Genomic DNA, 56,301 nt, shown 5'->3' with positions numbered 1-56,301 from the left:
GCCAGCGCGGCGCCCGCCGGCGCGGAGGCGATGATCCGCGGGTCCACCCGGGTGGCGGACCGGCGGCCGCTGCCGTCGTCACCGCTGACCGGGGTCCCGTCCTGTGAGCGCATCATCATGTACGACGCCGGCCCGGGGAACCGCCCCACGGCCGTTCCGTCCGGCATGACCACGAGCCGCACGCAGACGTCGGCGCCGAACTCGGTCGAGTACGGCGTGACGATCACCCCACCGGCCCGGCACTGCTCCACCCACGCGTAGGGGATGGTGTGCACCGCGCAGGTGACGTGCACCCGGTCATACGGCGCTCCATCAGGCAGGCCGAGCGCGCCGTCACCGACGACCAGGCGCGGCTGCGCGCCGGCGGCCAGGTTCTTCGCGGCCTGCCCGGCGACCGCCTCGTCCACCTCGATCGACGTCACACTCCCGCGCTCGCCGACCAGGTGGGACAGCAGCCCGGCGGTCCAGCCGGTGCCCGTGCCCACCTCCAGCACCCGGTGCCCTGGCTCGGCGCCGAGCCAGGTGAGCAGGTCGACCACGGTCCCCGGCGCGGAGTTGGACGAGGTGTAGCGCCCTTCGACCTCGCGGATGCCGGTCGCGCCGAGGTCGAGCTGCGTCACGATGGCGGCCGGCCCGTAGACGGTCCGCCACCACGCGTCCGGATCGGCGTCGCGGTCGATGAGGAGGGGCCCCGCATCGGTGTCGGCGATCGCTACGGCGGGCACGAACAGGTGCCGCGGCCTGGCCCGCAGCGCCTTCGCCATGGCCGTGCTGACCGGACGGCCCGCACTGACGACGTCGAGCAGGTGGTCGAGGCCCTCATGCTTACCGCCCACGCCAGCCTCCTCTATGGTCGCTCATCGCGACCATAGAGCTACGCATTGCGATGGAGCAAGAGGCTCTTGCCGTCGACTTCCGTCCTCACACCGGGCGCTTGCCGCCCGAATCGCCGTCGGCCAGCACCAGGGCTGCCTGCGGCGTGCGGACCACGGTCGCATCCGTGCACGGAGACGTGTCATCCGCCTGCGCGGGAGCGGTGCTCAGCGCCAGCACGGCGGCCAGGCCGGCGGCGGAGGCGGTGGCACGGCGAATCCAGGTACGGGTCTTCATGCGGTTCTCCCGGTCAGCCAATGATCGCGACGGTGCAGCCCCACCAGCATCGACGTTCCACCGCCGACCGTCCACCCCAGAACGGCACTGTGTCCGGAACCGGCCACTCCCCGAACAAGCCCGGTATTCCAGTCTCTACATGTTCGTCCGCTCTGGTGCGCAACGCGAAGAAGCCCGCCTGCCGGACGGCCGGGCTTCTTCGCGTTGCAGCCAGCTCCAAGAGCGCTCCAAGTGGCGACGTGTTGCATAACGGTTATGAGAAACATATTCGCGGCCCGGGGCGTGCGCCGGGCGCTGGCTCTGGCCCTCCTGTCCATCACCACCGTGCTGACGATCGGCGTGGCGAGCGGTCCCGCTTACGCGTGGAACCCCGCGAACGACGGCTGGTACAAATGCCTGATCGATGGCAAGTGGATGTGGTGCAAGGATCTGTGAACCCGACCGGAAGCCGCCCTTCTCTGTGCGGGGAGGGCGGCGTCTTCGCGTCGTACGGCTACCGCCGGTCCGGCTGCCGGGCGGAGGCGGCTTTGGCGCCGGTGTTGTGAAGAATTAACGCCCCGCGGTGACAGCCCGCATCTAGGCCGCCCCGGCAGACCGCTCCTACGGTCAGGACATGCCCTTCAAACGCATCGCCGCCGCGGCCGCTGCCGCACTGCTGGCTGTGGTCCTGGTCCCCGCCCCCGCCCGAGCGGACGGCTCCCATGAATGCTTCTCCGGCGAACGCGGCCCTGACGGGTCGGGCGGGTACACGTTGACCGCGTGGGGCTGCGCCGGGACCGGATACGCCGACGTGATGGTGTCCATCCTGTTCGGCGTGGCATCTGGCACGTACACGTGTGCCAGCGTGTTCCCATGGAACGGCACCCTTTCCGGTACGGGCTGCCGCCTGTCTTGACCACTTCCGGGCGTCCAGCCCTGGACGTACATCTCGGGGAGTCCGCGTTCGGACAGCGTTGCGGCCAAGGCGGTGTCCGTGACCTGCTCGCAGCGGGATCGGACGGCCGGTGACCTGGGCGAGAGCGTCGGCCACATCCGTGTCCGTCACCGCCTCGGGGCCTGTGACTTCCAGGAGTTGCCCCTCGCAGCAGCCCTGGGCCAATGGGCCCTCGCACACCGGTCCGATCTCGGAGCCGCACACACCCGTGAAGTGGAGCCGGTCAGGCATCCGCTCCGACACGTGATACAGCCCTGTGATCACGCTGGTGATCACAGGGTTCCCTTCGGAGAGCGGGGCTGATTCATGTTGCGCGCTATTCGTCGATCTTCTCGGCGTACAGAGTGATCAGCGTGTCTGTGCTCACCAACTGCCCTGCGGCAGGTGCCTGCCTGGTGACGACCCAGTTGCGGTCGAGCACCTGCAGCCGGTTCTGCCCGGTGGCGTCCTTGTCGTTCAGCACATAGAAGCCTGCGGCCTGGAGCGTGTCCTGGCCTTCTTGGAGGTTCATGCCGACCACGTCCGGCAGCTTCTTCTTTTTCGCCGCTGAGGTGACGCTCGGTTGGGGAGGGGCGGTCCCGGCGAGGCTGTCGGTGGTTGTGGGCGTGGCTTGAACGGTCGCGGTGACTGTCTCGACGGGGGCGGCCGGCGAAGTGCCGCTGCCGCAAGCGGTGAGGCATACGGCGGCGACGGCGGATAGAGCGAAGCGGTTGAGCAACGTGCACTCCTGCGTGCCTCGGGGGATGGACCGTTACAGGAGATGAGACGGCGAAAGGTGTGATCGAGTTGTCACGCACCGCTTTCGGCTGTGGCCGGTTTCGAGGGTGGGCCGGTCCACCGCGGCAATCTCGGATGGCTGCTCGGCCACGAAGATCCACGCCCCACCCGGCGCCAGGCGCATCTGATGCCGAGGGCTCACGAACTCTGCGCGCCGCATGGGCTGATCGCGTACGTGGGCCGCACGCCGTCCCTTTGAAAGCGAAAACTCCCAGAAGACGATCTCTTCTGGGAGTGTTCTGCATGGTGGGCGATACTGGGATCGAACCAGTGACTTCTTCGGTGTGAACGAAGCGCTCTCCCGCTGAGCTAATCGCCCGCCCTGCCGGTCCCTCGCGGTGCCGACGTGGAAAACCATACCGCACTCCGGGACCTGCTGGCGAAGCGGAGCGGCGGAGCGGCTCCGGCGGGGGGCTCGGAAGGGTAGCGAGAGGGATTCGGGTGAAACGCGGCGGTTGCCCATCGGCATGGCGGGTCGGTGGCATACCATCGTCGTGTTCCGGAAGGCGGCGGGCGCGATCTTTAAGTGAGAAACGTTCATGGTCCAAGCTCACCGGGACAGGCTCCGCAGCACGCAAAACCCTTGTAAATACGACCCGATTGATGCCGTTTAGCCTGGTAGATGCCTAAATGTCTAGCTGTGATGTGCGTTACAGAAGGCCCTAGAAGCGGAATCTTTCCTACAGGTTTCTTCGTTCCGCGTCATAGCTCAGGACGAAGTCCGTCAGAGCAGTGAAAGCCCCGAAAGGGGACCTACGACGAAAAGGTTTGGCTGACGATGAACAGCACCACCGTCTCCGCCGAGCTTGGCCTTCGGCTTGTGGTCCCCGACCGTACTACCGTCCCCCTGCTCGCCGGACTGAGTTACACAGCCGACGATCCGTACGCCATCCGCATGGCCTTCCACGTAGGGAACGACGAGCCGGTCGAGTGGATCTTCGCCCGCGAATTGCTGACTGTGGGCATCGTGCGGCGTGTCGGCGATGGTGACGTGCAGGTGTGGCCCGCGCGTGCCGACGGCGAACGCACGCTGCACATCAGTCTGACGTCGCCGTTCGGCCAGGCGCTCTTCGAGGTGCCGCTGGCGCCGCTCACCGAGTTCCTCCATCGGACCTATGAGAAGGTGCCCGCGGGCCGGGAGACCGACTTCATGGACCTGGACGCCGAGCTGACCAACATGCTCTGGCCCTCCTGACCCCCGCCACTCTTCCCCGAAGGCCGGTTTCGCTGAAGGCGAAGCCGGCCTTCGGGCGTTCCGGCGCCTGTGACGGCGCCTGTGACGATCGGGTGGAGGCCGTCGGCGGCCCGTCAGGCCGGCAGTGACACCAGCGCCTCCCGCATGCGGCCGATCTCGATGCTCTGCCCCGAGTAGACGTCCTTGGCCAGCAGCCGCATCCGCTGGTCACGGCCGCCCGCCAGCTCCTCGCCCGCCATCCGCACCGCCCCTTGGTGATGGCGGGTCATGAGCCGCAGGAACGTCCGGTCGAAGTCCGTCCCCTCGGCCGCGCGCAGCGCGTTCAGCTCCTGCTCCGTCGCCATCCCGTACCCGCTCATCCGGTCGTGCCCGTGCGCGGCCGGAGCGGGGCGGCCGAGCTCGGCCAGCCAGGCGGTCATGGCCTTGACCTCCGGGGTCTGCGCGGCGGTGATCGAGCGGGCGAACGAGCGGACGGCCGGCGTGGTCGTGCGGGCCTCCACCAGCGAGGTCATCTCCAGAGCCTGGCGGTGGTGCGGGATCATCGACTCCGCGAAGCGGACGTCCGAGGCCACCGTGGGCACGGGCGTGCGTCCGACCCGCTCCCCGGGCGACGCCGTACGGCCCTGCGCCCCCGGACTGCCCGGCACGATCACCGGCGCCTCCGTCCCGATGGCCGAGGGCAGGGCGGGATCCGGCGAACAGCCAGCAAGGGTCAATATCGCCATAACTGTGATGAACACCGTACGCGGCTGCGAACCTGCTGACATAGCTTCCATAGTGAACTACGAGACAAAGGGGAATGCGCGTTGATCTCTGCCAAGCTGCGCGGAGCGTTGTTGTTTACGGTGCTGCTCCTGGCTTCCGCGTGTGCGGCGAGCGGAGAGCCGGCCGGGGCGCCCACGCAGGCAACCACCTCGCAGGAGACCAGCGCTCCGGCCCGTGAACCCGACACGGCCCCGGGTGATGTCATGACGAGCGACAACGTGCGGCATGTCGCTCATGTGCCGAAAACGGCGCCCTTTGACGGCGAGGACGACGTCAGCACCGACCTGGCGTTTCAGGGGAACTACGCCTACGCCGGCAACTTCGGCGGCTTCTCGATCTATGACATCAGCGATCCCACCCATCCGCGGATCGTCAGCCAGGTGGCCTGCCCGGCGCAGCAGAACGACGTCACGGTCTACGGGGACCTGCTGATCCTGTCGATCGACGAGCCGCGCGACGGCCCCGAGTGCGACTCGGGCGAGGATCAGGCCGCCTGGGAGGGCCTGCGGCTCTTCGACATCAGCGACAAGAAGAGCCCGAAGTACATCAGCGCGGTCGCGACCGACTGCGGCTCGCACACGCACACGATGGTCCCGGCGGGGGAGACCCTCTACGTGTACGTCTCGTCGCCCGGCCCCGAGCCGGAGTCGGATACGTGCCGGCCGCCGCAGGAGCTCCTCCAGGTCGTGGAGATCCCGACGAAGTCGCCCGAGTCCGCGAAGATCGTGGCGAAGCCGAACCTCCTCCCGGACGGCGTGAACACCGAGTACGGCGCCGGCTGCCACGACATCACCGCCTTCCCGGAGAAGAAGCTGGCCGCGGCCGCCTGCTTCGGCGACGGCCTGCTGCTCGACATCTCCGACCCGGTGCGGCCGAAGCTCCTCCAGCACCTCACCGACAAGGAGAACTTCCAGATCTGGCACTCGGCGACGTTCAACAACGACGGCACCAAGGTCGTCTTCAGCGACGAGCTCGGCGGCGGCGGCCAGCCCACCTGCGACCGCAACACGCCGCAGACCAAGGGCGCGAACGCCGTCTACGACCTGGTGAACCAGCAGCTGGAGCTGCGCGGCTACTTCAAGATCCCCCGGCAGCAGGAGGAGCAGGAGAACTGCGTGGCCCACAACGGCTCCCTGATCCCGGTGCCGGGCAAGGACATCATGGTCCAGTCGTGGTATCAGGGCGGCGTGTCGATCTGGGACTTCACCGACTCCGCCGGCCCCAAGGAGATCGGCTTCTTCGAGCGCGGCCCGTGGCAGGGCGACGGCCTGGCGGGCTCCTGGTCGGCGTACTACTACAACGGCTACATCTACTCCAGCGACATCCAGGAGGGCCTGGACGTCCTGGAGATCGACGACCCGCTCACCGATCCGGCCAAGCAGGTCAAGATGGACGACTTCAACGTCCAGACCCAGAAGAGCTACTGACCGCACACGACGGCCCCGCCTCGGGCGGGGCCGTTCGTCCGGGTGCGCGTCACAGGGGAACGCCGGGTCAGCGCGTCACGGGTTGAGGTCGGTGGCGGCGCGCTCGGCGAAGATCCGCATGGCCTTGGTGGTGATCGGGCCGGGGGCGGCGGGGATCTCGGTGTCGTCGACCAGCTTGATCGGCTGGATGTCGCGGGTGGTGGAGGTGAGGAAGGCCTCCTCGGCGTCGTACAGCGCCGCCAGCGGCACGTCGCTCTCCTCGCCGCCGCACCATTCGAGCGTCAGGGCCCGGGTGACGCCGGCCAGGCAGCCGGACTCCAGCGTGGGGGTGAGCAGGCGGCCGTCGCGCACGATGAAGATGTTGGAGCCGGTGCCCTCGCAGAGGTTGCCCGCGAGGTTGCCGAAGATGGCCTCGCCGCCGCCGCGCCTCTTGGCGTGCAGGAGGGCCTTGGCGTTGTCGCCGTAGGAGGTGCTCTTGACGCCGGACAGGGCGCCGCGCTCGTTGCGCGGCCAGGGGACGACGGCGACGTTGGCGGTGGCGGGGAACGGCTTCTGCTCGTCCACGATGACGACCGAGGTGGTGCCCTCGTCGCCGCGGTCGGAGCCGAGCGGGCCGGGGCCGCTGGTGTAGGTGACGCGGATACGGCCGAGCGCCCAGGCGGGCGCGACCTCCAGAAGCCGGGCGATGCCGTCGGCGATGGCCTCGACGTCGGGCTCGGGCAGGTCCATGCGCTGGGCGGAGAGCGTGAGGCGGTCGAGGTGCCGGGTGAGCGCGAACGACTCGCCGTTCACGATCTTGATGGTCTCGAAGACGCCGTCGCCCACCATGAGCCCGTGGTCGAACACCGATACGGTCGCCTCGGCGGGGTCGATCAGCTTGCCGTTGACCCAGACAGGGATGTTCATTCAGATTCCTCCTGTGGATGCCAGTGTGATGAGCCTGGCTGCCTTGAGCTCGGTCTCGAGCCATTCGCGCTCGGGGTCGCTCCCCCAGGTGATGCCCGCTCCGGTGCCGAACCGGACCTCTCCTGACGAGATCTGGAACGTTCTGATGCCGACGGCCAGCGCCGCCCTGCCACGGTCGGCGTCGACCCAGCCCACGGCCCCACAGTACGGCCCGCGCGGGACCGGTTCGAGCTCATTGATGATGCGCAGAGCCGACGATTTGGGAGCTCCCGTGACGGATCCGGGCGGGAACGTGGCCGCGAACAGCTCCGGCCAGCCCGCGCCCGGCGCCAGCCTGGCCCGCACGGTGGAGACGAGGTGGACCAGGCCGGGATGCTCCTCGACCGCGCACAACGACGGCACCTCGACCGAGCCGACCGCCGCCACCCGGCCCAGGTCGTTGCGGACCAGGTCGACGATCATGACATTTTCGGCGTAGTCCTTCTCCAGCAGGTCGGCGGCGGTCACGCCGGTGCCCTTGATCGGCCGGGACTCCACGACGTCGCCGTCGCGCGACAGGTAGAGCTCCGGCGAGGCCGACACCACGCTGAGCCCGGGGATCTGGACGACGGCGGCGTAGGGGGCGGGGTTGCCTCTGGCCAGGCGGGCGGCCAGGGCCAGCGGGTCGGCGCCGGGCGGGACCGGCGCGGTCAGGATCCGGCAGAGGTTGGCCTGGTAGACCTCGCCGCGCTCGATGTGGTCGCGGATGACGCGCACGCCGTGCTCGTAGGCGGCCCGGTCGAGGGAGCTGCGCCACTGATCGGGGCGCGGGCCGTGCCAGGGGGCGGCGGGCTCGGGCAGCGGCGCCCGGCGCACCCGGTCGAACCGGGCGCAGGTCACCTTGCCCTCGTAGTCGACGACGACCGCCCACCAGCCCGCGCCGTCGAGCGCGGCCAGGTCGGAGGTCACGTCGCGCAGCCCGGTGGCGAACCGGTGACCTAAGTGGGCGAAGCCGTCGTACACGCCTGCCATTCTCCCAGCATTTCGGCGAGCTCCAGCGCGGCCGGGAGCCCGGCCGCACCACCGCTCACGCCGGCGGTCCGGTGACCGGCTCCGCCAGCGCTCACGCCAGCGGGCCGGTGACCGACTCCGCCGCCGCCACCACGCCGCCCTCGGCCACCAGCCGCACGGCCGACTCGATCTCCGGCGCGAGGAACCGGTCCGGCCCGGGCGCGGGCACGGTCTCGCGCAGCGCCCTGACCACGGCCGCCGTGGCGGGCGCGGGCTGCAGCGGAGCGCGCAGGTCGAGCGCGCGGGCGGCGGTGAGCACCTCGACGGCCAGCACCCGGGTCAGCCCGTCGACGGACCGGCGCAGCTTACGCGCGGCCGACCAGCCCATGGAGACGTGGTCCTCCTGCATGGCCGAGCTGGGGATGGAGTCCACGCTGGCCGGCACGGCCAGCCGCTTCAGCTCGGAGACGATGGCCGCCTGGGTGTACTGCGCGATCATGTGACCCGAGTCCACGCCGGGGTCGTCGGCCAGGAACGCGGGCAGCCCGTGGTTGCGGGCCACGTCCAGGAACCGGTCGGTGCGGCGCTCGGACATCGAGGCCAGGTCGGCGGCCACGATGGCCAGGAAGTCCAGGACGTACGCGATGGGGGCGCCGTGGAAGTTGCCGTTGGACTCCACGCGGCCGTCCTGGAGCACGGCGGGGTTGTCGACGGCGCTGGCCAGCTCCCAGCCGGCCACGGCCGCCGCGTGCGCGATCGTGTCGCGGGCGGCCCCGGCCACCTGGGGGGCGCAGCGCAGCGAGTAGGCGTCCTGGACGCGGGCGCAGTCCTGCGGGGCGCGGTGGCTGGCCATGATGCCGGACTCGCGCAGCACCTTCGTCATGTTGGCGGCGGACAGCGCCTGGCCCGGCTGCGGGCGCAGCGCCTGCAGTTCGGGGGCGAACACCCGGTCCGTCCCCAGCAGCCCCTCCACGCTCATGGCGGCGCTCACGTCGGCGGTCCTGACCAGCCGGGTGAGGTCGTCGATGGCCAGGACGAGCATGCCGAGCATGCCGTCCGTGCCGTTGATCAGGGCCAGGCCCTCCTTGGCGGCCAGCTCGACGGGGTCGATCCTGGCCTGCTTGAGCGCCTCGGCCGCCGGCTGCGTCTTCCCGTCCTTGTCGCGCACGACGCCCTCGCCCATCAGCGTGAGCGCCACGTGCGCGAGCGGCGCCAGGTCGCCGGAGCAGCCCAGGCTGCCGTACTCGTGCACGATCGGGGTGATCCCGGCGCTGATCAGCGCGGCCAGGGTCTTGGCCGTGGTCGGTCGGACGCCGGTGTGGCCGGTGGCGAGCGTGTGCAGGCGCAGCAGCATGAGCGCGCGCACCACCTCGGTCTCCACCTCGGGACCGCTGCCGGCCGCGTGCGAGCGCACCAGCGAGCGCTGGAGCTGGGCGCGCAGCGCCGGGTCGATGTGCCGGGTCGCGAGCGCCCCGAACCCGGTGGAGATGCCGTACGCCGGCGTCGGGCTCTCGGCCAGCTCGTCGACCCGCTGGCGGGCGGCCGAGACGGCGGCGATGGCGTCGTCGGTGAGCTGGACGGCGGCGCCGTGGCGGGCCACCTCGATGACGTCGTCGAAGGTCAGTGGCTCCGGGCCGACGGTCACGACTCCGTTGTCGCGCATGATGGGGTCTCTCTCGCTGCTAGGTAACCGGCGTATGTGATGTTAGCTCCTTACTTCCGAACAACGCCTCCAGTCCCTGCCTACCTTCCTCGGTGCGGACCACCGCCCGCGGGATCGTCCCCCGCCGGTACCACCCGCGCTCCAGCAGCACCTCCGTGATCGCCGCGCCGAGGGCGCCGCCGAGATGCGAGCGGCGTTCGGTCCAGTCCAGGCAGGCGGGCGCGAACCTCCTCCTGGACCCGCGCGCTCCGGCCACGTCCACGCCGAAGCCGGTCAGCAGCCGTTCGCCGCTCTCCGTCAGGTCCTGGCCCGCGTAGTGGCCGCCCTCGGTGAGCCGGTCGAGCAGCCCCACCCCGGCCCGGCCGGCGAGGTGGTCGTAGCAGGTGCGGGCCTCCTCCAGCAGCCTGGCCTGCCTGGACTGGCGCAGCGAGCGCACCGGCGGGCGGGCGCTCACCCTGGCCAGCACTTCGAGCACCTCGGCCACCTCGTGCCCGGCCAGGCGGTAGTAGCGGTGGCGGCCCTGGCGGACGACGTCGACGAGCCGGCCGTCGAGCAGCCTGGACAGATGGGCGCTGGCGGTGGCGGCGCTCACCCCCGCGAGCCCGGCCAGCTCACCGGCGGCCAGGGCCCGGCCGCCGAGCAGGGCCGTCAGCATCGCCGCCCGGGTGGGGTCGGCGATGAGCGCGGCCACGGGGGCGATGTCGGCGTCACGGGCGATGTGCTCCATGCTCACGACGCTAACTCACCGACACTTCGCCTGCGGCCGAAGGGTGCCGGTGTGCTCAGCCCTTGCCGAGAGCCTTCCTGATCAGGTCACGTGCCCGGTCCATCACCGCGGCGGGCGTGCCCAGCAGCAGGCTCTTGGCCATGGTCTCCGTGCCGGGATGCGGACGGGTCGGCGCCAGGGACGCCGCGGCCCGTACCGCCGCCGCCATCGCCCGCCGTTCGACGGCCGAGGTGCGCGCCCGGAGCTTGACGAACTCGTAGCGCTCCTCGCTGCGCGCGTGCACGGTCACCAACGTGCGCAGCGCGGCCAGACCCTCCCAGAACTGCGGATGATCCACCCCCGACTTGTGCAGGTCCTGCAGGAGCCGCTTGGCGCGGTTCTCCTCGCCCAGCCGGTCGGCGACCACGCCCTGCCCGTTGTCGAGCTTCCGGCGCGCGTACGGATGGACGATCTCCTCCTCGGCCGTCTCGTGCACGGACAACATCCGGGTCAACCGGCCGAACGCCTCCCCGACCTTGTCCGGCGGCGCCTGCTCCACCTCGTCGAACAGGTCCCTGATCTGGCCGTGCTGGGCCATCAGCAGATCGATCACATCTTGTTCAGCCACGTCGTCGCCGTACCCTGCCCGTTCTCGCGGCACTCGCGGCCTTACCGAACGCGGGCCGTTCGAGCACCGAACGCGGAGGTTGCCGGCACCGGCCGCGGGTACGGGCCGCGACATGGCCTTCGATCCGCTCCAGGAGCGGGGTATCCCGCTGGACGAGCAGTTGCGCACCTTGCGTGAGATGGACGTCACACCCATCGATCCCGACCACGCCGACCCGTACACCCGGTGCCGGATCATCGCGATGAACGCGATCGAGGTCGAGGCGATCCTGTTCAGTCACCAGCTCGCCCGGCACTGCCCCGACCTCGAGCTGAAGCGGCAGCTCGCGCGGGTGCGCTACATCGAGGCGCAGCAGCAGAAGGCGGTCGGCTGGCTGCTGCCGGGATCGGCGTCGGTGCTGGAGACGACGATCGCCTACGGGCAGACGGCGGTGGACCTGACCGCCTGGGTGGCCAGGATGGAGCCGGATCCCGATCTGAAACGGGCCTACCAGTTCGGGATGCTGGAGGACTTCGACCATCTGTACCGGTTCGCCAACCTGTACGAGCTGATCGAGCACCGCAAGGCCGAGAAGATCGTCGACCGGCTCACCGAGGTGATGCCGGGGCGGCCGGCGTACCTGCAGCATCGCGACCCCGTGGACAACGTGCGCGAGCCGTACCGGAGGGAGCGGACGGAGCCGCTGTCCAGGCTGCACGCGCTGACGATCACGGCGGTCGAGCGGCAGATGATGAACTTCTGCCTGAACGCCGGCCCCACCTTCATGGAGCCGATCGCCCGGCAGCTCTACCAGGAGATCGGCCTGATCGGCGAGGCGCACGTCACCCACTACGAGTCGCTGGTCGATCCGGGGGAGAGCTGGTGGGAGATGCTGCTCAACCACGAGTACAACGAGTGCTACCTGTACTACTCCTTCATGGAGACCGAGTCCGATCCCCAGGTGCGGAGCCTGTGGGAGCTGCATCTCGGCATGGAGCTGGAGCATCTGCGGCTGGCGGCCCAGCTGTTCGAGCGGTTCGACGACCGTGACCCCGACCAGGTGCTGGCGCCCGCGCTGCCGCCGCCGGTGACGTTCGAGCCGAACAAGGGCTACGTCCGCGACCTGCTCGCCACCCAGATCGACTGCACCACCCTGGGCGCCGGCTACGTGAACGAGGCCCATGAGCGCTTTTCGAAGACGCAGGCGGCGATCATGGGCGGGGAGAAGCCGCCGTCCGAGCGGGTCATCGACGACAACCGGGCCGTCGCCGGTGCGGAGTACCGCCTGGAGACCGAGGGCCCGCACCCGGCCGGCCTGCAACTCAGCCGCTGAAGCCCGGACGGCGTGATCGGATTCAGGCCATGGAAGCCCGGAAGGCGCGATGGGAGTCAGGCCATGGGCGCGATTAGAGTCAGGCCATGACGACACCAGCAGTCGCCCTCGTCACCGGCGCGTCGCGCGGCCTGGGAGCCGTGATCGCGCGCCGCCTGGCCGCCGACGGCCTCGCCGTCGCCGTCAACTACTACGCCGACCCCGCCGGCGCCGAACGGGTCGTGTCCGGCATCCGCGATCTCGGCGGGACCGCGATGGCGTTCGGGGCCGACGCCACCGACGAGGCCGACGTGGCCGGCCTGGTCGCCAACGTCACCGCGGAGCTCGGCCCCGTGGACGTGCTGGTCGCCAACGCGACCGGGCCGCAGCCGTCCATCCCGATCGAGGACCTCTCCTGGGAGGCCCACCTCGAACAGCTCGCCTTCTTCGTCAAGAGCCCGACGCTGCTGGTGCAGGCGGTGCTGCCGGCCATGAAGGAGCGGGGCGGCGGCCGCGTCATCCAGATCGGCTCCGACATCGTGGACCGCAAACTGCCCGGCATGTCCGCCTACGTCGCGGCCAAGGGCGCCCAGCACGCGATGTCCCAGGCGTGGGCCCGTGAGCTGGGGCCGTACGGCATCACGGTCAACGTCGTCGCCCCCGGCTGGATCCCGGTGGAGCGGCACGCGGGCCTCGATCAGGGCGGCTACCGCGAGGAGGTGCCGCTGCGCCGGATGGGCACGCCGGAGGACGTCGCCGCCGCCGTGTCGTTCCTGGCCTCGGAGGGGGGCGCGTTCATCACCGGCGAGCGCGTCACGGTCAACGGCGGCCACACGTGACCTGCGCGGGCCCCATCCGGTTTGGGGACTCGGCCGAGATTCGCTAGAGTTCTCTCGTCGCCCGGCTTACGCGGGGCGGACGCGGAAGTGGCTCAGTGGTAGAGCATCACCTTGCCAAGGTGAGGGTCGCGGGTTCGAATCCCGTCTTCCGCTCGGGGCTTTCGGCTCGGTGGCGTGGCCGAGAGGCGAGGCAGCGGCCTGCAAAGCCGTCCACACGGGTTCGAATCCCGTCGCCACCTCCACGGACGATTAGCTCAGCGGGAGAGCACTTCCCTGACACGGAAGGGGTCACAGGTTCAATCCCTGTATCGTCCACCAGACTGTCAAGCAGACCAGGTCACAGGAGTCAGCCCCAGATCACGGCACACGCCGGGATTCTGGGGCTTCTTGTTGTCCGGGTTGATCAGGTTGGTCAGCACCATCTCAGGCGCCAACGTTTCTTCGGCGACTTTCCCCTCACGTGGCGTCGTGTGAGGGCGCCGGGTGACACTCGGGGCGTCACATGCTTCGCTGGAGGGTGAGCAGTGCGCCGACCAAGGGGTCCGGTGAAAGGGCTCGGCGACACCAGCTACAGCCGGGAGATTCCAGCGGGAGGATCGACCCGGGTTCCGGTCGCGGATGGTGGATGCCTCCGCAGCGGGGCGCAGGACGTGATCGTGGCCGAGACGAGCAGCGGACGGCGATTCACCTACGGTCCTCCCACCTGCGAAGGCGGGAAATGGGCCCTACCGGCCCAATGATCGCTCGCGGAGCGCGTCGAGGCGGGTCATCACCGGGGTGGCCGTGACGCCGTGGAGCACGACCGAGGCCAGCACCGTGAAGGCCGTCACCGCCCAGAGCTCCCGTGCCGGCACGCCGAAGTCCGCCACGCCCAGCGCGTACGCCAGATAGAACAGCGACCCGATGCCCCGGATCCCGAAGAACGAGACGACCAGGCGCTCACGAGGTCCGGCGGGACCGCCTGACTGCGTCAGCCAGCCCACGACCGGGCGGATCACCAGCAGCAACGACAACCCGACGGCGGCGCCGCGCCAGGTGAGGGCCGCCAGGCCCCCGGTCGCGACGAATCCGCCGAGCAGGAGCAGCAGCCAGGCCGTGAGCAGCCGTTCGACCTGTTCCACGAAGCCGTGCAGGACGTTGTTGTAGCCGTGGCCGTGCTCGACCCGCCTGATGGTGCACGCCGTGACGAACACGGCGACGAAGCCGTACCCGTGGGCGAGCTCCGTCACTCCGTAGGCGAGGAAGGTGGCGGCCAGCGCGACGAATCCGTCGCGGCGCTCGGACAGGCGCAGCTCGCCCGAGCGGGCACGGAAGAACAGGCGTCCCAGCAGCCAGCCGATCACCAGGCCGCAGACCAGCCCGGCCGCGGTGCGGTAGAGCACGTCCACCAGCGCCCACTCGCCGAGCCAGCCGGTTCCGCCGACGGCTGCGACGGCGATGGCCGCGTACACGATGGGGAAGGCCAGCCCGTCGTTGAGCCCGGCCTCGGAGGTGAGGGCGAAGCGGACCTCGTCGTCGGCGTTCTTCGCGTCCACGGGCTCGCCCACGTGCACGTCGGAGGCGAGCACCGGATCGGTGGGCGCGAGCACCGCGCCGAGCAGCAACGCCGCCGCGAGCGGCCAGCCGAGCACGAGGGCGGCGACGGCGGCCAGCCCGGCCACGGTCAGCGGCATCGCCAGCCCGAGCAGCCGCCAGGTCGTGGACCAGCCGCGGATCCCCACCCGCCGGTTGATCGCCAGCCCCGCGCCCATGAGCGAGACGACGACGCACATCTCGGTGACGTGTTCCAACGCGACGCGGTGCGCGATCGGGTCGGGCGCCGGCAGGCCGATCGGCAACACGAACAGGAGCACGCCGCCCAGTAAGTAGACCAGGGGGAGCGACAGGGGGCGGCGGGCGAGGACTTCGGGGAGGATGGCGGCGAGCAAGGCCGCGCCGCCGCCGAGGGCCAGGATGAGATCAAGCGTGGACATCCCCGGCCCACTGCCCAAAAGGTCACTAAAAATCCGTTTCGGGCGGAAGATGGCGTCATCTCCCTGATCGGCAGCGCGCCGGGCTCCTGCCGCGAGTTCTCCGGGTGGTAGGCGATTGACCTGTGAAAGGGAGGGTACGGGAGAGGCTCAGCACAGCAGCGCGTCGATGATGCCCCTGAACAGGAACCGGTCCATGAAGTTGCATCTGAGCGCCAGCGTGCGCCCTCACACCACCGTCATCGACGTGAGCGGCGAGGTGGACCTCGCCACAGCGCCCGATCTGAACGAGTTCCTGGTCACCATCATGAAGCAGCGCGGCCCCCATCTGACGCTGCGCCTGGCGGAGGTGTCGTTCATCGACTCCACCGGCGCCTCGGCTCTGGTGCACGCCTGCCACGTGGCCAGATCGCGCGGCGGTGACCTGGTCGTCGCCACGCTCAGCCGGCCGGTCGCGCTGGTGCTGAGCGTCTGCGCCATCGACCACGTCCTCACCCTGACCGCGGACGCGGCGGCGGCCTGCTGCGCTGAGCGGCCTCTTCTGGGCAGCTCCTGACGCCTTTCGCGGAGGGCACGCAGGATGAGGGCATGCGACGTGCGGGCATGAAGGGCTCGGCGGTGGTGGCCGTGGTGCGGGCGTACGGGCTGGGGGAGCCGCTCGGACCGCCGGTCTACGCGGCACGCGGTGAGCTGGGCGTGATCTGGCGGCTCGACACCGGGCGCGGCTCGTGGGCGGTCAAGGAGTTGCTCGCGCCCGTGGAGGAGCAGGTCGCGCGGGCGGACACCGCCTTCCAGCTTGCCGCCGCGAGCGCGGGCGTCCGGCTGCCGCGGCCGGTCCCGGCCTCGGACGGCGCCATTCTGCTCGACCAGAGCCTGCGGGTCTACGAGTGGGTCGATCTGGTGGACGGTGCGCGCGTCACGGGGGCGGAGCTCGGCGCGGTGACGGCCCGGTTGCACGGGGTCGGGCATCCGGCGGCGGGACCGGTGCCGGCCTGGTTCGCCGAGCCGGTGGGGCGCGCGGGCTGGGAGGCGCTGCTGGACGCGGGAGCGGAGTGGGGATCGGCGCAGGGGCGGGCGCTGCCGGACGCGGGAGCGGAGTGGAGGCCGGCGCTCGGTCGTGTGCTGCCTGAGTTGATCGCGCTGGACGACCTGGTCGTCCCGCCCGGCCGCGAGTTCGTCACCACCTGCCACTGCGACGTCAACGTCGAGAACGTACGGCGTGCCGCCGACGGCGGCGTGGTCGTGCTGGACTGGGAGAACTGCGGCCCGGCCCGGCCGGGGTGGGAGCTGGCGAAGATCCTGGCCGACCTGCCGCTCCACGACGCCGTGGCCGCCTACCGCGCCTACCGGGCCGCCGGCGGTCCCGCGCCGGTCTCCGAGCCGGCCGACTTCTCCATGGCGATCGCCGAGCAGGGGCATCTTCTGGAGTTCTACACCAGGCGCGCACTGTCTCCGGCGGAGTCTCCCGAGAACCGGGCCAGGGCCCGCGACCGGCTGAGCACCATGCTCAACCGGCCGCTGACCCGCGCGCGGATCGACACCCTGCTGGCCGCCCTCCCGTGAGAGCCTGCCGACAAAGGATTTGGTGCTGAGGACGGGACAGGGATACGGGTGATGCCGGGAGAGCCGCTACGCTCCCGTAACCTTATCGATGCGCTCCCGGATCAGGTCGGCGTGCCCGGTGTGCTGCGCGTACTCCTCCAGGAGGTGGATGTAGATCCAGCGGAGGCTGACCTTGCCGGTCGGCGCCCGGGGGTCGTCGGCCAGCTCCTCAAGGTCGATGTCCGCGACCGCGGCATCGCAGGCAGCCGTCTCCGCGAGGAAGGCGGCGTAGTCCGCCTCGGCGTCGGCGTCGGCCACCAGGTCGAAGTCGCCGTCTTCGTACTCCTCCGTGATGTGCAGCTCGGGCAAGTTTTCGTGCAGGAACTTCTCCCGGAACCACCAGCGCTCGACTTCCGTCATGTGCCGCAGGAGGCCGAGTAGCGTCAGGTTGGACGGCTCCACAGAGGCGGTCTTCAGTTGCTCGGCGGTGAGGCCGGCGCATTTGCGCAGCAGGAACACCCGGCGGAGCTTCAACCAGTCATCCAGCATCTCGCGTTCGCCACAGGCCATGTCCGTCCGAGGTCCCCGCTCTACGTCGGGTGCTGTCCATGTCATGTCCCCATCATGACGACCTGTGCAACCGACTTTGCGGGGTACGCGCGTATCTTGCCCGCCGCCGGGCGTATCGCTCGAAGATGGGGCTCGACCAGGGCATCCCTGTCCCGGCCTCAGCGACCAAACCCTTTGTCAGCAGGTTCTGAGAGTGACCCGGTCCAGAGAACGGCCCGATCTTGGCAGCGAGCCCGTCATGAGATCGACCTGACCTGACGGCGAGCCCGTCATGAGACTGACCCGATCTTGACGGCGGGCCCGTCGTGAACCGGCCCGGTCCTGACGGCGAGCCGGAAGGTGCTCGGTGGTCAGCGTCCGCGGACGATCAGCCGCCACAACCGGCCCGGTCGCTTCCTGCGGAAGTCCGCTCGTTCGTTGACCTGCGGAAACGGCTCGTCCGGCACCGGAACGCCGAGGAACGCGCAGAGCGGCCCCCACCCGTCCCGGCTCTCGAACACCAGCAGCCGCCCGGCCGGGATCGCCGCCCGCACCTCGGCGACGTGCCGCTCGAAGACGCCGATGGCGTGCTCACGGTCGTCGATGCGGCCGTCGAAGAGGTGGTCCATGACGGTCGCCCTGGCCATGCGCGGATAGAGCGCGAAGTCCGGCGACCGCAGCGCCACCAGCCGGCGGACGATCCGGCGGCGCAGGGGCAACCGCTGACGTTCCGCCGCCGCGCTGCGGAAGATGGTGGCGCTGACGCTGTCCCACCAGCGCTCAGGATCGCGGACGGTCAGGATGACCTTGGCGTCGGGATAGTGCCCGGCCAGCTCACGCCAGTACGCGGACGCGGGCCAGTCGAGCGCCGCCTGGAAGCCGGCGAACACCGTGTCCCAGTCGCGCGAGCGGCCCTCCCCGACGTCGAGCCACTGCCTGACCCGGTACGGCTCCGCGATGACGGTGGACATGTGGTAGCAGGGGCCGTACCCGAGCCGTTCGAGGGCGGCCTTCAGCGACCTCGTGCCCGTGCGGCCGAACCCGGCGCCGATCACCTTCACGTCTCTGATCCGTCTCTGATCTGGGCCCGCTACGGTCTCGCGCTGTCCCCACCGGGAATCGCGTTATATGACGACTCATGCCTATCGCAGACGGCCTTGCCTGCACAGAGGAGCCGGCCATGCTCTTCCCCCACCCCCTCCTGGACGCGCTCCGCGCGGCACCCGCCGGTCCCGCCTTCGAGCACGGCGGCAGGATCGTCTCCCGCGCCGAGCTGCTGGAGCTGATCCGCAGGCTGGCGGGCGCGCTGCGCGCCGCCGGCCTGGGCCCCGGCCGGTCGATCGGCGTGCGTACCGCCGTCACGCCCGAGGCGTTCGCCGCGCACATGGCCGCGCACACCCTCGGCTGCCGCGTCGTGGGCATCCGGCCCGGCTATCCGCCGGGACAGCTCGCCCACGTGCTCGGCATGGGGATCGACGCGGTCCTGGTGGACGCGACCGCCGAGCCGCTGCCGACCCCGGCCCGCAGGCTCTCGCTCGGCCCGGTGGCGGACGCCCGCGACCTGCTCGGCCATCCGGACGACGGCGGGCCGCTCGACGTGACGGCCCGCCCCGGCGACGTGGCCGCGCTGACCTTCACCAGCGGCAGCACCGGCAGCCCCAAGGGCTGCGCGATCACTTACGGGGCGCTGAGCGAGCACTGGACGTGGCAGCCGCGCGTGTGGTCGCCCGTCGCGGCCGGCCTCGCCCGGGGGTTCGAGCGTTACCTGCTGTTCGGCACGCTGGCCAGCATGGTGGTCATGGAGTTCCTGGCGCCGTGCCTGCTGGGCGGCGGCACCGCCGTGATCCCGGTGGACGACGGGCGGCCGCTGTTCCCGTACGCGATCGAGCGCCACCGGATCACCGGCTCGATCATCACCGTGCCCCGGCTGGCGCAGATGCTGGAGCTGCTCAAGCGGGACCCGGCCGACGTCGGCAGCCTGCGGGCGCTGATGGTGTCGGGCTCGCCGATCAGCGCGCGGCGACTGGCGGCGGCGGCCGCCAGGCTCGGGCCCGTCGTCTACCAGGGGTACGGGCAGACGGAGGCGGGCAACATCGCGATGCTCACGCCCGCCCACCTCGCCGCCGGCGAAGGGACGGGCTCGGTGGGGCGGCCCCATCCCGGGGTCGAGATCAGCGTGCGCGACGAGGACGGCCGGGAGCTGCCGGCCGGGCGGAGGGGCGAGATCCACGTACGCAGCCCGTACCTGATGGCCGGTTACTGGGGCGACGAGGCCGAGACCCGCGACACCCTCAGGGACGGCGTGCTGCGCACCCGCGACCTCGGGCACGTGGACGAGGACGGTTTCCTGCACCTGGCCGGACGCTCCCGCGACGTCATCATGGTGAACGCGATGGTCGTGTACGCGGGCCCGATCGAGCGGGTCCTGACCACCTGCCCCGACGTCGGCGAGGCCTACGTGACGGGCGCTCCCGACGAGGAGACGGGGGAGGCCGTGCACGCGTTCGTGGTGCCAGCCGAGGGGCGCGCGCCCGATCGCGCCCGCCTGGAAGAGCTGGTGCGGTCGGAGCTCGGCGACGACAGCGTCCCCCGGACGATCACGATGGTGCCCGGCGTCCCGCTGGCCATGAGCGGCAAACCCGACAAAGGCGCCCTCCTGGCCCGGCACGGCAGACGGCCTCTCTGAGCAGTTTCTGAGAATCACCCGCCCACAATGCTGTTGCCCTTTCAACCACATCGTTGTGACGGAGGCGTCAGTGCCGGACAACACCCTGGACTATCTGGTGATCGGCGCCGGGCCGGCGGGGCTTCAGCTCGGCCACTTCCTGCACCAGGCGGGCCGGACGTACCAGATCCTGGAGGCCGGACCCGCGCCCGGCGGGTTCTTCCGCACCTTCCCGCGCCATCGCACGCTCATCTCGATCAACAAGAAGCACACCGGCTGGGACGACCCGGAGCTCAACCTCCGGATGGACTGGAACTCGCTGCTGTCCGACGATCCCGGCCTGCTGTTCACCCGCTACAGCGACCGGTACTTCCCGCACGCCGACGACATGGTCCGCTACCTCGCCGACTTCGCCAGGGAGACCGGGCTGCGGATCACCTACGACGCGCGGGTGGTCCGCGTCGAGCGGCCGGGGCCGTTCCGGGTGACCGACGAGCGCGGCCGGACGCACCTGGCGGAGCGGGTCGTCGTCGCGACCGGCGTCACGCGTCCCAACATCCCGCCCATTCCGGGCATCGAGACGGCCGAGCTGTACGGCACCGCCCCCACCGACCCCGCCGGCTACACGAACCAGCGGGTGCTCATCATCGGCAAGGGCAACTCGGGCTTCGAGACGGCCGACAACCTGGTCGAGACGGCCGCGGTGATCCACGTGGCGGGCCCGCACTCGCTGCGCATGGCCTGGCGCACCCACTACGTGGGCCACCTGCGCGCGGTCAACAACAACCTGCTCGACAGCTACCAGCTCAAGTCGCAGAACGCCCTGCTCGACGGCGACATCAGGCGCGTCGAACGGCAACAGGACGGCACGTACCTGGTCACGGTGGCCTTCGCCCGGGTGAACGAGGTCACCAAGGACATCCCGTACGATCGCGTCATCCTGTGCACCGGCTTCCGCTTCGACGCCGGCATCTTCGCCGACGCCTGCCGCCCCGAGCTGGTGGTCAACGACCGGTTCCCGGCGCTCACCCCCGCGTACGAGTCCGTCAACGTGCCCGGCCTGTACTTCGCCGGGACGATCACCCAGTCGCGCGACTTCAGGCGCGGCACCAGCGGCTTCATCCACGGCTTCAGGTACGGCGTGCGCGCCCTGCACCGCGTCATGGAGTCCCGCCACCACGGCGTGCCCTGGCCCGCCAGGGAGCTCGCGGCCGACCCCGGCGCGCTCGCGGCGGCGGTCATCGAGCGGATCAACCGCACCTCGGCGCTGTGGCAGCAGTTCGGCCTGCTGGCCGACGTCATCGTCCTCGACGGCGACACCGCCCGCTACCTGGAGGAGGTGCCCTACGACCTGCAGGGCCCGCCGATCGGCGACCGCGGCCACTTCGCGATCACCCTGGAGTACGGCCCTGACCACGACCAGGTAGACCCGTTCGACATCGAGGTGGGCCGGATCGCCCAGAGCGACTCCGCCCGGGCGCACGAGGGCCACTACCTGCACCCGGTGGTCCGCCACCACCGTCCGGGCGAGCCGCCCGCCACCCACCACATCACCGAGAACCTGGAGAACGAGTGGAACTCCGAGGAGATCCACGCCGGGCCCCTGCGGGCCTTCTTCGCCAGGCGCACCTCCTCGGTGCCCGTCTGATGGACCTGCGCAGCCTGGGCGACTTCGAGGCCGCCGCCCGCGCCCGCCTCGACCCGGCGCACTACGACTACTTCGCCGGCGGCGCCGGCGCGGAGGTCACCGTGCGGGCCAACGAGGAGGCGTTCGGGCGGCTCGGGCTGCTGCCGCGGGTGCTGCGCGGCGCCGGGCGACCGCGGACCGGCGTCACGCTGCTCGGCAGCCCGGCGGCCGTGCCCGTGCTGGTGGCGCCGACCGCGTTCCACCGGCTCGCCGACCCCGAGGGGGAGCGGGCCACGGCCAGGGCCGTCGCGGCGGCCGGGACCGTCATGATCGTGAGCATGGCGTCCACCGTCGCCATCGAGGACGTGGCGGCGGCGGCGCCGGGCGCCGAGCTCTGGTTCCAGCTCTACCTCCAGCCCGACATGGACTTCACCGAGCGCCTCGTCCGCCGCGCCGAGGCGGCCGGCTGCCGGGCCCTGGTCGTCACCGTGGACTCGCCCGCGCACGGCCGGCGGGAGCGGGACCTGCGCAACGGCTTCGACGACCTGCCCGAGCACCTGTGCTGCGAGAACCTGCGCGACGGCGACCGGGTCCGCCCGATCGTCATGTCGCCGGAGTTGTCGTGGGAGCACGTCGACCGGCTCGGCGCGATGACGTCGTTGCCGATCGTGCTCAAAGGCGTCACGCATCCGGCCGACGCCCGGCTCGCGCTCGGCCACGGAGCGGCGGCGATCATGGTCTCGAACCACGGCGGGCGGCAGCTCGACACCGTGCCCGCCACGATCGACCTGCTGCCGCCGATCGTGGCGGCCGTCGGCGGTGCGGTGCCCGTGCTGCTGGACGGGGGCGTCCGGCGCGGCACCGACGTGCTGAAGGCGCTCGCTCTGGGGGCCGCCGCGGTCGCGGTCGGCCGCCCGGTGATCTGGGGCCTGGCCGCGGCCGGCGAGCGCGGCGTGGCCCGCGTGCTCGCCCTGCTGCGCGCGGAGGTCGAGCAGGCCCTCCTGCTGTGCGGCTGCGCGTCCGTCCAAGAGCTCTGCCCGGACCTGGTGTGGCAGGGCGGGGCGCTGCCGGAGGCGAGGTGGCCGGGCGGGGCGAGGCCGGACGCGGGGTGGCCGGGCGGGACGAGGCCGGACGCGGGGCGGCCGGGCAGGGCTGGAGCGCCATGCTGATGGCTTGTTCGGTGGTGGGGGCGCTCGCGCTCGTGGCGAGCCTGCCCTGGTGGCTGCCCGGCCGGATCGTGGCCCTGCGGGTGCGCGTGTTCAACCGCGTCAACGGGAACGAGGGCATCCCCATCCCCGGCGACCTCGTCGGGGTCGAGCGTTTCCGTGAGCTCTACTGCCATCCGGCCGCCGGCGGCCGGAGCAAGGGGGCGGCGCTGTCGGACCTGTTCTGGTACTGGCTGGCGCCCGGCCCCGAGATGCACCAGGAACACCTGGAGGCCGGTGAGCGGTACGACTCCGTCGCCCGGCTCACCCGCGGCCTGCTCGCCGTGCCGCGCGCCGAGGCGGAGGAGCTCACGCGCCGTTGCGCCGCCCGTACGCTCCAGGACACGGGCGGGCTGGTCCGGCTGCGTGACCTGATGATGCCGCTCTGGGCGGAGTTCTTCTACGAGCTCGTCTTCGCCGGGCCGTGCCCGCGCGCGGCCCGCGACCTCATCACCGGCAACGCCGACGACGTCGTCACCTCGCTCAAGTGCACGGGACTGCGGCACATGGAGCGCCGCGACCGCCTGACCCGCTACCTGCAGGCCCGCCTGCACCGGGTGCGCCTGCCGCTGCCGCCGCGGTTGTCACCCCGGCAGCAGGTCTTCTACCTGCAGGGCGCCTTCTTCAACACCGCCGTCGTGCAGATGGCGGAGGCCATGGCCCACCTGCTGATGGTCCTCGCCAGGCACCCCGCCGAGCAGGAGCGGGCCCGTACGGGCGACGACCGTCACCTCGACCAGGTGATCGCCGAGACGATGCGGCTCTACCCGCTCTTCGGCATCGCGCACCGCGTCACCACCGCCGACATCCCGCTCGACGAGCAGCACGCCATCCCGGCCGGCTCGGTGCTCTGCTTCAACTACCCGGAGTTCCACCGGGCCGGCTTCACCGACCCGGACCGCTTCGACCCCGGCCGCTTCGACGGGCCGGTCAGGGAGCTGAACCACATCCCGTTCGGCGTCGCCGCCAACCGGCCGTGCCCGGCCTGGCGGCTCGCGCCGATCATCATGCGCGTCGCGGCGCGCGAGGTCCTCGGCAGGTACGCCCTGGACTCCTCCGCCGCCCACACCCGGTCCCTGCCCAACAGGGGACCCTGCCTGCTCACCCCGACGAACGCCCCTCGCCCGGCCCGCTCCGCGCTGCTCCGCATGCGCGTCCGCGATCGCTGGGAGGAGGTCTGGCGCAGCCTCGTGCAGCTCGTCCTCGGCACCTACATGGTCTGGGACGCGCGCAGGAAACGGTTGTGCGAGCACTATTTCGACCACTGACGGAGACCCGGCATGCTCATCATGACCCTCGCCCCGCCCGCCGACCCGAACCTCGCCCTCATCCTCAAGGTCCTGCCCGCTCTCCTCGTCATCCTCGTCACGGCGGCGATCTGCGGCCGGCTGGCGCTCATGGTGATGCAACCGCGCGTGCTCGGCGAGATGGTCGCCGGCGTGCTCCTCGGGCCGACGCTGTTCGGCTGGTTGTTCCCCGAGGCACAGGCCGCGGTGTTCCCCCCGGAGGTCAGGCCGACCCTGTACGTGCTGAGCACCATCGGCCTGACCCTCTACATGTTCCTGGTCGGCGCCGGGCTCGACCACGGCAAGCGGGTCGAGGGCGAGGTCAAGAAGGCCGGCGTGCTGGCCGCCTCGGGGATCCTCCCGCCGCTGCTGCTCGGCTTCGGCACCGGGCTCCTCCTGTACGACCTGCTGTCCCGCCCCGACGTCTCCCCGTTGCAGTTCGCCCTGTTCGTCGGCGGCGCCCTGTCGCTGACCGCGTTCCCCATGCTGGCCAGGATCCTGTACGAGCGCAGCCTGGAGAACACCCGGATCGGCCGGCTCACCCTGCTGTCGGCCTCCATCGACGACGCCCTGGCCTGGTGCATCCTGGCCGTCCTGTCGGCCATGCACCTCGGCTCCGGCGCCACCGGGGCGCTGCCCACCATCGGCCTGACGGCGCTGTTCGCCATCGTGATGCTGAAGGTCGTCGCCCCCCTGCTGCGTCCCCTGGGCCGGGCCGTCGCGCGCACCGGCCGGCTCAGCCCGGGCGCCATGTACATCGTCATCCTCATCCCGCTCACCGCCGGCTGGCTGACGGACTGGATCGGCGTCTACGCGGTCTTCGGCGGCTTCTTCGCCGGCCTGGCGATGCCCCGCGACAGCAAATTCCGTGAGGTGCTGCACGGCCGCATGATGGAGGTCGTCTCGACGTTGCTGCTGCCGATCTTCTTCACCTTCTCCGGGCTGAACACCCACCTCGGCGGCATCGCGGGCGGCACCATGCTGCTGGCGTTCGGGCTGATCCTGCTCGCCGGGTTCTGCGGCAAGTACTTCGGCTGCGCCCTGGCGATGCGCGGGCTCGGGTTCGGCTGGCGGGAGTCGTACGCGGTGGGCGCCCTGATGAACGCGCGCGGGCTGATGATCCTCATCTTCATCAACATCGGCCTGGCCCAGGGCATGATCACGCAGGAGCTGTTCGCCATGCTCGTGCTCGTGGCGGTGCTCACCACCGCCGGCGCCCTGCCGCTCTACAAGCTCGCCCTGCCCGAACGGCTGGAACACGACACCAGCCCGGCCGGACAGGTCCAATCCGCCGAGACGGCGCAGGTGGGGCCGGGTGCGCCGGTCTGAGAGAAGGCCAATGGCCGAGTGGACCTGGTAAAAGTCCTGCGGCGGTGTAAACGTGGGCTCGTGGCTGGGACATCGGGTACGGCCGGCCTGCCCTCCCGGCGGCTGCTCATCGTCGAGGACGACCGCGAGCTGGGGCACATGCTGGTCGACCTGTTCACCGAGCAGGGCTACACCGTCGACCTGGCCCTGGAGGGTCAGCGGGGACTGCATCTGGGGTTGAGCCGGGCCTACGACGCCGTGATCCTCGACCGCGGCCTGCCCGCGCTCGACGGGATCGACCTGCTGCGGCGGCTCCGCCGTCAGGCGGTCACCGCACCGGTGCTGGTGCTGACCGCCTTCGGCGCGCTCGCCGACCGGGTCGCCGGCCTCGACGCGGGCGCCGAGGACTACCTCGTCAAGCCGTTCGAGATCGACGAGCTGCTGGCCAGGGTCAGGGCCCTGCACCGCAGGAACATCGACCAGGCCCGGCTGCTGCCGCTCGGCGCCGGCTGGCTGGACTCCGACTCCCACATGGTCCGGCTGCCGACCGGCGAGCAGGTGCTGCTCTCCGGCCAGGAGTGCCGGCTGCTGAGCGCCCTGGCCGCCCGCCCGCGGCAGGTGCACACCCGCACGTCGCTGCGGCAGCGGGTCTTCGCCGGCGCTCAGAAGGAATCGATCGTGGACACCTACGTCTACTACCTGCGCACCAAACTGGGCACCGGGGTCGTGTGCACGGTGAGAGGCGTGGGCTACCGCCTGGGTGCGTTGTGAGCATGCTGGACCGGGCGCGCCCGCGCCGCCCGGCCGCCGAACGGCGGCTGCCGGCCCGCGCCGGCGGGCCGCCCGATCCTGACCGGCGGCTGCTGATCCGGGCCCGCCGCCGGCTCACCGTGCAGGTGGCGGGCGCGATCTCCGTGGTGCTCGCGCTCGTCGGCGTGCTGGTCTTCTGCTTCATGACGCACGAGCAGAGCGCCTCCGCCCGGCGCGACCTGGCCGGCGCCGCGCAGCGCTCGCCCCTGGCCCACCCGCCGCCCTGCATGTGGCTGTTCGAGCTGCGCGGCGGGTCCGTGCAGAGCTCTCCGGGGGCGCCGGCCGCCCTGCCGGTGCGCTCCGTGCTCGACCGGGTGGCCGCCGAAGGCCGGCCGAGGGTCGAGGAGGTCCGCGTGGCCGGCCGCGACTACCTCATCCACACCCAGCGCCGCGGCGGCGCGACCGTCCAGGTCGCGATGGACCTGCGCTACGCGGCCGCCGAGCGCGGCAGGCTGCTGCGTACGCTGGCCGCCGCCGAGATCGCCGGGTTGCTGGCCGCGCTGCTGGTCGGCCAGGTCATCTCCCGGCGGGCCATCGCGCCGCTCGGCGAGGCCCTGGTCCGCCAGCGCCGCTTCGCCGCCGACGTCAGCCACGAGTTGCGCACCCCGCTGACCCGCCTGCACACCCGGGCCCAGCTCCTGTCGCGCAGACTGCGCGGCGGCACCGACCCGATCCTGCTCATCGACGAGGTGGACCAGCTCGTGACCGGGTCGAGGCAGCTCGGGGAGGTGGTGGCCGACCTGCTGCTGTCGGCCCAGTTCAACCAGCTCCGGCGGCCGTTCGGGCCGGTGGACCTGGCCGGGCTGGCGGCGGAGCTGGCCGTGGCCGAGAACGCGCGTGCCGAAGCGCGCGGCGTGCGCGTCGAGGTCCGCTGCGAAGGCGCGGGCGAGCACGTCGTGCACGGGGTGGCGTCCGCGCTGCGCCGGGTGATCTCGGCGCTGCTCGACAACGCACTCCGCCACACGAGCGCCGGCGGCCACGTCTGGATGACGCTCTCCAGCGCTCCCGGCCTGGTCCAGCTCACCGTCCGGGACGACGGGTCGGGACTGGACCCGGCGGACGCCGAGCGGCTGTTCACCAGGTTCGTCGGCGACGGGTCCGGGCTGGGGCTGGCGCTCGTACGCGAGGTGGTGGACGGCCACAACGGCACCATCACGGCCGACGGCCGGCCCGGCGCCGGCGCGGTCTTCACGGTCCGCCTGCCCGCCGACCGCACCTGGACGGCGGCCGTGCCGCTCCCGTACCAAGCGCCCGCGCGCAGACTTAGGATGCGGAAATGACGCCGAGCGCGCTGGACCTCGTCCGCCTGCACGTGTCGGGAGAGACGACGGTCACCGCGACCGTGCGGGAGGCGCTGGACCGGCTGGCGGACCTGCGCGGGCGGATCGGCGGGGTGGCCGCGACCGACTCGGAGCGGAGCCTGGCCGAGGCCGAGGCGGCCGACCGGCGGCTGCGCGCGGGCGCGGGCAGAGTCCTCGAAGGGGTGCCGATCACGGTCAAGGACTGGATCGACACGGCCGGCTGGCCGATCACGGGCGCCACCGGCAACGACCGCGGCACGCCAGGCCGCCGGCCCCGCTCGGACGCCACCGCGGTGGCCCGGCTGCGGGCCGCCGGCGCGATCGTGGTCGCCGTCAGCAGCGCCATGGCGGACAACCCGCTGCACGGGGTCACCCGCAACCCGCGCGATCCGGCGCGCGCCCCCGGCGGCTCGTCGTCGGGCACGGCGGCGCTGGTGGCCGCGGGAGCGGTGCCGCTCGGGCTGGGCAGCGACTCCGGCGGCAGCATCCGGGTGCCGGCCGCCTGGTGCGGGATTCCCGGGCTGAAGCCGACGTTCGGCCGGGTGCCGCTCACCGGGCACTTTCCGCGCTCCGGCGCGCTGGAGGACGGCAGGACCGTCATCGGGCCGCTGGCGTCCTGCGTGCCCGACCTCGCCGCCGTCCTGCGGGTGATCGCGGGCCCCGACGGCCTGGACGCCGGCGTCGCGCCCGTGCCCCTGCGGGAGTGGACGGCGGTCGAGGTGGCGGGGCTGCGCGTCGGCACGATGGCCGGCGTCCCGCCGGTCGCGGCGGCGGTGGAGGCGCTGGCCAAGGCCGGGGCCGCGGTGGTGGAGGAGCCCGTGCCCGACGTGCGGCAGGAGGCGCTGGAGCTGACCCGCCGCCACTGGGGCCGCACCGGGTTGTCGGGGGCTGAGCACGTACGCCTGCTGTGGGACTGGGACCGGTTCCGCCGCCGCATGATGGCCGCCGTCGCCGGCCTGGACGTGCTCGTCACGGCGGCGGCCCCGTGGCCGCCGCCACCCTGGAGGGAGTCCATCGAGCCCGACTATCTCTGGACCCTGCCCTGGAGCCTGACCGGCGCGCCCGTCGTCGTCGTGCCCTCGGCGGGCGGGATCGGCGGGGCGGGCGCCGTGCAGATCGTCGCCCGCCCGTGGGAGGACCACGTCGCCCTGGCCGCGGCCTTCGCGCTCGACGGCGCCGGGGGCCGGCTCCCGTGACCCGCGCGCGCCCCTGCTAGGGTGCGGCGAATGAGCGGACGGGGAGTTCTCGTGACCGGCGCGTCACGAGGCATCGGCAGGGCCATCGCCACGGCGTTCGCGGCGCAGGGCGACCGGGTCGCGATCCACCACCGGGACTCGGCGAAGGACGCCCAGAGCCTGCTCGGCGGCCTGCCGGGCGGGGGCCACGCCGTCGTCGCGGCCGATCTGGCCGACCCCGGCGAGGTCCAGCGCATGACCGACGCCGCCGCACAGGCGCTCGGCGGGATCGACGTGCTGGTCAACAACGCCGGCGTCCTCCTCGGCCACCCCGTCACCGCCACCTCCTACGAGGAGTGGCAGACCGCGTGGCGGCGCACGCTCGACGTCAACCTGGTGGGCCCGGCCAACACCATCTGGTGCGCGCTCAAGCACATGCCCGCGGGCGGCCGCATCATCAACGTCTCCTCCCGCGGCGCCTTCCGCGGCGAGCCCGACAGCCCCGCCTACGCCGCCAGCAAGGCCGGGCTGAACGCGCTGGGCCAGTCACTCGCCATCGCCCTCGGCCCGCACGGCGTCGCCGTGGCCACCGTGGCGCCGGGCTTCGTCGAGACGGACATGACGAACGAGCACCTCAAGCCGCCGCGCGGCGACGCGATCCGCGCCCAGAGCCCGTTCGGCCGGGTGGCGCAGCCGGAGGAGATCGCGGCGGCCGTGCTCTATCTCGCCTCCCCGGCCGCCGAATGGGCCAGCGGCGCCGTGCTCGACCTGAACGGCGCCTCCTACCTCCGCTGACCGGCCCACGCAGCGTCGGGCAGGTCAGCGCGTCTGGCAGGTCAGCGCAGGCGGCGGGTGAGCAGCAGGGCGCCGCGTCCCGACACCAGCGAGGCGCCCCACGCGCGCAGGTCCTGCGGCTTGGGCCCGCTCACCGCGCCGGAGTCGAGCAGGTCGGCCCAGTCGAGCAGGGACTCCGCGAGCATGAGCGGCACCCCGCGCCGCTCGTGCACCTCGGCGGCGGCCTCGAAGTGCTCGGCGGCCCGCTGCGGATCGCCGGTCGCCACGCACAGGTGGGCCAGGTAGTGGTGCCCGCAGTGATGCGCCACCGTGCCGTGCCCGAACGTCTCCCCGTCGGCGGCCAGCGAGTCGTAGAGCTGGGCGGCCAGCTCCGTCCGCTTCAGGTGGGCGGCGGCCACCGCCAGGTTGTCCAGCGCGGGCCGGTGCGCCATGTTGCGCGGCGGCACCGCGCCGCGGTCGGCCAGGATGCGGTCGAGCAGCGGCCCGGCCTCCTCGTCGCCCAGCTCGCACAGGAACCGCAACACCGCGTGCACCGGATCGACCCGCGGCGCCTGGGCCGCGCGGAGCATCCGGTCACGCAGCTCCCACAGCCGGCCCTGCAGCCGCCGGATCTCGCCGATCTGCTCGGCGTAGATGGCCACGGCCTCCAGCCGCCGGCCGATCTCGCTGCCGAGCCGCATGGCGGCCTCCGCCTCCGACTCGGCCTGCGCCAGGTCGCCCTGCATCAGCGTCAGCCCGGCCCTGGAGTAGCCGATCAGCCAGTTGAGGTGCGGCTGCGCCAGCCGGCGGGCCAGCTCGTCGGCCTGGTCGAGCAGCGCCGCCGCCTTGGCCATGTCGCCGCTGTCGAGGACCGGGGGCGTGCGCTGCACGTAGGCGTGGAAGAGCGCCAGGTCGTCGCCCGTCCGGCGGGCCGCCTCCAGCATCTCGTCGCCGTCGCGGTGCCGCTGGTGCAGCGGGTCGGCGGGGATGATGGTCAGGCTGCGCATGCCGAGCACGCTGGCCAGCGTGCGCGGGTCGCCGGACTTGCGGGCCAGCGCCACCGCCTCGTCGCTGAGCGCGAAGCGCCGCTCGCCGTCGGGCGCCCAGATGAGCTCGGAGGCGAGCTGCCCCGCGAGCAGTGCCCTGGTGCTCACATCGGTGGAGTCGACCACCTTGCGGGCCTCGGTCAGCAGCGCGATGCGCTGCGTGTCGGGCGCCGCCGAGATGTGCGAGAAGCCGCGGTCGCCGCCGAGCGCGGCCGTGACGATCAGGTCGCCCCGCTCGCACTCCCTGGCCAGGTCGGCCGCCCGCACGAGGGTCGGCCTGGCCTCCGGATGCCCGGCCAGCCACATCGCCCTGCCGCACTCCACCAGCAGCTCCGCGCACCGCTCCGGCGCTATGCCGGGGAAGTCCCGCAGCAGGTCGAGCGCCCGCTGGTACCAGGTGACGGCCTCGCGGTGCGCCAGCCCGGCCAGGGCGTGCTGCGCCGCGAGCACCGCCGCGTCGGCCGCCGCGCTCACCCGGCCGGGGTCGCGGCCGTGCTCGGCGGCGGCCACCAGGTGGGCGGCCACGACGTACGGCCGCGACTCCATGGCCCTCGGGTCGGTCGCGCACAGGGCGTCGGCCACCCGCCCGTGCAACAGCCCGGCGCGCGGCGCGGAGAGCGTGGCGTAGAGGGCGTTCCTGGTCAGCTCATGCGAGAACTGGTAGAACTGGCTGTTGGACAGCGTCACCAGGCCCGCGGCCATCGCCTCCTCCGCCGCGGCCACGAAACGGGCCTCGTCGAGGTCGAGGCCGAGCCGGAGCTGAGCCGACTCCATCCGCTCGCCCACGGCCAGCAGGCTGACCAGCTCGCGGGCGTCCTGGTGGAGCTGCGCGAGCCTGGCCACCACCATCCGGGTGACGGAGTCGGGCACGGCCAGCGCGTCGAGCTCCTTGCCCGCGGTCATCTCCCTGACGACCTCGCTGATGAGGAAGGCGTTGCCGCCGGTGATCCGGTGCAGCAACCGGGCGTCGCCGCCGCCGCGTACCTCCGCCAGCGTGTCGCTGACCTCGTCGAGCCCGAACGAGGGCACCTGGATGACCCGGCTGCCGGCCGTCAGCTTGTGCAGCTCCGGCATGGCCGCGTCGGCCGGCACGGGCCGCGAGGTGGCCAGGACGAGCAGCGGCAACGATTCGGCGTCCCACATCAGGGCGTTGAGCATCTGCAGCGACTCCAGCGTCGCCCACTGCAGGTCGTCGATCACCAGCAGCACCGGCCGCACCGTGGCCAGGCGCTCGATCAGCGTGCGGGCCGCCGCCATCAGGTGGTAGCGCTCCGACACCGGCTCGGTGGCCGGCGGCACCTGCAGGGACAGGGGCGGCGCGGCCAGCGACGGCGCCAGGCGGACGAGCTGGCCGCACTGCTGGTCGATCCCGGCGCGCAGCAGCAGCGCGGGGGAGGTGCGGGCGAGCCGCTCCACCGCGCCGGCGATCGGCTCGTACGCCTGCCGCGCCGGATCCGTGCACCGCCCCGCCAGCACCGTGAACTGCCGCTTGAGCGCCCGCAGGGCCATCACGGAGGCCAGCCGGGTCTTGCCCACCCCGGGATCGCCCTGGAGGACCACCACCCCGCTGCCGAACTCCGCCGCCGACAACTCGCCGTCCAGCGCCTGCAACTCCTCGTCCCTGCCGACGAAGGGCAGCACGTGGCCGTCGTCCAGCCACGTGGCCAGGCCGCCGCTCTGGTGGTGGTCGGCGGCCTGCCAGTGCAGCTCGTAGGTGTGCATGGGCTCGCGCAGCCCCTTGCCCGGCAGGCGCCCCAGATCCTTGAACTCGTGCCGGCTGCGGCCCTGGGCCAGCCGCCGGACCAGATCGGTGCAGAGCACCTGGCCGCCCTCGGCCACCGCGACGAGGCGGGCCGCCTCCACGGTCGGCAGCCCGCTGACGTCGTCGTGACCCCAGCACACGTCGCCGGCCGCGAGCGCGGCCTTGATGGAGATCTTCTCCAGGGCCCGCTCGTTCTCGTCGGCGACGGCCTGCTCCACCGCGATGATCGCGTCGAGCCCGGCCGTGGCCGAGTCGAACACGGCCATCAGCCCGTCGCCGAGGCTCTTGGTGAACGTCGAGCCGCTCGCCGTCACCACCGAGCGCAACAACTGGTAGAGGCGGCGGAAGACGACGTTGGCCCGCTCCTCGCCCAGCCTGATCCGCAGGGCGGTGGAGCTGACCACGTCGGTGAACAGGATGGTCGCCGTGGTCAGTGTGCCGGGCGGATGCGGAACAGTCACGTGCGCAGCCCTTTCGACCTCTGTGCGGGCGCTCGTAGTTTCTGGCGTACCGTGGCGCGGATCTCGCGGGTCTTCACCGCGGGCTTGGACTGCTTGATCCGCCACGCGCGGGCCAGCTCCCCGGGGATCCTGAACGCCGCCTGCCCGTCGGAGTGGCGGTCGATCAGGGCGACCACGATGTGCCGCCCGGCCCTGCGTACCAGCCAGCGAATCACACCGCGCACCGGCCTCGCCAGCCATGCGGAGCGATGAGCCGAACGCGCCGCCGCGAACAGGGCCGTGCACCACCAGGCGGCCGGCGGCACGCCGAGGAGGCGGGGCACCTGGTCGGCGCCGTGGGCGGCGTCGCGGAAGACCCAGTGCACCAGGCTGCGCGGCAGCTTACGCCACCCCAGGTGCATGAATCCCTCCATCTCCTCCAGCAGCCTGGCCATCAGCCGGCGGCCCTCGTCGCTGGATTCGTACAGGCGGCCCAGGCGCTCGCTGACCGGATCGACGTCGGCGAGCGTGAGCGGGCCGTCCCGGCAGGCGTCCACGCCCATCAGGTTGCCGAAGACGCTCCACGTGTAGAGGTGCGCCTCGCGCTGCTCCTCGCTCAGCACCACGCCCATGCTCTCCAGAGCCTCCCACGTCACCACGGAGAAGTCGAAGATGGTGGCGAGCAGCAGCTCCTGGTTGACCGGCGGCCCGAACCGCTCCTTGTCCCAGTGGTCGGCGAAGCGCTCGTTGACCAGCGCGCGCACGAACGAGTGCAGGATCCGCAGCCCGATCGCCGTGGTGTGCCCGGGGCGCCCCGGCTGCAGACTGTCGGTGGCCTTCAGCCCCATGACGTCGATCAGCATCTGGCCGGTCTCGGCGACCCGGCGGGTGAGGCTGTGCGTGGCCAGGTTGGAGACACCGCCCAGCACCTTGGCGCTGGACACCTCCACGTACGCCATCGGCAGGCACTTGCAGAACAGCGCCGCCGCCTGGTAGAGCCCGTAGTCGGCGAACACCGCCTGCCCCTTGGCGAGCAGCGCCTTGTCGTCGCCCCACTCGGGCAGGTCCATGGTGAAGTCGAGGGCGTCGAAGATGAGGGACGCGGGCGGCTCGCCCGAGGGCTCCCTGGCCTCCCGCTTGGCCCGGCCCAGCTCCTCGATGACGGCCTTCACCAGCTCCAGCGGCCCGCTTCCCCCGGATTGGGTGTCCAGGAAGCCGGCCACGATCTTGTCGATGTCCGGATCCGCCTGCTGCCTGAGCTGGCGGAACCTCTCCTCCGGCCAGCGCTCGGCGACCTCTTGATCGTTCATGTGTGCCCCGTATGGTGAGTTTTTGTCAGAGTCCGCCCCGTTTCTGTAGGGCGGCGATGTCCAGCAGCGTGATCGTCCTGCCTTCGACGATGATCAGGTTGCGGGCCACGAGGGACTGCAGGGCCCGGTTCACCGCCGGCCGCGAGGCGCCGATCAGCGCGGCGAGGTCGGACTGGGTCAGCCCGGGCAGGTCCACCACGCCGTCGGCCTGGCCGTGCTTGTCGGCCAGTTGCAGCAGCAGCTTGGCCAGCCGGCCGCCCAGGTCGAGGAAGGCCAGGTCGGCCGCCTGCCCGGTGAGCCTGCGCACCATGTGGCCGAGCATGCGCAGGAACTCGTCGGCCAGCCCTGGATGCTCCCGCATCAGCTCCAGCAGCCGCGCCCTGGGCAGCACGAACACCCACGCGGGCCGCACGGTCACGATCGAGGCCGAGCGCGGCGAGCCGTCCAGCAACGCCATCTCGCCGAAGGTGTCGCCCCCGCTCAGCATGTTGAGCACGATCTCGTCGCCGTGCTCGGTCGTGAACACCACCTTCACCAGGCCGTCCAGCAGCACGTACAGCGACTCTCCCGGATCCCCCTGATGGAAGATGATCTGCCCGGACCGGTAGCGCCGCGCCAGCCCGGCCCGCGCCGTGCTCTGGATGCCGCTCTCCCCGAGAACGCGGAACAACGGGATCCGCGCCAGCACGTCGGCTACCTGGACGTCGTGTGGAGCTCCGCTGCGCCCGTTCATGCAAGAACTTTAGGCCGCATTCCGCGTCCGGGAAGGATGTGGTAGGCGATCTGCCGAATGTGACGCAGAACACACTGGCTCTGTGCCACGCGAAACAGACCCCGTCGATCACACGGAGCACCGTTGGGGTGCCGGCCGGTAATGGAGACCCCCTCAGCGCCCGGACCGGCAGGGAGATCGACATGCAGGTGGAGACCATTGAACGCCTCGACACGGCCGCGTTGGTGTCGGCCGCCCAGAAGGGCGACGCCGAGGCGTGGGAGCGGCTGATCGAGGAGTTCAGCCCCATGCTGAAGGCACGCATCCGCCGGTTCAGGCTGAGCCACGAGGACGCCCAGGACGTGCTCCAGACGACCTGGCTGCTGGCCTGGCAGAACCTCAGGAGCGTGGAGGACGGCCAGCGCATGGCGGGCTGGCTGGCCACGATCGCCTTCCGCGAGTGCCTGAAACTCACCAAACGGACAAGGGAAATCTGCACCCCGGACCTCGATTCCTTGGGCAGCACGGACGACGTGGACCGCGAGCTGGCCAGGACATGGCTGGCCGGCACGCTGGCGGAGCTCGTCGAAGAGCTGCCGGCAGCGCAGCGGGTCCTGTTCAGAGCGCTCACGGAGACCTCCGAGCCCCACTACGTGGACGTGGCGCGCAGGCTGGGCAGACCGGTCGGGAGCATCGGGCCCACCCGAGCCCGCTGTTTCGCGAAGCTGCGCGGGCTTCTCCAGGCCCGCGAGATCACCAGGGACTTCCTGGACTGACCTCCTGCGACGTGCCTATTTCACCGTCGGGTCGAGCGGGATCGCCTCCAGGAACGGTTCGAAGTCGAAGTGGGCCATCTCGTGTGCGTCCGGGTCCGTCTCCGCCGGGTAGCGATAGATCCTCCGGCGGCGGCGGCCCGGTTTGTCGTCGAACAGGTCGCTGACGGCCTCGGGGACGAGGCCGCGCGACATCTCCGCGGCGAGCCCTTCGGCGACGGCCTTGTCGAACGGCACGTCATAGAGCGCGGTCACGTTCTGGTAGACGCGGAAGTAGCTGACGATGAAGCGCATGCGGTCGGGGTAGGACACCCAGTCGGCCACCCCGGCCGTGGCGGCCACGGGGTCGTCGGGGATGAACTCCGCGGCCAGCGCGCGCACCTTCGCGTGCTGGATCGGCGCCCAGGTCCTGGCCAGGTCGACGCCGTCGGGCGGGGTCAGCGGCCGGCCCACCTTGATGTCGCTGAGCGGCGTGCGCACCGCGAACAGGTGGCGGGTGTAGAGCGAGGACCACGTCTTCTCCAGCCTGCGCGTCAGCCACGGCTGGTCCTCGTGCCGCGCGCTGTAGAGCCGGAACCTGGCGAAGCGCTTCCTGGTCACCAGGGAGCGCAACGACCGCCACGACACCCGGGTCAGCCACCGCACCGGCCGGTAGAGCACCAGCTCCAGCGACGCCTGCGCGCGGGCCTGCTCGTAGGCCGACAGCGCGATGTTGGCGCCGAACATCAGCTCCGCCTTGGCCGCCGGATCGGTGGCCTGCCGCGCCTCCACCAGGAGCTCGGCGGCGTCCTTCAGATAGCGCGCCTCGGCGGGCGACAGCAGGTCGGCCAGGAACTCCGGCGGTTGCGGCGTCAGGTCCGACTCCGGGCTGACCTTCAGGAAGCGGTCGGGCGTCTCCTCCCACAGGTTGACCGCCAGGCTGGCGGTCTCCAGGAAGATGGCCCGGTTGGCCAGCGCGAGCCCGAGCTGGTAGCTGGGCCCGAGCAGGGTGAGCAGCGTGGCCCTGAACATCCTCCTGAAGCGGTGCGGAACGCGCAGCCGGCGGCCGAAGTCCTCGATGAACGGCGAGTCCGGGCCGAGGTCGAGACTCTCCCCGACGGCCTTGGAGGTCCAGGTGGCGTAGCAGTACCAGTTGTTCGCGTCCTTGCCGAGGTGCGCGGCCAGGTCGGTGGCGACACGGTTGTAGGCGTAGGCGATGACCATCGCTTCGAGCGCCGGGCTCCGGTCCTTGTAGGCGGCGATGCGCAGGACGTCGTCCGCGGTCATCGGAGTGTCGGACATGAGGTCTCCCGTTCGCTGATCCCTTCGCCTCAAGGAGATAGGAGCGTTCCCAGCGGCGTCAGATACAGGCGGCTTCGGTGAACTTCCGGCGCTCTGCCGTTGCCCCGTGGCCGCCAGCCAGGAGCGTAGGAGGCGTTGCTTGCGATGGGCTTGCAGGACGATCGTCGTGCACGATGCACCGTTCCACAGGGAGATGACGGCCGCGTCCCACCGCCCCGAGCGCGGCACCCGGGGCGGTGGTCCTCATTCCTTGACCATGATCTTGCTGATCACCACGAATCCGCCGAGCGCCCCCGCGGTGCCGGCGGCGGTCGTGGTCGTGAGGTTGACGACCAGGTCATAGGTGCCGGGGGAGAGCTGCCCGCGCATGGGAACGGAGGCGGTGTAGCGCCCCGAGCCAGGGGTGAAGGTCATTTCCACCGCGGGCGAGGGGTGCCGCGATTCGCCGCCTCCGAGCAGATCGGCGATGATCTCCAATTGCCAGCGGCCGGCCAGCCAGTCGATGAGCTCACCGCTGACCTCCCAGCTCACGTCGACGGTCCACCCTTCGCTCTGCCGCACGACGTTGGTGGGTTGCGCGCCCGGATCGATGACCTGGCCGTGGAGAATACCGGCCAGTTGTTCGGCCGGTACTTTCATCACCTGGAATTCTCCGGTCGCCATTGCGCTCTCCTCCCCAAGGGCCGGATGCCCGTGTGAAGGAGCAGAGCGGTGACACCCGTGGCCAGATACGCGTCCCTTCTGGCAATGGATGCCGGTTTCTGTCAGGTGCGGGGGTCGCGGATCATGACCAGATCTCCCGGGCCCGCGGTGGTGATGCTCTCGCCGTTCAGCGTGACGCGCGCGGCGACGGCTGAGGACAGGAAGGCGTTGAGCCCCTTGACCACCAGGTCGCCGAGCTCGCCGCCGGCCAGCCGCAACACCGCCGCGCCGCCGTCCGCGGCGACGATCTCGACGGTCCCGTACGGGGTGCGCACCCCGACCGGGCCCCGGTTGCCGGTCTGGACGAGCACGGTCAGGTAGTGAACGTCGCGGCCGGGATGGCTGCGCAGGTAGGCGTCGGCGGAGCCGTACAGGACGGGGCTCTGAGCCGGCGCCGGCGGAGGCGCGGAGGGGGTGAGCAGGGCGCACGGCGCCAGGCGTTCGTCGCGTGTGGGGGCCGGCCCGTCCAGCAGCACCTGGCCGCCCGCCGCGGCGTAGCCGGCGAGCAGTTCCTGCACGCGCCGGTGCATGAAGGGGCCGCCCGGCACGGTGACGCTCCGGTAGGCGGCCAGCTCCTCCGGGGCGGCGTGCTCCAGGTCGAGCAGCGCGTAGTCCAGGCCCTGCCCGCGCATCCGCTCGTGGAAGGCCAGCAGCGGCCCGCCGCACCCCGGACCCCCGGGGCCCGACAGCGCCGCGATCCCGGCATAGGGCAGGTACAGCCCGAAGGCGTGCTCCCGCGTCCCCGCGCACTCCAGGTACTCGGCCCCGTGGACGGCGAAGAAGTCCGCCAGCGCCCGCACGACCGGCGCCTTCGCGGTCGCGGTCCCGGTCGCGTCGATGGGCGCGCAGTCCGGGTAGGGCCCCGCGTGCGCCGCGTCCAGCTCCGGCGCCCACCCCGAGGTGGCGACCCCGGTGTAGACGTTGACGCCGGTCGCCCCCGCCGCCAGGGCGAGCAGCGACTGGTGGAAGCTGGTCGCGGCGTCGATGTAGGCCGGGGCGTAGAGCTCGGAGAAGCCCCAGTTCTCCTCCAGGTTCGGGCCGGGGGCGCGCTTGGCCGCGATCACGTAGCGGGCGTGCGCCTCGCGGTCGGCCGAGACGACCCCCATCCAGTTGGTGAACCCGTAGGTGATGCCGCCCCACGACTCCGGCCTGACCCTGGCCAGCCAGTCGTCCAGCTCCGGCACGGTGGGCGGGTTCAGGTTCACGATCACGGGCAGGTCCGAGCCGACGGCCTGCGCCCAGACGCGGTACACCTCGGCGAGGTAGCCAGCGTGGAAACGGCCCCAGTCGGCGAGCGCGAGCAGGCCGCCGGACGCCTGCGGCGGCTCGATCGCGGTCCAGTCGCCGAAGGCGGTGCCGTGGGCGGCGTTGTACGCCTCCAGGTCGCCGTACCAGGCGCGCAGCCGGTCGTGGAAGAACGCCGTCCCCGAGGGGCTGTGGTCGTAGGCCGTCAGGGGCAGCGCGCCGCTGGTGTAGATGCCCTCGTTCGCGATCTGCAGCGCGATGACCGGGCGCGCGGCGGCCAGCACCTCCTTGCCCACCGCCGACAACCACTGCGTGGCCTTGGCCAGGAACGCGGCGCCCAGCGGCGCGGGCAGCACCCGGCCGGCGGGGTCGGAGCCGTCCACCCAGCGCGACGGGAGGCCGCCGGCGGCCAGCAGCGGCTCGATCGCCGGGTCGGCGTCCGGGCAGACCCAGTCGGGCAGCCCCCCGTAGGTCACCTCGGCGTGGATGAACGGGCCCGGCTTGGCGATCACCCGCAGCCCCAGCTCGTCGCAGAGGGACAGGAAGGCGACGACGTTCCTGGCCGGATGGGTGACGCCGGTGAAGTCGGGCGCCGTCCCCTGATCGGGCTGGTGGTGCCGCCACGGCAGGTAGCAGGTGACCACCTCGATCCCGAGCTCGTCCCGTACGGCCCGCAGCCGGTCCTCCCAGACGGCGGGATCGTCGCGGTAGTAGGGATAGTCGGCGGTGATGAGCACCCGCGGCACGCCGTCGACGACGGTGACCCCGTCGCGGACCTCGATGAGCACGCTTCTCCTCCTCAGGCTTTGAGACCGGTGAACGCGATGCCCTGCAGGATGCGGCGCTGGAAGACCAGCAGCACGGCGATCACCGGCAGGACGGCGAGCGTGGCGCCCGCCATGATGTAGTAGGCGCGGCCGCCGTCGGGGCTGGCCACGAGCTGCTGCAACGCCAGCGGCAGCGTGTAGAGCTCGGGGTCGTTGGTCACGAGCAGCGGCCAGACCAGGTCGTTCCAGTGGAACAGGAAGCTGGTGATCGTGACGACCGCCAGCACCGGCTTCGACAGCGGCAGCACGATCCGCCAGAAGATCTGCATCCGGCCGGCGCCGTCGATGAGCGCGGCCTCCTCCAGCTCGGCCGGGATCGACAGGAAGAACTGGCGCAGCAGGAAGATGTCCAGCACCGAGGCGATGTTCGGGACGATGAGCCCCCACCCGGAGTCGAACATGCCGAGCGACTGCGTGACGTGGATGCGCGGCACCAGGAGCGTGATCGCGGGCACCATCATGCCGCCCAGCATGATCACGAAGAGCCGGTCGCGGCCGGGGAACGGGATGCGCGCGAACGCGTACGCGGCCAGCGCGTCGATCAGCAGCTTGGCCGGCACCAGGATCGCGCACACCCAGACGCTGTTGACGAACGCGTTCCCGAGCCCGCCGACGCCGAGCACGTAGTCGTAGTTGTCCAGGGTGGCCGCCCACTCGCCGGTCTTCTTGTCCAGCGGCAGCAGGTTGGGCACCTTGCTGTAGATGTCCTGGCCGTGCTTGAACGAGGTGGCCAGCATCCACAGGAACGGCACCACCGACACGGCCGCCAGCAGCACCAGCGCCACGTAGACGGAGATCCTGCGCCCCTTGATCATGACGCCTCCTGCTTGACGAACCGGAACTGCAGCGCGGTGACGATCATGATGAAGACCAGCAGCACGAACGACATCGCGCAGGCCGCGCCCATCGCGTCGTACCGGAAGGCGAACAGGTACAGGTGCAGCACGTAGGTCAGGCCCGACTGCTCGGGGCCGCCGGTGACGCTGCGCCCGTTGCCCGAGAAGATCACGTACACCAGGCCGAACACCTGCAACGCGGCGATCACGCCCGTCACCAGCAGGTAGAACGTGGTCGGCCGGAGCATCGGGAACGTCACCCGCCAGAACCGCTGCCAGGGGCCGGCCCCGTCGATGATCGCCGCCTCCTGGATGGCGCCGGGAATGCCCTTCAGCCCCGCCAGGTAGATGATCATCGAGATGCCGCACTGCCAGGCCGCGATGAAGGCCAGCGCGGGGATGACCAGCTCGGGGGTGTTGAGCCAGTTCTGCCCCGGGATGCCGACGACGCCCAGCAACGTGTTGATCAGGCCGTACTGCGGGTCGTAGAGCCAGCGCCAGATGGCGCCGACCGCCGCCTCGGCCGTGACGACCGGCAGGAACAGCAGCAGCCGGAACACGTTCGCGCCGCGCCGGATCCCGTTCAGCAGCAGCGCCTGCACCAGCGCGGCGACCATGGTCAGCGGCACGGCGATCAGCGTGTACTGCAGCGTGACCCGCACCGACTTCCAGAAGTGCGGATACTTCACGTCGTCGAAGATCAGGTCCGTGTAGTTGGCCAGGCCCACCCAGGCGGCGTCGGAACGCAGGTTCCAGTCGGTGAAGCTGTAGTACAGCGCGGACAACGCCGGATACAGCAGGAAGACCAGGAAGTAGGCGAGCGCCGGCGCGATCAGCGACCAGCCGATGAGATGGTCCCGCCGCCGGGCCGTACGGCGGCGGGCCCGCTTGCCCGGCCCCGCCGCCCGGCCGCCCGCCGGCGACCGGCCCGCCAGTACGGGTGCGGTCACGTCAGCCGTTCCAGCCGAGCAGGGAACGGGTCTTGGCCGCCGCGTCCGTCAGCGCCTGCTGGGCCGTGACCTTGCCGACCAGCGCCGACTCGATCGCCGGGGCGATGATCTCGTCGTTGACCTGGATCCACTGCGGCACGGCGGGCCTGGCGTGCGCCACCTTGAGCTGCTCCAGGAACGCCGCCTGCTCCGGCCCGCCCGCGACCACCTGCGCCTTGAGGTGGATGGGGAACCCGCCGAGCGCGTCGGCGACGACGCCGTTGTTGTCGGCGTTGCCGAGGAAGGCCAGCCACTTCCACGCCAGGTCGGCGTTCTTGCTGGTGGAGAAGACCACCGAGTCCTCGCCGCCGATGTTGCCGGCCGGCTCGCTCTTGTACGGCAGCGGCGCCACCCCGAAGTCGAGGTCGGGGAACTGCTCGTGGATCGTCGGCACGTCCCAGGGGCCGGAGATGGTCATGGCCGCCAGGCCGTTCTCGAACGGCTTGTCCGAGTCGGTGATCTTGCGGGGCGACGACTTCAGCAGGTCCGCCCAGAGTTGCAGCGCCTCCACGGCCGGCGGCTGGTCGAAGAGCACCTTCTTGCCCGCGTCGTCCACCATCTGGCCGCCCGCGCCGTGCACGATCCCGGGGAACATCCAGGCGCCGTAGCCGTCGCCCTTGGGCACGTTCATGCCGGCCACGTTCGCGTCGGCGGCGTGCACCTGGGCGGCCGTCGCCTTCAGCTCGTCCCAGGTCTTCGGCGGGGCCGGCACCAGCTTCTTGTTGTAGAACAGCGCGACCGTGGTCTGGTCCTGGGGCAGTCCGTAGAGCTTGCCGTTCGCGCGGTTGGTGTCGAGGGCGCCCTTGTAGTAGTCGGCCTCGTTGATCAGGCCGGCGGGCACTTCCTTGATCGTGCCGTCCAGGGCGTACTTGGAGACCAGGGGCTGGTCGAGGATGCCCGCGTCGGGCGCGCTCTTGCTGGCCACGGCGCTGCCCAGCTTGGTGTTGTAGTCGTCCTTCGGGATCTTGACGAGCTTGACCGTGACACCCGGGTTGGCCTTCTCGAAGTCCTTGCGGACCTTCTCCACGACCTGCCCGGCCTGCGGGGTGCGGTCCTGGTACATCCAGAAGGTCAGCTCCTTGGCGGCGTCCGATCCCTGCTCGCCGCCACCGCCGCCAGCGCCGCCGCACGCGGCCAGCCCGGTCGCGAGCAGCGTCGCGAGCCCGGCCACGACGGCGCCTCGCACAAGTCCTCGGCTCATTGTCGTCTCCTCATCGGGGGGATGGCCAGAACATAATCTAAGCCTCGAAAAAAGTCAGGGGCCGCCCGGAAACGCTTCGGTAACGGGGGTCCAGGCCCTCGTGTGGCACTTTTCGGGCCCTGAACTAACATGGCGGAGCGATTCACGGAGTAGGACGGGGACACGGATGGGCACGTCAGGGCGCAGGACCGTACGGGATCTTCGCCGGGGGAACCGGGCGATGTTGCTGCGCTCGCTCTACTTCAGCGGTGCGGCCAGCCGCAACGAGCTCTCGGCGGCGACCGGGCTGAGCGCGGCCACGGTCAGCACCATGACCGGCGACCTGCTGGCCGACAACGTGATCGTCGAGGCCGGCCAGGTCGACTCCGACGGCGGCCGGCCGCGCGTGCTGCTCAAGGTCAACCCCGCCTACGGCTACGCCGTCGGCGTCGACGTGGGGGAGACGCAGGTCAAGGTCGAGCTGTTCGACCTGGAGATGAAGGAGCGCGCCAGGGCGCACTACGCGGTCCGCTCGGCCAAGCACGACCCCGAGCTGGTCGCCCGCCACATCCTGACCGGCGTCGACGCCGTGATCGCCGAGGGCGAGATCTCCCCCGAGCAGGTGCTCGGCGTGGGCGTCGGCGTCCCCGGCATCGTCGGGCCGGGACCCGACGCGCTGGTGTCGGCCAAGACGTTCGGCTGGCAGGCGGTGCCGCTCGGCGCGCTGCTGCGCGCGGGCACCCCGCTGCCGCTCTTCGTCGACAACGGCGCCAAGACGATGGGGCAGGCCGAGCTCTGGTTCGGCTCGGGCAAGGGCACCAGGGACGCGATCATCGTGCTCATGGGCTCCGGCGTCGGCGGCACGATCGTCATCGACGGCGACATCTACCGGGGCGCGGGCAAGGCCGCCGGCGAGGTCGGCCATCTGAAGATCGTGGCCGGTGGGCGGACCTGCCGGTGCGGGGCGCGCGGCTGCCTGGAGGCCTACCTCGGGGCCGAGGCCATCCTCGACCGCGCCGGCGTGGTGGCCGACTCCGCCGACGAGGAGGCCGCGCTGGCCAAGCTGCTCGAAGCGGGCTCCCCGGTCATCGGCGAGAGCGTCGAGCTGCTGGGGGTGGGCCTGTCGAGCCTGGTGCACCTGTTCAACCCCGAGCGCATCGTCATCGGCGGCTGGGCGGGGCTCATGCTGGGCGGGCGGCTGCTGGCCGGCATCAGGGCGGCCACGGCGGCGAACACGCAGGCCCAGCCGTTCCAGCCGGAGACGGTCGTGCTCGGGCGGCTCGGACCCGACGCCGTGGCGCTGGGCGCGGCCACGCTGGTCATCGAGCCGTTCTTCCGGGACGCCGCGTTTCGGGGAGCTGTCCCCACTATTGCGTGAGCGTTAAATCAAGCATTGACATAAGTGCAAGGCGCAGGCACGCTCTGCTCGATAGAGCGCTCTCTCACCACCCCCCAGTTCGTGAGGAGAAGCAGTGCACCCGCGCCGAAGTCCCGCCCTCATCTGGGCTTTCATCGCCGCTCTGATCCTGCCGGTCCTGGTCGCAGGGCCCGCGCGGGCGGCCGACCCGCTCCTGTCGCAAGGCAGGACCGCGACCGCCTCCTCGTCCGAGGGCGCCGGCACCGCCGCGTCGGCGGCGGTGGACGGCAACACGGGAACGCGCTGGTCCAGCGCGTTCAGCGACCCGCAGTGGATCCAGGTCGACCTGGGCGCCACCGCCGACGTCACCGGCGTCGTGCTCCAGTGGGAGGCCGCCTACGCCACCGCCTTCCGCGTCCAGGTCTCCAACGACGCCTCCGCCTGGACCGACGTCTACGCGACCACGACCGGGACCGGCGGCACCCAGACCCTCGCCGTCTCGGGCAGCGGACGTTACGTCCGCGTGCACGGCACCGCCCGCGCCACCGCCTACGGCTACTCGCTCTGGGAGTTCCAGGTCTACGGCACCACGGGCACCGCGGCCTGCGGCACCGCCAACGCCGCGCTCAACCGCCCGGCCACCGCGTCGTCGTCCGAGGGCGCCGGCACCGCCGCGTCGGCCGCCGTGGACGGCAACGCCGGCACCCGCTGGTCCAGCACGTTCAGCGACCCGCAGTGGATCCAGGTGGACCTGGGCTCGGCCCAGCAGATCTGCCAGGTGGTGCTCCAGTGGGAGGCCGCCTACGCGAGGTCGTTCCGCGTCCAGGTCTCCAACGACGCCTCCGCCTGGACCGACCTCTACGCGACCACGACCGGCACCGGCGGCACACAGACCCTCGCCGTGACGGGCAACGGCCGCTACGTCCGCGTGCACGCCACCGTCAGGGCCACCGCCTACGGCTACTCGCTCTGGGAGCTCGTCGTGCGGACCACGGGCACGACCACCCCGCCGGGCGGCGGCGACCTCGGCCCCAACGTGCACGTCTTCGACCCGTCCATGTCATCGGCGAGCATCCAGGCCACGCTCGACTCGACCTTCGCACAGATGGAGTCCAACCAGTTCGGCCTCCAGCGGCACGCCCTGCTGTTCAAGCCGGGCAGCTACAACGTCACCGCCAACATCGGCTTCTACACCTCGATCATGGGGCTCGGCCGCAACCCCGACGACGTCACCATCAACGGCCAGGTCCGGGTGGACGCCGGCTGGTTCGGCGGCAACGCCACCCAGAACTTCTGGCGCTCGGCCGAGAACCTGTCGATCACGCCGTCCGGCGGCACCAACCAGTGGGCGGTCTCGCAGGCGGCGCCGTTCCGGCGCGTCCACGTCAGGGGCAACCTCAACCTGGCGCCCACCGGGTACGGCTGGGCCAGCGGCGGCTACATCGCCGACAGCCGGATCGACGGGACGGTGCAGCCGTACTCCCAGCAGCAGTGGTTCACCCGCGACAGCACCATCGGCGGCTGGCTCAACGGCGTGTGGAACATGGTCTTCTCCGGCGTCGCCGGCGCCCCCGCGCAGGGCTTCCCCGAGCCGCCGTACACGACGCTCGACACCAGCCCCGTGACCAGGGAGAAGCCCTTCCTGTACGTGGACGCGTCCGGGAACTACCAGGTCTTCGTCCCGGCCCTGCGGCAGAACACCCGCGGCGTGAACTGGCCCGGCTCCGGCGGCTCGATCCCGCTCAGCCAGTTCTACGTCGCCAAGCCGTCCGACACCGCCGCCACCATCAACGCGGCGCTCGCCTCCGGCCTGAACCTGCTGTTCACGCCCGGCGTCTATCACGTCGGCCAGACCATCAACGTCACCCGGCCCGACACGGTCGTGCTCGGCCTCGGCTACGCCACGATCATCCCCGACAACGGCGTCGTGCCCATGCGGCTCGCCGACGTGAACGGGATCAAGGTCGCCGGCCTGCTGTTCGACGCCGGCAGCGTCAACTCACCCATCCTGATGGAGGTCGGCCCGTCCGGGTCGAGCGCCTCGCACGCCGCCGACCCCATCTCGATCCAGGACGTGTTCTTCCGCATCGGCGGCGCCCACGCGGGCAAGGCCACCACGAGCCTGGTCGTGAACAGCGACCACACGATCATCGACCACATCTGGGCCTGGCGCGGCGACCACGGCGCCGGCATCGGCTGGACCGTCAACACCGCCGACACCGGGCTGATCGTCAACGGCGACGACGTCACCGCCTACGGGCTGTTCGTCGAGCACTACCAGAAGTACCAGGTCATCTGGAACGGGCAGCGCGGCAAGACGATCTTCTTCCAGAACGAGATGCCGTACGACCCGCCGAACCAGGCCGCCTGGATGAACGGCGGCACCCGCGGCTACGCCGCCTACAAGGTCGCCGACTCCGTCACCTCGCACGAGGCGTGGGGGCTGGGGGCGTACTGCTACTTCAACGTCGATCCCAGCGTCGTGGCCGAGCGCGGCTTCGAGGCGCCGGTCAACGCCGGCGTGCGCTTCCACGACCTGCTCACCGTCTCGCTCGGCGGCAACGGGACGATCGCCCATGTCATCAACAACACGGGAGGACCCGCGCAGGGCACGGACACGATCCCGGTGAAGGTCGTCACCTTCCCCTGATCTTGATGACCGCTTACGGCTGACGCAGGCGCACGACGTCGGGGCTCAGCTCGGCGACGCCGCCGACGCCCAGCAGCTGCAGGGTGCGTACGAGCTCGGCGTGCAGCAGGTCCAGCACCCGCCGCACGCCGGGCTCACCGCCGGCCATCAGCCCGTACAGGTAGGCCCGGCCGACGAAGCACGCCCGGGCGCCGAGCGCCACCGCGGCGGCGACGTCGGCCCCGCTGCGGACGCCCCCGTCGAGGAAGACCTCGGTGCGGTCGCCGACGGCGGCCACCACGTGGGGCAGCAGCTCCAGCGGAGTGGGAGCGCGGTCGAGCTGCCGGCCGCCGTGGTTGGACACGACCAGGCCGTCCACCCCGGCGGCGGCCAGGTCCTTGGCGTCGTCGACCCGCTGCACCCCCTTGACCAGCAGCCGCCCCTGCCACGCCGACCGGATCCACTCCAGGTCCCCGATCGTCACCGACGGGTCGAACATCAGGTTCGTGATCCCGGCCAAATCGCCGGGCGCGCCCTCCACGGTGGCGAAGGTGAGCGGCTCGCCGGTCAGGAAGTCGAACCACCACGCCGGATGCCGCAGCGCCTGCAGCGCGCTGCGCCAGCGCAGGGACGGCGGGACCGTCAGGCCGTGCCGAACGTCCCGCAGCCGGGCCCCGGCCACCGGCACGTCCACGGTCACCACCAGCACGTCCATGCCCGCCGCGCGGGCCATGGCCAGCGTGTCCAGGGTGCGGGCGCGGTCGCGGACGACGTAGAGCTGGAACCAGTTCCAGCCGCCGGGCGCGGCGGCGGCCACGCCGGCGGCGGTCGTGGTGCCCATGGTGGACAGCGTGTAGGGGACGGCGGCCCGCTCGGCCGCGCGCGCCACGGCCGGCTCGCCCGCGCGATGCATCATCCGGGTGAACCCGGTGGGGCCGAGCACGACCGGCATCCCGATCCGCCGGCCCAGGATCTCGACCTCGGTCGGCGCCCGCGCCACGTCGCGCAGGACCCGCGGGCTGAACTCCACCCGGTCGAACGCCGCCACGGCCCTGGCCATCGACCGCTCGCCCTCGGCCGCGCCGTCCACGTAGTCGAAGACCATCCGCGGGGCCCGGCGCATGGCGAGCAGGCGCAGGTCGGCGACGTCGGCGGCGGCGGCCACCCGCTGTGCCATGGACAGGCGGGGCCGCCGAGGCAGGACGGTCCGCAGCTCCCGCCACCGGGGCAGGCGCCTGGGGTCCTTCGCGGGTGTGTCGATGTCCAGGACGGTACCAAACGGGCGGTCCCGTACGGTGGAGTGATGATCGAGGACTGGGTCCGGCTGGCGGGCGGCTCGCCCGCCGCCCTCGCGACCGGCGCCGAGCTGATCGCCCGCTGGTCCGAGCCGCACCGCCGCTACCACGACCGCGCTCACCTGGCCGCCGTGCTCGGCGCGATCACCCCGCTCGGCGACGAGGCCGGCGACCTCACGGCCGTGCGGCTGGCGGCCTGGTTCCACGACGCGGTCTACGACGGCAGGCCCGGCCGGGACGAGGAGCGCAGCGCCCAGCTCGCCCAGGCCCTGCTGCCGCGCTGCGGCGTGCCCGCCGGGCGGATCGCCGAGGTCGCCAGGCTGGTCCGCCTCACGGCCGCCCACGACACGCTGACCGGCGGCGACGCGAACGGCGCCGTCCTGTGCGACGCGGACCTGGCCGTGCTCGGCAGCCCTGGCTATCCGGCCTACGCGGCCGCCATCCGGCAGGAGTACGCCCACGTGCCGGACGAGGCGTTCCGGCAGGGCCGGGCGGAGGTGCTGCGCCGGCTGCTGGCGGTGCCGCGCCTCTACCGGACCCGCCGGGCGGCCGAGCTGTGGGAGGAACGGGCCCGCGCCAACATGACGGCCGAGCTAGCGGCGCTTGCGGCGGCGCAACCCGGCGGCGATGAGCCGCCTTAACAACTCGCGCGAGCTCACCGCCTCCGCCCCCAGGGCCACCGCGTGGGCGTGCACGGTCTCCGGCACGTCGTAGTGATCCCGGTCGAACGCCCGCTCCGGCACCCCCAGCCGCGCCGCGAAGGCGTGCAACTCCTCCAGAGAGCTGTCGCTGACCAGGTGCGACCACATCAGGTCGCGCGGCCCCGGCCAGTGGGGCGGGTCGATCAGAACGGTCACGTCGTCAAGGGTAGGACCCTGCCGCGCACGCTCAGCTCCCCGAGTCCGGCGACGACGACGTGGGCGCCCGGATCCACCGGGCCGCCGCCGTCCCCGGCCACCGCCACGACCAGCCCGAACCCGCCCTTCGCGGCCGCCTCGATCCCCGGCAGCGCCGACACCGCCACCGCCACCCTGGCGGCGGGCAGATCCAGCCGGCGGGCGGTCTCCAGGAAGAGCGCGGGGTCGGGCGTTCCCGGCAGGTTCATCAGCGCGGCGTCGTTGCCGTCGACCATCAGGTCGAACAGGTGCATGACACCCGCCGAGCCCACCAGCTTGCGCCCGTGCAGGCTGGCGGAGACGGCCGCCGTGCGGGCGCCCCGCCGCCGCAGCTCGTGCAGCAGCGCCACCGTCGAGGGGAACGACGCCACCCCGTACTTGTCCACCTGCTCCACGAAGACGCGGTCCTTGGCCAGGCCGAGCCCGTGCACGGTCGGCGCGCCCGGCTCGTCGTCGGGCGAGCCCTCCGGCACGATGATGCCGCGCGCGGCCAGGAAGGTGCGGATGCCGTCGAGCCGCGGCCGTCCGTCCACGTGGCGGAGATAGTCGTCGCGGATGTCGAACGGCTCGGAGCGGCCACGCAGGAACGCGTCGAAGACATGTTTCCAGGCGGCCGCGTGCCCCCGAGCGGTGTCGGTCACCACGCCGTCGGTGTCGAACACGACGGCGCCGACCGAGGTGAGGTCGATGACAGGCTCGTTCACACTGCGAACGTAGCCGCTCTACCAGGAGACCGGTAGCTCCTTGACACCGTAGACAATAGCGAGCTCCCTGAACGGCACCTCGCCCGCGACGCGCAGATCGGGAAAGCGGCGCAGCAGGGCAGGAAACGCGATGCGCATCTCCATCTGCGCCAGCGGCGCGCCGATGCAGCGGTGGATGCCGTGCCCGAACGCCAGATGCGAGCCCGCCGTCTCCCTGCCCGGCCGCACCTCGTCCATGTCGCCGCCGATCGCCGGGTCGCGGTTGGCGCCGGTGAGCGAGCAGAGCACCATCTCGCCCTTCTTGATCGTCACCCCGCGCAGCTCCAGGTCGTCGCGGGCGAAACGCGGGAAGGCCACCTGGACGACGGTCATGTACCGCAGCAGTTCCTCGACCACGTCGACGACGTAGCCGTCGACCTCGCGCACCTTCGCGGCCTGCTCGGGGTTGCGCAGCAGCCACAGGGTGCCCAGGGCGAGCATGCTCGTGCTGGTGTCGTGCCCGCCGGTCAGCAGCCCGTCGGCCATGCTGGCCAGCGTGCGGTCGTCGAGCTCGTCGCCGTGCTCGCGCAGCAACTGTCCCAGCAGGCCGTCGCCCGGGGCCTGCCGCTCGCGGGCGACGAGGTCCGTCAGGTACGCCATCGCGTCGTTGATGGCCTGCAGCGACGCCTCGGGACCCGCGGTGAAGTCGAAGCGGTCCTTGCTGATCTTCACGAAGCCGGCCCGCTCCTCGTACGGGACGCCGAGCAGCTCGCACACCACCAGGGACGGGAGCGGCAGCGCGAACTCCGCCACCAGGTCCACCGGCCCGCCCGCGGCGCCCTTGGCCTCCATCCGGTCCAGGTACTCCTCGACCAGGGCCTCGATGCGCGGCTCCAGCCGGCGCAGCCGCCGCATGGTGAACTCGGGGGTCAGGTACTTGCGCAGCCGGGTGTGCTCGGGCGGGTCGCGGAAGCCCAGGCCGCCCGGATCCTCCTGGTTGGAGCCGAGGCCGATGACGCCGGCGAAGTCGTTGCTGAAGCGCTCATGGTCGCTCAGAACGGCGCGGACGTCCTCCCAGCGGGAGACGAGGTAGACCGTCTGGCCGCCGGGGATCTCCATCGGGAAGACGGGGTGCTCGGCTCGGATGCGTCCCAGCTCGCCCACAGGGTCGAAACCGTCACGCATGAACTGCACGAGGGGGAACTCTTCTGTGTCTGACATCGATATCCGTCCTGCTGGGATACATCGCACATGTCGGGATAAATCCCTGCATAGATGGTCCCATCCGGTCGGGTGAATGTTGCCCTCCGAAAGGACGAATTTACCTATCCCCCTGCGGCTCGCCGGGGCCTGAACCCCGGCCGTCGTGCGGGGGCGCCGCCGGGTCGAGCACGGCTGAGCAGGGCGCGGCCGAGCAGGGCGCGGCGGCTTCGTGCTCGCTCGCCCACAGGTCCCATTGTGCGCCCGGCCCGCGCACGGAACCAGCCCGGTCGCAGGGCTCTATCCCTGACGGCACCTGCGGGGAGTGTCAGGCGGGCTGTCAACCGCACGCGTCGGCCGGGGGCCACGGAGCGCCCTCCGTCGAGCCCGCACGACCTCGCCGGGACCAGGCACCGTCCGGAGGCTGAAACAGGAGGTAAAGCAGGGCAAACTGGGGCAGCAGGCGGTGTTTGGCGTACAACATGGCGACATTCTGCGATGATCTCGTCGCATAGAGCCGGAGTTTGAGCCTCACGGATAGTGACTGATGCCGACATTCGACGAAATAGCAGCCTTTATCATCGAGAAGCCGCTCGCGACCGCCGTCATAGCGTTGCTGAGCCTGGCCGGGCTGGTGCTGGCGTTCTTAGTGCTCAGGGTCGCCTGGCGCGTGGTGTCGTGGTTGTTCACCCGATACGTCGCCAACCGGCCCATCGAGGACGTGCTGACCATCGTGGCCGCCTCCATCGCCACCGGCGTGTCCGCACAGGGCATGTGGCGCTTCTCCGGGGACGTCCTGGGCCTGGACGGGCCGCTGAGGCTGCTGCTGTTCGCGTTCATCGAAGTCGCGATCATCACCTCCGCCGTCCGCGCCCGGCGCAACATGCGCGAGAACTTCTCCGCCGGCATCGACGGCATCGCCGTGTGGGCCCTGACCTGCCTGACCGCCGTCCTGTCCAGCATGGACGCGCGCAGCCTGCCCGAGGCGATGTTCAGGCTCGCGGCGCCGCTGGTCGCCGCCTGGTTGTGGGAGCGCGGCATGGCCATCGAACGCCACCGCATCCGCGGCACCGGCCGCATCAACTGGCGCCTGACCCCCGAGCGGCTGATGGTCCGGATGGGGCTGGCCGAGGTCAGCGACCGTACGGCGAGCGACGTCGACGCCCACCGCAGGCTGACCAGGGTCGCGCTGGCCGCCAAGCGCGCCAAGTCGCTGCGCGAGGGCGGCGGCTCCGAGCGCAAGCTGCGCGCCGCGCTGGCCAAGCTCGACAAGGCCATGGACCAGGCCGTCGAGCACACCGGCCTGGCCGTGGACCCGTCCCGCCAGGAGGCGCTGCTGGCCCAGATCGCCGCCCTCTACAACACCTCCGCCCTCATCGACGCCGACCCCCGCGTCCCCTGGGAGCCGCACGCCGACCACCACCCGGTGCCCGCCCGCCCGGCCCTGCCGCCCGCGCTCGCCGAGCTGGTCGACGAGGATGACGAGGACATCGACGTGCTCGACGCCACCCCGCACGTCGTCAGCACGGCCGAGCGCGCGGCCCTCATGCGCGCCGCCCGCGACTACTGGGACCGCCGGATCGCCATGGGCATCGTGCCGCGTACGGTGGACATCGCCCAGGAGATCGGCATCCCCCTGGCCGCGGCGCGCGAGTATCGTGCCCTGTGGAAGCTGGAGCCGCAGGCGCACGCGCTCATCGAGGCGCTGTTCCACCAGCACGGCATCGTCGACACGGGCGCCTTCCCCGCCATCGCGGACGACGGGCGGATGCTGACCACCAAGTCGTAGGGGAGAGCACGGGTGCGGGACCGCACGCTCGAACGCGTCAGGAAGCTCCTGGCCAAGGCCGAACGCACCGACAACGAGCACGAGCGGGCCACGTTCATGGCGGCGGCGTCGGCGCTGATGGCCAAGTACGGCATCGACGCGCTCCCGCCGGCCGGCACCCGGCAGATCCCCGGCGACCGGGTGGTCACGCTGCCCAACCCGTGGGCCCGGGAGAAGGCCCGCCTGGTGAGCCTCGTCGCCCAGGCGGCTCGGTGCCGCCCGCTGCTCATCGGGCGTGGCGCGGAGGGCGGGCAACGGGTGCACGTGTTCGGCTTCGCCGCCGACCTGGAGCGCGCCGATCTGCTCGCCACGTCGCTGCTGCTGCAGATGGCCTCCGGGCTGGCCAAGGTCTCGCCGCCCGAGCACGTCACGGCGGTGCGCGCCTACCGGAGGTCGTGGTTGCTGGGGTTCACGGACGAGGTGTACCGGTTGTTGCGGGCGGCGGAGTCCGCGGCCGAGTCGGTGGCCGAGCAGGCCGGCACGGGGACCGCGCTGGTGCTGGCCGACCGCCGCGCCGAGGTCGAGCGGGCGGTGGCGGCGCACTATCGGGACATCCGGATGAGCGTGCCCAGGACCAGCGGCACCGGTTACCGCGACGGCGTGGCGGCCGGCCGCCACGCGGACCTCGGCCGCACCGGCATGACCACCGAAACGGCCCCCGAACTCACCACCGGCTGACCCGCACAAGGCCACCCGCCGGACGGCACCATCCCGCCGACGGCCTGCCACCGCCGGACGGCGCGATCCCGCCACCGCCGGAGGGTGCCTGAACCGCTGGTCAGCCGAGTGCGGCCGACACCAGCGAGCGGGCCTCCTCCTGCACCTTGGCCAGATGCCCGGGGCCCTTGAAGGACTCGGCGTAGATCTTGTAGACGTCCTCGGTCCCCGACGGCCGGGCCGCGAACCAGGCGTTCTCCGTCGACACCTGCACCCCGCCCAGCGCGGCCTCGTTGCCGGGAGCCGTCGTCCGCACCGACGTGATCGGCTCGCCCGCCAGCGACGTGGCCGTCACCTGCTCGGCGGAGAGCTTGCCCAGCACGGCCTTCTCCTCGCGGGTGGCGGGCGCGTCCACCCGGGCGTACGCGGGCTCGCCGAACCGCTCGGTCAGGTCCCGGTAGCGGGCGCCGGGCGACTCGCCGGTCACGGCCAGGATCTCCGAGGCCAGCAGGGCCAGGATGATGCCGTCCTTGTCGGTGGACCACACCGACCCGTCGCGCCGCAGGAACGACGCCCCCGCGCTCTCCTCGCCGCCGAACCCGAGCGAGCCGTCCAGCAGCCCCGGCACGAACCATTTGAAGCCCACCGGCACCTCGTACAGCCGGCGTCCCAGCGACGCGGTGACGCGGTCGATGATGGCGCTGCTGACCATGGTCTTGCCCACGCCGGCGTCCTGGGGCCAGCCGTCGCGGTGGGCGAACAGGTAGGAGATGGCGACGGCGAGGTAGTGGTTGGGGTTCAGCAGGCCGGAGTCGGGGGTGACGACGCCGTGCCGGTCGGCGTCCGCGTCGTTACCTGTGGCGATATCGTACTTATCCCGATTGGCGATGAGCGAGGCCATCGCGTACGGCGACGAGCAGTCCATCCGGATCTTGCCGTCCCAGTCGAGCGTCATGAACCGCCACGCCGGATCGACCAGGGGGTTGACCACGGTCAGGTCGAGGCGGTGCCGCTCGGCGATCTCCCCCCAGTAGGCCACGCTCGCGCCGCCCAGCGGATCGGCCCCGATCCGCACCCCGGCCGCCCTGATCGCGTCCAGGTCCAGCACGGACGGCAGGTCGTCCACGTACGTGCCGAGGAAGTCGTAACGCCCGGCCGCGCGCACGGCCCGCGCGTACGGGACGCGCGACACGTTCTTCAGCCCGGCCGCCAGCAGGTGGTTGGCCCGGTCCTGGATCCACGTGGTGGCGTCGGTGCCGGCGGGCCCGCCGTGCGGCGGGTTGTACTTGAAGCCGCCGTCGCCCGGCGGGTTGTGCGACGGCGTGACGACGACGCCGTCGGCGAGACCGGTGTCGCGGCCCTGGTTGTGCCGCAGGATGGCGTGCGAGACGGCCGGCGTCGGCGTGTAGCCGTCGCGCGCGTCGATCAGCACCTCGACCCCGTTGGCCGCGAACACCTCCAGCGCCGACACCCGGGCCGGCTCCGACAGCGCGTGCGTGTCGATGCCGAGGAACAGCGGCCCGTCGGTGCCCTGGGCGCGCCGGTATTCGCAGATGGCCTGGCTCGTGGCCAGGATGTGGTCCTCGTTGAACGCGACGTTCAGCGACGACCCCCGATGCCCCGACGTGCCGAACGCGACCCGCTGCCCCACCTCGCCGGGGTCGGGGTGCAGGGCGTAGTAGGAGGTCACCAGCCTGGCGACGTCGACCAGGTCGGCGGGCTGAGCGGGCTGTCCCGCGCGTTCGTGGGTCATGCAGCGACTTTACCGAAGGTCCACAGAAAGCCTTGGCCTTCAGGCCGGGGATGAATGTGGTCTCCGAAGGGGATGGCCCGGCGGAGGTGGGGTATCCCGGAGCGCGTGGCGCGGACCCTGAAGCGGTCAGGTGGGGCGGCGCTGTTGTTCGATGTAGGTCTTGATGATGGTGAGCGGGGCTCCGCCGCAGGATGCGGCGAGGTAGGACGGCGACCAGAAGTGGCCCTTCATGTGGATGTGGTTGGCGCGGTCGGTGAACTCTTTGCGCAGGTAGAGGGATGAGACGCCCTTGAGGGAGTTGACGAGTTTGGAGATGGCCATCTTGGGCGGGTAGTGGACGAGCAGGTGGACGTGGTCGTCTTCGCCGTTGAACTCGCGTAGTTCGGCCTCAAAGCTGTCGCATACCTCGATCATGATCTCTTCGCAGCGGCGCAGCATCTCGTCGTTGAAGACGTTGCGCCGGTATGTGGTCACGAAGACCAGATGGACGTGCATCGCGGAAACCACCTGCCTGCCGCGTCGGTATTCCCCTTCGTGACTCATAGACCAGATGATAATGTGTTCGAATTGGTGGGGCGCAGGCAGCCGGGAGGGGGTGTCTGACGGTGCTGGCGGGGCGGAAGTATCGGGTGGAGTTCGACTTCGGGCAGCGGATCTTCGCTGAGCGGCTGGGCGGGATCTGCCGCAGCGTGTGGAACACCGGTCTCCAACAGCGCCGCGAGTACCGCAAGCGGGGCGGGCACCTCGGCTACGCCGAGCAGTGCGCGCAACTCGCCGACGCCAAGAAGGACCCGTACTGCGCCTGGCTGGCCGACGCTCCCGCCCAGGTCATCCAGCAAACCCTCAAAGACCTGGATCAGGCGTGCCGTCGACACGGCACCTGGAAGGTCAACTGGAAGTCGAAAACCCGGTGGAAGCCGTCATTTCGGTTCCCCACCGCGAAACACATCCCGGTGGAGCGGATCAACCGCACGTGGGGGCGGGTGTTCTTGCCCAAATTCGGGTGGGTGAAGTTCCGGATGTCGCGTCCGCTGGGTGGGGTGGTGAGATCGGCGACCGTCTCCCTCGACGGCGGACATGGGTTCATCAGCTTCCTTGTCGAGGACGGGCTGGGGCAGGCCGGACATCATGTCCATCCCGAGCGGAAGGCCGGGGTGGACCGGGGTGTGATCACCGCCGCCGTCACCTCCGACGGGGAGTTCTTCGATCGTCGCCACGCCGGCACCGATGGTGTCTCCAGCCGGGTGGCACCCCCGGTCGCCAGGAAGGACCGGGTATCGGATCTGGGGTATCTCACCCCCGGTGAGGCGACACGATATCTGTGGCTTCAGCGCCGGCTGGCCCGCAGCGTGAAGGGCTCCAAGCGGCGCAAGGTGATCATCGCCCGGTTGGGTGAGATCATGCGCCGGGTCAGATGGCGGCGCAGCGACTTCAACGCCCAGGCCGCGCACCGTCTG

Annotated in this window: 51 protein-coding genes and 4 tRNA genes (1 of these 55 only partly in view); 27 read left to right on the top strand and 28 right to left on the bottom strand. The window is 71.5% G+C overall.

What is annotated here, in order from left to right:
* A protein-coding gene (locus ACWD0F_RS22590; RefSeq protein ID WP_449878410.1) for a methyltransferase domain-containing protein crosses the window boundary here: on the bottom strand, positions 1-836 show its 5' portion. Its footprint begins 310 nt before the window's first position; the window shows 836 of its 1,146 coding nt (coding positions 1-836); it begins with the start codon at positions 834-836; the stop codon falls past the left edge of the window.
* An 85-nt stretch (positions 837-921) separates the two neighbouring features.
* Positions 922-1,110, bottom strand: coding sequence for a hypothetical protein (locus ACWD0F_RS22585; RefSeq protein WP_449878408.1), 189 nt, complete (start codon positions 1,108-1,110; stop codon positions 922-924).
* Positions 1,111-1,365: 255 nt separating this feature from the next.
* On the opposite strand from ACWD0F_RS22585, the gene ACWD0F_RS22580 reads away from it, so the two are divergent.
* Both ACWD0F_RS22580 and ACWD0F_RS22575 read left to right on the top strand, forming a co-directional pair.
* The gene (locus tag ACWD0F_RS22580) at positions 1,366-1,545 is read left to right on the top strand and encodes a hypothetical protein (RefSeq protein WP_449878406.1); all 180 of its coding nucleotides are present in this window, start codon (positions 1,366-1,368) and stop codon (positions 1,543-1,545) included.
* A gap of 178 nt (positions 1,546-1,723) precedes the next feature.
* Positions 1,724-2,005, top strand: coding sequence for a hypothetical protein (locus ACWD0F_RS22575; RefSeq protein ID WP_449878404.1), 282 nt, complete (start codon positions 1,724-1,726; stop codon positions 2,003-2,005).
* Between the two features lie 355 nt (positions 2,006-2,360).
* Here the strand turns inward: ACWD0F_RS22575 and ACWD0F_RS22570 are convergent, their stop codons facing one another.
* Positions 2,361-2,762: a PASTA domain-containing protein gene (locus ACWD0F_RS22570; RefSeq protein ID WP_449878401.1), complete on the bottom strand. Its 402-nt coding sequence runs from the start codon at positions 2,760-2,762 to the stop codon at positions 2,361-2,363.
* Between the two features lie 303 nt (positions 2,763-3,065).
* Positions 3,066-3,140, bottom strand: a tRNA-Val gene (locus tag ACWD0F_RS22565).
* A 459-nt stretch (positions 3,141-3,599) separates the two neighbouring features.
* Here ACWD0F_RS22565 and ACWD0F_RS22560 point away from each other — a divergent pair.
* Positions 3,600-4,016 (top strand): SsgA family sporulation/cell division regulator, encoded by a 417-nt coding sequence (locus ACWD0F_RS22560; RefSeq protein WP_020547189.1) that lies wholly within the window; start codon positions 3,600-3,602, stop codon positions 4,014-4,016.
* 113 nt (positions 4,017-4,129) lie between these two features.
* Here the strand turns inward: ACWD0F_RS22560 and ACWD0F_RS22555 are convergent, their stop codons facing one another.
* Positions 4,130-4,741 carry a DUF305 domain-containing protein gene (locus ACWD0F_RS22555; RefSeq protein ID WP_449878399.1) on the bottom strand — a complete coding sequence of 204 codons (612 nt, stop codon included), beginning with the start codon at positions 4,739-4,741 and terminating at the stop codon, positions 4,130-4,132.
* A 243-nt stretch (positions 4,742-4,984) separates the two neighbouring features.
* Between ACWD0F_RS22555 and ACWD0F_RS22550 the strand changes: the two genes are divergently transcribed.
* Positions 4,985-6,208 carry an LVIVD repeat-containing protein gene (locus ACWD0F_RS22550; RefSeq protein WP_449878397.1) on the top strand — a complete coding sequence of 408 codons (1,224 nt, stop codon included), beginning with the start codon at positions 4,985-4,987 and terminating at the stop codon, positions 6,206-6,208.
* A gap of 75 nt (positions 6,209-6,283) precedes the next feature.
* Here the strand turns inward: ACWD0F_RS22550 and ACWD0F_RS22545 are convergent, their stop codons facing one another.
* From ACWD0F_RS22545 to ACWD0F_RS22525, 5 genes are all read right to left on the bottom strand, one after another.
* Complete coding sequence (locus ACWD0F_RS22545; RefSeq protein WP_449878395.1) at positions 6,284-7,114, bottom strand: aminotransferase class IV; 831 nt, start codon at positions 7,112-7,114, stop codon at positions 6,284-6,286.
* Positions 7,115-8,125 (bottom strand): chorismate-binding protein, encoded by a 1,011-nt coding sequence (locus tag ACWD0F_RS22540; protein ID WP_449878393.1) that lies wholly within the window; start codon positions 8,123-8,125, stop codon positions 7,115-7,117.
* A gap of 91 nt (positions 8,126-8,216) precedes the next feature.
* Positions 8,217-9,767, bottom strand: a complete 1,551-nt coding sequence (hutH, locus tag ACWD0F_RS22535) for a histidine ammonia-lyase (RefSeq protein ID WP_449878391.1) — start codon at positions 9,765-9,767, stop codon at positions 8,217-8,219.
* Between the two features lie 19 nt (positions 9,768-9,786).
* Complete coding sequence (locus tag ACWD0F_RS22530; protein WP_449878390.1) at positions 9,787-10,494, bottom strand: ArsR/SmtB family transcription factor; 708 nt, start codon at positions 10,492-10,494, stop codon at positions 9,787-9,789.
* Positions 10,495-10,549: 55 nt separating this feature from the next.
* Complete coding sequence (locus ACWD0F_RS22525) at positions 10,550-11,101, bottom strand: hemerythrin domain-containing protein (protein WP_449878389.1); 552 nt, start codon at positions 11,099-11,101, stop codon at positions 10,550-10,552.
* A 112-nt stretch (positions 11,102-11,213) separates the two neighbouring features.
* Between ACWD0F_RS22525 and ACWD0F_RS22520 the strand changes: the two genes are divergently transcribed.
* The 5 genes from ACWD0F_RS22520 (at position 11,214) to ACWD0F_RS22500 (ending at position 13,549) form a co-directional block, all read left to right on the top strand.
* Complete coding sequence (locus tag ACWD0F_RS22520; RefSeq protein ID WP_449878388.1) at positions 11,214-12,413, top strand: hypothetical protein; 1,200 nt, start codon at positions 11,214-11,216, stop codon at positions 12,411-12,413.
* 86 nt (positions 12,414-12,499) lie between these two features.
* Positions 12,500-13,231 carry an SDR family NAD(P)-dependent oxidoreductase gene (locus ACWD0F_RS22515; protein ID WP_449878387.1) on the top strand — a complete coding sequence of 244 codons (732 nt, stop codon included), beginning with the start codon at positions 12,500-12,502 and terminating at the stop codon, positions 13,229-13,231.
* Between the two features lie 81 nt (positions 13,232-13,312).
* Positions 13,313-13,384 (top strand) — tRNA-Gly (locus tag ACWD0F_RS22510).
* Between the two features lie 15 nt (positions 13,385-13,399).
* Positions 13,400-13,473, top strand: a tRNA-Cys gene (locus tag ACWD0F_RS22505).
* A 1-nt stretch (position 13,474) separates the two neighbouring features.
* Positions 13,475-13,549: transfer RNA gene (locus ACWD0F_RS22500), tRNA-Val, on the top strand.
* Between the two features lie 407 nt (positions 13,550-13,956).
* Here the strand turns inward: ACWD0F_RS22500 and ACWD0F_RS22495 are convergent.
* The gene (locus ACWD0F_RS22495) at positions 13,957-15,204 is read right to left on the bottom strand and encodes a cation:proton antiporter (protein ID WP_449878386.1); all 1,248 of its coding nucleotides are present in this window, start codon (positions 15,202-15,204) and stop codon (positions 13,957-13,959) included.
* 193 nt (positions 15,205-15,397) lie between these two features.
* On the opposite strand from ACWD0F_RS22495, the gene ACWD0F_RS22490 reads away from it, so the two are divergent.
* On the top strand, positions 15,398-15,757 hold the full coding sequence (locus ACWD0F_RS22490; protein ID WP_449878384.1) for an STAS domain-containing protein: 360 nt from the start codon (positions 15,398-15,400) through the stop codon (positions 15,755-15,757).
* A gap of 32 nt (positions 15,758-15,789) precedes the next feature.
* The gene (locus ACWD0F_RS22485) at positions 15,790-16,764 is read left to right on the top strand and encodes a phosphotransferase (RefSeq protein WP_449878382.1); all 975 of its coding nucleotides are present in this window, start codon (positions 15,790-15,792) and stop codon (positions 16,762-16,764) included.
* A gap of 66 nt (positions 16,765-16,830) precedes the next feature.
* Here the strand turns inward: ACWD0F_RS22485 and ACWD0F_RS22480 are convergent, their stop codons facing one another.
* Positions 16,831-17,358 (bottom strand): DinB family protein, encoded by a 528-nt coding sequence (locus ACWD0F_RS22480; protein ID WP_449878380.1) that lies wholly within the window; start codon positions 17,356-17,358, stop codon positions 16,831-16,833.
* 305 nt (positions 17,359-17,663) lie between these two features.
* Complete coding sequence (locus ACWD0F_RS22475) at positions 17,664-18,353, bottom strand: sulfotransferase family protein (RefSeq protein WP_449878378.1); 690 nt, start codon at positions 18,351-18,353, stop codon at positions 17,664-17,666.
* Between the two features lie 119 nt (positions 18,354-18,472).
* Between ACWD0F_RS22475 and ACWD0F_RS22470 the strand changes: the two genes are divergently transcribed.
* The 9 genes from ACWD0F_RS22470 (at position 18,473) to ACWD0F_RS22430 (ending at position 29,464) form a co-directional block, all read left to right on the top strand.
* Positions 18,473-19,978 (top strand): class I adenylate-forming enzyme family protein, encoded by a 1,506-nt coding sequence (locus ACWD0F_RS22470; RefSeq protein ID WP_449878376.1) that lies wholly within the window; start codon positions 18,473-18,475, stop codon positions 19,976-19,978.
* A 70-nt stretch (positions 19,979-20,048) separates the two neighbouring features.
* The gene (locus ACWD0F_RS22465) at positions 20,049-21,605 is read left to right on the top strand and encodes an NAD(P)-binding domain-containing protein (protein WP_449878374.1); all 1,557 of its coding nucleotides are present in this window, start codon (positions 20,049-20,051) and stop codon (positions 21,603-21,605) included.
* Positions 21,605-22,753 (top strand): alpha-hydroxy acid oxidase, encoded by a 1,149-nt coding sequence (locus ACWD0F_RS22460; RefSeq protein ID WP_449878372.1) that lies wholly within the window; start codon positions 21,605-21,607, stop codon positions 22,751-22,753. The genes ACWD0F_RS22465 and ACWD0F_RS22460 overlap by 1 nt, the downstream gene beginning before the upstream one ends.
* On the top strand, positions 22,663-24,057 hold the full coding sequence (locus ACWD0F_RS22455; protein WP_449878370.1) for a cytochrome P450: 1,395 nt from the start codon (positions 22,663-22,665) through the stop codon (positions 24,055-24,057). The genes ACWD0F_RS22460 and ACWD0F_RS22455 overlap by 91 nt, the downstream gene beginning before the upstream one ends.
* A 12-nt stretch (positions 24,058-24,069) precedes the next feature.
* Complete coding sequence (locus tag ACWD0F_RS22450; protein ID WP_449878368.1) at positions 24,070-25,404, top strand: cation:proton antiporter; 1,335 nt, start codon at positions 24,070-24,072, stop codon at positions 25,402-25,404.
* Between the two features lie 60 nt (positions 25,405-25,464).
* Entirely contained in the window at positions 25,465-26,154 is a 690-nt protein-coding gene (locus ACWD0F_RS22445) for a response regulator transcription factor (RefSeq protein ID WP_449878366.1), read from the top strand.
* 2 nt (positions 26,155-26,156) lie between these two features.
* Entirely contained in the window at positions 26,157-27,473 is a 1,317-nt protein-coding gene (locus tag ACWD0F_RS22440) for a sensor histidine kinase (RefSeq protein ID WP_449878761.1), read from the top strand.
* Complete coding sequence (locus ACWD0F_RS22435) at positions 27,470-28,690, top strand: amidase (protein WP_449878364.1); 1,221 nt, start codon at positions 27,470-27,472, stop codon at positions 28,688-28,690. The genes ACWD0F_RS22440 and ACWD0F_RS22435 overlap by 4 nt, the downstream gene beginning before the upstream one ends.
* A 30-nt stretch (positions 28,691-28,720) precedes the next feature.
* Complete coding sequence (locus ACWD0F_RS22430) at positions 28,721-29,464, top strand: SDR family NAD(P)-dependent oxidoreductase (protein ID WP_449878362.1); 744 nt, start codon at positions 28,721-28,723, stop codon at positions 29,462-29,464.
* 41 nt (positions 29,465-29,505) lie between these two features.
* Here the strand turns inward: ACWD0F_RS22430 and ACWD0F_RS22425 are convergent, their stop codons facing one another.
* The 3 genes from ACWD0F_RS22425 to ACWD0F_RS22415 are packed head-to-tail and all read right to left on the bottom strand — an operon-like array spanning position 29,506 to position 34,734.
* A complete protein-coding gene (locus ACWD0F_RS22425; protein ID WP_449878360.1) occupies positions 29,506-32,712 on the bottom strand; it encodes an ATP-binding protein in 3,207 nt (1,068 codons plus the stop codon).
* Positions 32,709-34,001, bottom strand: coding sequence for an oxygenase MpaB family protein (locus ACWD0F_RS22420; protein ID WP_449878358.1), 1,293 nt, complete (start codon positions 33,999-34,001; stop codon positions 32,709-32,711). The genes ACWD0F_RS22425 and ACWD0F_RS22420 overlap by 4 nt, the downstream gene beginning before the upstream one ends.
* 25 nt (positions 34,002-34,026) lie before the next feature.
* Positions 34,027-34,734, bottom strand: a complete 708-nt coding sequence (locus tag ACWD0F_RS22415; RefSeq protein WP_449878356.1) for a Crp/Fnr family transcriptional regulator — start codon at positions 34,732-34,734, stop codon at positions 34,027-34,029.
* A gap of 182 nt (positions 34,735-34,916) precedes the next feature.
* Here ACWD0F_RS22415 and ACWD0F_RS22410 point away from each other — a divergent pair, with 182 nt between their 5' ends.
* Entirely contained in the window at positions 34,917-35,489 is a 573-nt protein-coding gene (locus ACWD0F_RS22410) for an RNA polymerase sigma factor (protein WP_449878354.1), read from the top strand.
* 15 nt (positions 35,490-35,504) lie between these two features.
* On the opposite strand, the gene ACWD0F_RS22405 is transcribed toward ACWD0F_RS22410, so the two are convergent.
* The 6 genes from ACWD0F_RS22405 to ACWD0F_RS22380 all read right to left on the bottom strand — a co-directional run bounded on the left by ACWD0F_RS22405 (position 35,505) and on the right by ACWD0F_RS22380 (position 42,567).
* Positions 35,505-36,767 (bottom strand): hypothetical protein, encoded by a 1,263-nt coding sequence (locus ACWD0F_RS22405; protein ID WP_449878352.1) that lies wholly within the window; start codon positions 36,765-36,767, stop codon positions 35,505-35,507.
* Between the two features lie 243 nt (positions 36,768-37,010).
* Complete coding sequence (locus ACWD0F_RS22400) at positions 37,011-37,430, bottom strand: hypothetical protein (RefSeq protein WP_449878350.1); 420 nt, start codon at positions 37,428-37,430, stop codon at positions 37,011-37,013.
* A gap of 101 nt (positions 37,431-37,531) precedes the next feature.
* Entirely contained in the window at positions 37,532-39,502 is a 1,971-nt protein-coding gene (locus ACWD0F_RS22395; protein ID WP_449878348.1) for a beta-galactosidase, read from the bottom strand.
* A gap of 11 nt (positions 39,503-39,513) precedes the next feature.
* Positions 39,514-40,356, bottom strand: coding sequence for a carbohydrate ABC transporter permease (locus ACWD0F_RS22390; RefSeq protein ID WP_449878347.1), 843 nt, complete (start codon positions 40,354-40,356; stop codon positions 39,514-39,516).
* Positions 40,353-41,327 carry a carbohydrate ABC transporter permease gene (locus ACWD0F_RS22385; RefSeq protein ID WP_449878345.1) on the bottom strand — a complete coding sequence of 325 codons (975 nt, stop codon included), beginning with the start codon at positions 41,325-41,327 and terminating at the stop codon, positions 40,353-40,355. The genes ACWD0F_RS22390 and ACWD0F_RS22385 overlap by 4 nt, the downstream gene beginning before the upstream one ends.
* Before the next feature lies 1 nt (position 41,328).
* The gene (locus ACWD0F_RS22380) at positions 41,329-42,567 is read right to left on the bottom strand and encodes an ABC transporter substrate-binding protein (protein WP_449878343.1); all 1,239 of its coding nucleotides are present in this window, start codon (positions 42,565-42,567) and stop codon (positions 41,329-41,331) included.
* Between the two features lie 166 nt (positions 42,568-42,733).
* Between ACWD0F_RS22380 and ACWD0F_RS22375 the strand changes: the two genes are divergently transcribed.
* On the top strand, positions 42,734-43,924 hold the full coding sequence (locus ACWD0F_RS22375; protein WP_449878341.1) for an ROK family protein: 1,191 nt from the start codon (positions 42,734-42,736) through the stop codon (positions 43,922-43,924).
* A gap of 94 nt (positions 43,925-44,018) precedes the next feature.
* The gene (locus ACWD0F_RS22370) at positions 44,019-46,553 is read left to right on the top strand and encodes a discoidin domain-containing protein (protein ID WP_449878339.1); all 2,535 of its coding nucleotides are present in this window, start codon (positions 44,019-44,021) and stop codon (positions 46,551-46,553) included.
* A gap of 13 nt (positions 46,554-46,566) precedes the next feature.
* On the opposite strand, the gene ACWD0F_RS22365 is transcribed toward ACWD0F_RS22370, so the two are convergent.
* Complete coding sequence (locus tag ACWD0F_RS22365) at positions 46,567-47,709, bottom strand: alpha-hydroxy acid oxidase (protein ID WP_449878337.1); 1,143 nt, start codon at positions 47,707-47,709, stop codon at positions 46,567-46,569.
* 126 nt (positions 47,710-47,835) lie between these two features.
* Here ACWD0F_RS22365 and ACWD0F_RS22360 point away from each other — a divergent pair, with 126 nt between their 5' ends.
* Positions 47,836-48,468, top strand: coding sequence for an HD domain-containing protein (locus tag ACWD0F_RS22360; RefSeq protein WP_449878335.1), 633 nt, complete (start codon positions 47,836-47,838; stop codon positions 48,466-48,468).
* Here the strand turns inward: ACWD0F_RS22360 and ACWD0F_RS22355 are convergent.
* Genes ACWD0F_RS22355 through ACWD0F_RS22345 form a run of 3 tightly spaced genes read right to left on the bottom strand, consistent with a single transcriptional unit; the run spans position 48,421 to position 50,627 of the window.
* Positions 48,421-48,684: a DUF4031 domain-containing protein gene (locus ACWD0F_RS22355; protein WP_449878333.1), complete on the bottom strand. Its 264-nt coding sequence runs from the start codon at positions 48,682-48,684 to the stop codon at positions 48,421-48,423. The two genes, ACWD0F_RS22360 and ACWD0F_RS22355, sit on opposite strands and share 48 nt — an antisense overlap.
* Entirely contained in the window at positions 48,681-49,427 is a 747-nt protein-coding gene (locus ACWD0F_RS22350; RefSeq protein WP_449878332.1) for an HAD family hydrolase, read from the bottom strand. The genes ACWD0F_RS22355 and ACWD0F_RS22350 overlap by 4 nt, the downstream gene beginning before the upstream one ends.
* An 18-nt stretch (positions 49,428-49,445) precedes the next feature.
* Entirely contained in the window at positions 49,446-50,627 is a 1,182-nt protein-coding gene (locus ACWD0F_RS22345; protein WP_449878330.1) for a cytochrome P450, read from the bottom strand.
* Positions 50,628-51,153: 526 nt separating this feature from the next.
* Between ACWD0F_RS22345 and ACWD0F_RS22340 the strand changes: the two genes are divergently transcribed.
* Entirely contained in the window at positions 51,154-52,395 is a 1,242-nt protein-coding gene (locus ACWD0F_RS22340; RefSeq protein WP_449878328.1) for a hypothetical protein, read from the top strand.
* A gap of 12 nt (positions 52,396-52,407) precedes the next feature.
* Positions 52,408-53,112, top strand: coding sequence for a DUF2786 domain-containing protein (locus ACWD0F_RS22335; RefSeq protein ID WP_449878326.1), 705 nt, complete (start codon positions 52,408-52,410; stop codon positions 53,110-53,112).
* Positions 53,113-53,212: 100 nt separating this feature from the next.
* Here ACWD0F_RS22335 and pgm read toward each other — a convergent pair whose 3' ends face one another.
* Both pgm and tnpA read right to left on the bottom strand, forming a co-directional pair.
* Positions 53,213-54,844: a phosphoglucomutase (alpha-D-glucose-1,6-bisphosphate-dependent) gene (gene pgm, locus ACWD0F_RS22330; protein WP_449878324.1), complete on the bottom strand. Its 1,632-nt coding sequence runs from the start codon at positions 54,842-54,844 to the stop codon at positions 53,213-53,215.
* A 126-nt stretch (positions 54,845-54,970) separates the two neighbouring features.
* Positions 54,971-55,387, bottom strand: coding sequence for an IS200/IS605 family transposase (tnpA, locus tag ACWD0F_RS22325; protein WP_449878323.1), 417 nt, complete (start codon positions 55,385-55,387; stop codon positions 54,971-54,973).
* Positions 55,388-55,449: 62 nt separating this feature from the next.
* On the opposite strand from tnpA, the gene ACWD0F_RS22320 reads away from it, so the two are divergent.
* Positions 55,450-56,301 (top strand): RNA-guided endonuclease InsQ/TnpB family protein (locus ACWD0F_RS22320; RefSeq protein WP_449878321.1); only part of this gene is annotated, 852 nt, incomplete at its 3' end.

This window comes from Nonomuraea sp. NPDC002799 (assembly GCF_053592075.1).
Note: the sequence above shows the minus strand (reverse complement) of the source record. Positions and strands in the feature narration are given on the sequence as shown.

Bases quoted from the DNA above. Each gene is read 5' to 3' on its own strand.
- ACWD0F_RS22585 (WP_449878408.1), bottom strand. From the start codon at position 1,110: ATGAAGACCCGTACCTGGATTCGCCGTGCCACCGCCTCCGCCGCCGGC.
- ACWD0F_RS22580 (WP_449878406.1), top strand. From the start codon at position 1,366: ATGAGAAACATATTCGCGGCCCGGGGCGTGCGCCGGGCGCTGGCTCTG.
- ACWD0F_RS22575 (WP_449878404.1), top strand. From the start codon at position 1,724: ATGCCCTTCAAACGCATCGCCGCCGCGGCCGCTGCCGCACTGCTGGCT.
- ACWD0F_RS22560 (WP_020547189.1), top strand. From the start codon at position 3,600: ATGAACAGCACCACCGTCTCCGCCGAGCTTGGCCTTCGGCTTGTGGTC.
- ACWD0F_RS22555 (WP_449878399.1), bottom strand. From the start codon at position 4,741: ATGGCGATATTGACCCTTGCTGGCTGTTCGCCGGATCCCGCCCTGCCC.
- ACWD0F_RS22550 (WP_449878397.1), top strand. From the start codon at position 4,985: ATGACGAGCGACAACGTGCGGCATGTCGCTCATGTGCCGAAAACGGCG.
- ACWD0F_RS22545 (WP_449878395.1), bottom strand. From the start codon at position 7,114: ATGAACATCCCTGTCTGGGTCAACGGCAAGCTGATCGACCCCGCCGAG.
- ACWD0F_RS22540 (WP_449878393.1), bottom strand. From the start codon at position 8,125: ATGGCAGGCGTGTACGACGGCTTCGCCCACTTAGGTCACCGGTTCGCC.
- hutH (WP_449878391.1), bottom strand. From the start codon at position 9,767: ATGCGCGACAACGGAGTCGTGACCGTCGGCCCGGAGCCACTGACCTTC.
- ACWD0F_RS22530 (WP_449878390.1), bottom strand. From the start codon at position 10,494: ATGGAGCACATCGCCCGTGACGCCGACATCGCCCCCGTGGCCGCGCTC.
- ACWD0F_RS22520 (WP_449878388.1), top strand. From the start codon at position 11,214: ATGGCCTTCGATCCGCTCCAGGAGCGGGGTATCCCGCTGGACGAGCAG.
- ACWD0F_RS22515 (WP_449878387.1), top strand. From the start codon at position 12,500: ATGACGACACCAGCAGTCGCCCTCGTCACCGGCGCGTCGCGCGGCCTG.
- ACWD0F_RS22495 (WP_449878386.1), bottom strand. From the start codon at position 15,204: ATGTCCACGCTTGATCTCATCCTGGCCCTCGGCGGCGGCGCGGCCTTG.
- ACWD0F_RS22490 (WP_449878384.1), top strand. From the start codon at position 15,398: ATGAAGTTGCATCTGAGCGCCAGCGTGCGCCCTCACACCACCGTCATC.
- ACWD0F_RS22485 (WP_449878382.1), top strand. From the start codon at position 15,790: ATGCGACGTGCGGGCATGAAGGGCTCGGCGGTGGTGGCCGTGGTGCGG.
- ACWD0F_RS22480 (WP_449878380.1), bottom strand. From the start codon at position 17,358: ATGACATGGACAGCACCCGACGTAGAGCGGGGACCTCGGACGGACATG.
- ACWD0F_RS22470 (WP_449878376.1), top strand. From the start codon at position 18,473: ATGCTCTTCCCCCACCCCCTCCTGGACGCGCTCCGCGCGGCACCCGCC.
- ACWD0F_RS22460 (WP_449878372.1), top strand. From the start codon at position 21,605: ATGGACCTGCGCAGCCTGGGCGACTTCGAGGCCGCCGCCCGCGCCCGC.
- ACWD0F_RS22450 (WP_449878368.1), top strand. From the start codon at position 24,070: ATGCTCATCATGACCCTCGCCCCGCCCGCCGACCCGAACCTCGCCCTC.
- ACWD0F_RS22440 (WP_449878761.1), top strand. From the start codon at position 26,157: ATGCTGGACCGGGCGCGCCCGCGCCGCCCGGCCGCCGAACGGCGGCTG.
- ACWD0F_RS22435 (WP_449878364.1), top strand. From the start codon at position 27,470: ATGACGCCGAGCGCGCTGGACCTCGTCCGCCTGCACGTGTCGGGAGAG.
- ACWD0F_RS22430 (WP_449878362.1), top strand. From the start codon at position 28,721: ATGAGCGGACGGGGAGTTCTCGTGACCGGCGCGTCACGAGGCATCGGC.
- ACWD0F_RS22420 (WP_449878358.1), bottom strand. From the start codon at position 34,001: ATGAACGATCAAGAGGTCGCCGAGCGCTGGCCGGAGGAGAGGTTCCGC.
- ACWD0F_RS22415 (WP_449878356.1), bottom strand. From the start codon at position 34,734: ATGAACGGGCGCAGCGGAGCTCCACACGACGTCCAGGTAGCCGACGTG.
- ACWD0F_RS22410 (WP_449878354.1), top strand. From the start codon at position 34,917: ATGCAGGTGGAGACCATTGAACGCCTCGACACGGCCGCGTTGGTGTCG.
- ACWD0F_RS22405 (WP_449878352.1), bottom strand. From the start codon at position 36,767: ATGTCCGACACTCCGATGACCGCGGACGACGTCCTGCGCATCGCCGCC.
- ACWD0F_RS22400 (WP_449878350.1), bottom strand. From the start codon at position 37,430: ATGGCGACCGGAGAATTCCAGGTGATGAAAGTACCGGCCGAACAACTG.
- ACWD0F_RS22390 (WP_449878347.1), bottom strand. From the start codon at position 40,356: ATGATCAAGGGGCGCAGGATCTCCGTCTACGTGGCGCTGGTGCTGCTG.
- ACWD0F_RS22380 (WP_449878343.1), bottom strand. From the start codon at position 42,567: ATGAGCCGAGGACTTGTGCGAGGCGCCGTCGTGGCCGGGCTCGCGACG.
- ACWD0F_RS22375 (WP_449878341.1), top strand. From the start codon at position 42,734: ATGGGCACGTCAGGGCGCAGGACCGTACGGGATCTTCGCCGGGGGAAC.
- ACWD0F_RS22365 (WP_449878337.1), bottom strand. From the start codon at position 47,709: ATGGCACAGCGGGTGGCCGCCGCCGCCGACGTCGCCGACCTGCGCCTG.
- ACWD0F_RS22360 (WP_449878335.1), top strand. From the start codon at position 47,836: ATGATCGAGGACTGGGTCCGGCTGGCGGGCGGCTCGCCCGCCGCCCTC.
- ACWD0F_RS22345 (WP_449878330.1), bottom strand. From the start codon at position 50,627: ATGTCAGACACAGAAGAGTTCCCCCTCGTGCAGTTCATGCGTGACGGT.
- ACWD0F_RS22340 (WP_449878328.1), top strand. From the start codon at position 51,154: ATGCCGACATTCGACGAAATAGCAGCCTTTATCATCGAGAAGCCGCTC.
- pgm (WP_449878324.1), bottom strand. From the start codon at position 54,844: ATGACCCACGAACGCGCGGGACAGCCCGCTCAGCCCGCCGACCTGGTC.
- tnpA (WP_449878323.1), bottom strand. From the start codon at position 55,387: ATGAGTCACGAAGGGGAATACCGACGCGGCAGGCAGGTGGTTTCCGCG.